Annotated in this window: 51 protein-coding genes and 1 riboswitch (2 of these 52 running past the window's edge); of the genes, 17 read left to right on the forward strand and 34 right to left on the reverse strand. The window is 67.1% G+C overall.

Annotated elements, in window-relative coordinates:
• Positions 1-127 carry the beginning of a GNAT family N-acetyltransferase gene (locus tag E7811_RS14175; protein ID WP_136395327.1) on the reverse strand. Its footprint begins 365 nt before the window's first position, so only the first 127 of its 492 coding nucleotides appear in the window; it begins with the start codon at positions 125-127; its stop codon lies beyond the left edge, outside the window.
• Between the two features lie 158 nt (positions 128-285).
• Between E7811_RS14175 and E7811_RS14180 the strand changes: the two genes are divergently transcribed.
• Positions 286-513, forward strand: coding sequence for a DUF6324 family protein (locus tag E7811_RS14180; RefSeq protein ID WP_136395328.1), 228 nt, complete (start codon positions 286-288; stop codon positions 511-513).
• On the opposite strand, the gene E7811_RS14185 is transcribed toward E7811_RS14180, so the two are convergent.
• Positions 491-964, reverse strand: a complete 474-nt coding sequence (locus tag E7811_RS14185) for an MmcB family DNA repair protein (protein WP_136395329.1) — start codon at positions 962-964, stop codon at positions 491-493. The two genes, E7811_RS14180 and E7811_RS14185, sit on opposite strands and share 23 nt — an antisense overlap.
• 79 nt (positions 965-1,043) lie before the next feature.
• Entirely contained in the window at positions 1,044-3,191 is a 2,148-nt protein-coding gene (locus tag E7811_RS14190; protein ID WP_136395330.1) for a malate synthase G, read from the reverse strand.
• Between the two features lie 197 nt (positions 3,192-3,388).
• On the opposite strand from E7811_RS14190, the gene E7811_RS14195 reads away from it, so the two are divergent.
• Both E7811_RS14195 and E7811_RS14200 read left to right on the forward strand, forming a co-directional pair.
• Entirely contained in the window at positions 3,389-3,730 is a 342-nt protein-coding gene (locus E7811_RS14195; RefSeq protein ID WP_136395331.1) for an ArsR/SmtB family transcription factor, read from the forward strand.
• Positions 3,727-4,215, forward strand: a complete 489-nt coding sequence (locus tag E7811_RS14200; protein WP_394345625.1) for an SRPBCC family protein — start codon at positions 3,727-3,729, stop codon at positions 4,213-4,215. The genes E7811_RS14195 and E7811_RS14200 overlap by 4 nt, the downstream gene beginning before the upstream one ends.
• Positions 4,216-4,237: 22 nt before the next feature.
• Here the strand turns inward: E7811_RS14200 and E7811_RS14205 are convergent, their stop codons facing one another.
• Positions 4,238-4,447 (reverse strand): DUF2256 domain-containing protein, encoded by a 210-nt coding sequence (locus E7811_RS14205; protein ID WP_136395332.1) that lies wholly within the window; start codon positions 4,445-4,447, stop codon positions 4,238-4,240.
• A 5-nt stretch (positions 4,448-4,452) separates the two neighbouring features.
• Positions 4,453-5,964, reverse strand: coding sequence for an FAD-binding domain-containing protein (locus tag E7811_RS14210; protein WP_136395333.1), 1,512 nt, complete (start codon positions 5,962-5,964; stop codon positions 4,453-4,455).
• 113 nt (positions 5,965-6,077) lie between these two features.
• Between E7811_RS14210 and pepN the strand changes: the two genes are divergently transcribed.
• Entirely contained in the window at positions 6,078-8,648 is a 2,571-nt protein-coding gene (gene pepN / locus E7811_RS14215; protein WP_136395334.1) for an aminopeptidase N, read from the forward strand.
• A 109-nt stretch (positions 8,649-8,757) separates the two neighbouring features.
• The gene (locus E7811_RS14220; RefSeq protein WP_136395335.1) at positions 8,758-9,285 is read left to right on the forward strand and encodes a hypothetical protein; all 528 of its coding nucleotides are present in this window, start codon (positions 8,758-8,760) and stop codon (positions 9,283-9,285) included.
• Positions 9,286-9,288: 3 nt separating this feature from the next.
• Here E7811_RS14220 and E7811_RS14225 read toward each other — a convergent pair whose 3' ends face one another.
• The gene (locus E7811_RS14225) at positions 9,289-9,990 is read right to left on the reverse strand and encodes a lytic transglycosylase domain-containing protein (RefSeq protein WP_136395336.1); all 702 of its coding nucleotides are present in this window, start codon (positions 9,988-9,990) and stop codon (positions 9,289-9,291) included.
• A 179-nt stretch (positions 9,991-10,169) separates the two neighbouring features.
• On the opposite strand from E7811_RS14225, the gene gatB reads away from it, so the two are divergent.
• Both gatB and E7811_RS14235 read left to right on the forward strand, forming a co-directional pair.
• Positions 10,170-11,681 (forward strand): Asp-tRNA(Asn)/Glu-tRNA(Gln) amidotransferase subunit GatB, encoded by a 1,512-nt coding sequence (gatB, locus tag E7811_RS14230; RefSeq protein WP_136395337.1) that lies wholly within the window; start codon positions 10,170-10,172, stop codon positions 11,679-11,681.
• Positions 11,682-11,877: 196 nt separating this feature from the next.
• Positions 11,878-12,327, forward strand: coding sequence for a DUF4177 domain-containing protein (locus E7811_RS14235; protein WP_136395338.1), 450 nt, complete (start codon positions 11,878-11,880; stop codon positions 12,325-12,327).
• Positions 12,328-12,667: 340 nt separating this feature from the next.
• Here E7811_RS14235 and E7811_RS14240 read toward each other — a convergent pair whose 3' ends face one another.
• The 16 genes from E7811_RS14240 to E7811_RS14315 form a co-directional block, all read right to left on the reverse strand.
• Positions 12,668-13,498 carry a DUF481 domain-containing protein gene (locus E7811_RS14240; RefSeq protein ID WP_136395339.1) on the reverse strand — a complete coding sequence of 277 codons (831 nt, stop codon included), beginning with the start codon at positions 13,496-13,498 and terminating at the stop codon, positions 12,668-12,670.
• Positions 13,499-13,623: 125 nt separating this feature from the next.
• Positions 13,624-14,559: a LysR family transcriptional regulator gene (locus tag E7811_RS14245; RefSeq protein WP_136395340.1), complete on the reverse strand. Its 936-nt coding sequence runs from the start codon at positions 14,557-14,559 to the stop codon at positions 13,624-13,626.
• A 57-nt stretch (positions 14,560-14,616) separates the two neighbouring features.
• Positions 14,617-14,943 (reverse strand): hypothetical protein, encoded by a 327-nt coding sequence (locus E7811_RS14250; RefSeq protein WP_136395341.1) that lies wholly within the window; start codon positions 14,941-14,943, stop codon positions 14,617-14,619.
• Positions 14,944-15,038: 95 nt separating this feature from the next.
• Complete coding sequence (locus E7811_RS14255) at positions 15,039-15,452, reverse strand: META domain-containing protein (protein WP_168733040.1); 414 nt, start codon at positions 15,450-15,452, stop codon at positions 15,039-15,041.
• Between the two features lie 94 nt (positions 15,453-15,546).
• Positions 15,547-16,008, reverse strand: coding sequence for a transcription antitermination factor NusB (gene nusB / locus E7811_RS14260; RefSeq protein ID WP_136395343.1), 462 nt, complete (start codon positions 16,006-16,008; stop codon positions 15,547-15,549).
• Complete coding sequence (locus E7811_RS14265; RefSeq protein WP_136395344.1) at positions 16,005-16,526, reverse strand: 6,7-dimethyl-8-ribityllumazine synthase; 522 nt, start codon at positions 16,524-16,526, stop codon at positions 16,005-16,007. The genes nusB and E7811_RS14265 overlap by 4 nt, the downstream gene beginning before the upstream one ends.
• A gap of 5 nt (positions 16,527-16,531) precedes the next feature.
• Positions 16,532-17,629 carry a 3,4-dihydroxy-2-butanone-4-phosphate synthase gene (gene ribB, locus E7811_RS14270; RefSeq protein WP_136395345.1) on the reverse strand — a complete coding sequence of 366 codons (1,098 nt, stop codon included), beginning with the start codon at positions 17,627-17,629 and terminating at the stop codon, positions 16,532-16,534.
• Positions 17,630-17,889: 260 nt separating this feature from the next.
• Positions 17,890-18,423 (reverse strand): adenine phosphoribosyltransferase, encoded by a 534-nt coding sequence (locus E7811_RS14275; RefSeq protein ID WP_136395346.1) that lies wholly within the window; start codon positions 18,421-18,423, stop codon positions 17,890-17,892.
• Between the two features lie 411 nt (positions 18,424-18,834).
• Positions 18,835-19,701, reverse strand: a complete 867-nt coding sequence (locus E7811_RS14280; protein ID WP_136395347.1) for an S-methyl-5'-thioadenosine phosphorylase — start codon at positions 19,699-19,701, stop codon at positions 18,835-18,837.
• A 169-nt stretch (positions 19,702-19,870) separates the two neighbouring features.
• Positions 19,871-22,471, reverse strand: a complete 2,601-nt coding sequence (locus E7811_RS14285) for a cation-transporting P-type ATPase (protein WP_168733041.1) — start codon at positions 22,469-22,471, stop codon at positions 19,871-19,873.
• Positions 22,468-23,334 carry a DUF6544 family protein gene (locus E7811_RS14290; RefSeq protein ID WP_246020462.1) on the reverse strand — a complete coding sequence of 289 codons (867 nt, stop codon included), beginning with the start codon at positions 23,332-23,334 and terminating at the stop codon, positions 22,468-22,470. The genes E7811_RS14285 and E7811_RS14290 overlap by 4 nt, the downstream gene beginning before the upstream one ends.
• A 6-nt stretch (positions 23,335-23,340) precedes the next feature.
• Complete coding sequence (locus E7811_RS14295; protein ID WP_136395349.1) at positions 23,341-24,111, reverse strand: SDR family NAD(P)-dependent oxidoreductase; 771 nt, start codon at positions 24,109-24,111, stop codon at positions 23,341-23,343.
• A gap of 29 nt (positions 24,112-24,140) precedes the next feature.
• On the reverse strand, positions 24,141-25,859 hold the full coding sequence (locus E7811_RS14300) for a cation:proton antiporter (protein WP_246020463.1): 1,719 nt from the start codon (positions 25,857-25,859) through the stop codon (positions 24,141-24,143).
• Positions 25,859-26,137 carry a helix-turn-helix domain-containing protein gene (locus E7811_RS14305; RefSeq protein ID WP_246020465.1) on the reverse strand — a complete coding sequence of 93 codons (279 nt, stop codon included), beginning with the start codon at positions 26,135-26,137 and terminating at the stop codon, positions 25,859-25,861. The genes E7811_RS14300 and E7811_RS14305 overlap by 1 nt, the downstream gene beginning before the upstream one ends.
• 120 nt (positions 26,138-26,257) lie before the next feature.
• On the reverse strand, positions 26,258-28,753 hold the full coding sequence (locus tag E7811_RS14310; RefSeq protein ID WP_136395351.1) for a cation:proton antiporter: 2,496 nt from the start codon (positions 28,751-28,753) through the stop codon (positions 26,258-26,260).
• Between the two features lie 128 nt (positions 28,754-28,881).
• Positions 28,882-29,466 carry a flavin reductase family protein gene (locus E7811_RS14315; RefSeq protein ID WP_136395352.1) on the reverse strand — a complete coding sequence of 195 codons (585 nt, stop codon included), beginning with the start codon at positions 29,464-29,466 and terminating at the stop codon, positions 28,882-28,884.
• Between the two features lie 76 nt (positions 29,467-29,542).
• On the opposite strand from E7811_RS14315, the gene E7811_RS14320 reads away from it, so the two are divergent.
• Together E7811_RS14320 and E7811_RS14325 are read left to right on the forward strand one after the other, a co-directional pair.
• Positions 29,543-30,031 (forward strand): GNAT family N-acetyltransferase, encoded by a 489-nt coding sequence (locus tag E7811_RS14320; RefSeq protein WP_136395353.1) that lies wholly within the window; start codon positions 29,543-29,545, stop codon positions 30,029-30,031.
• Between the two features lie 31 nt (positions 30,032-30,062).
• Positions 30,063-30,914, forward strand: a complete 852-nt coding sequence (locus E7811_RS14325) for an EcsC family protein (RefSeq protein WP_246020467.1) — start codon at positions 30,063-30,065, stop codon at positions 30,912-30,914.
• 39 nt (positions 30,915-30,953) lie between these two features.
• Here E7811_RS14325 and ptsP read toward each other — a convergent pair whose 3' ends face one another.
• From ptsP to purD, 7 genes are all read right to left on the reverse strand, one after another.
• Entirely contained in the window at positions 30,954-33,197 is a 2,244-nt protein-coding gene (ptsP, locus tag E7811_RS14330; protein WP_136395354.1) for a phosphoenolpyruvate--protein phosphotransferase, read from the reverse strand.
• Between the two features lie 234 nt (positions 33,198-33,431).
• Positions 33,432-34,691 carry an aspartate kinase gene (locus E7811_RS14335; RefSeq protein ID WP_136395355.1) on the reverse strand — a complete coding sequence of 420 codons (1,260 nt, stop codon included), beginning with the start codon at positions 34,689-34,691 and terminating at the stop codon, positions 33,432-33,434.
• Positions 34,692-34,808: 117 nt separating this feature from the next.
• On the reverse strand, positions 34,809-36,959 hold the full coding sequence (locus E7811_RS14340; protein WP_136395356.1) for a M10 family metallopeptidase C-terminal domain-containing protein: 2,151 nt from the start codon (positions 36,957-36,959) through the stop codon (positions 34,809-34,811).
• A gap of 112 nt (positions 36,960-37,071) precedes the next feature.
• Positions 37,072-39,219 carry a calcium-binding protein gene (locus E7811_RS18365; protein ID WP_136395357.1) on the reverse strand — a complete coding sequence of 716 codons (2,148 nt, stop codon included), beginning with the start codon at positions 39,217-39,219 and terminating at the stop codon, positions 37,072-37,074.
• A 199-nt stretch (positions 39,220-39,418) separates the two neighbouring features.
• Complete coding sequence (locus E7811_RS14350; protein WP_136395358.1) at positions 39,419-41,659, reverse strand: calcium-binding protein; 2,241 nt, start codon at positions 41,657-41,659, stop codon at positions 39,419-39,421.
• Between the two features lie 170 nt (positions 41,660-41,829).
• The gene (locus tag E7811_RS18370) at positions 41,830-44,061 is read right to left on the reverse strand and encodes a calcium-binding protein (RefSeq protein ID WP_136395359.1); all 2,232 of its coding nucleotides are present in this window, start codon (positions 44,059-44,061) and stop codon (positions 41,830-41,832) included.
• Between the two features lie 167 nt (positions 44,062-44,228).
• On the reverse strand, positions 44,229-45,491 hold the full coding sequence (purD, locus tag E7811_RS14360; RefSeq protein WP_136395360.1) for a phosphoribosylamine--glycine ligase: 1,263 nt from the start codon (positions 45,489-45,491) through the stop codon (positions 44,229-44,231).
• 193 nt (positions 45,492-45,684) lie between these two features.
• Here purD and xseA point away from each other — a divergent pair, with 193 nt between their 5' ends.
• A complete protein-coding gene (gene xseA, locus E7811_RS14365) occupies positions 45,685-47,271 on the forward strand; it encodes an exodeoxyribonuclease VII large subunit (protein WP_136395361.1) in 1,587 nt (528 codons plus the stop codon).
• Positions 47,272-47,329: 58 nt separating this feature from the next.
• Here the strand turns inward: xseA and E7811_RS14370 are convergent, their stop codons facing one another.
• The 3 genes from E7811_RS14370 to E7811_RS14380 form a co-directional block, all read right to left on the reverse strand.
• The gene (locus tag E7811_RS14370) at positions 47,330-47,746 is read right to left on the reverse strand and encodes a hypothetical protein (protein WP_136395362.1); all 417 of its coding nucleotides are present in this window, start codon (positions 47,744-47,746) and stop codon (positions 47,330-47,332) included.
• The gene (locus E7811_RS14375; RefSeq protein ID WP_136395579.1) at positions 47,743-48,144 is read right to left on the reverse strand and encodes a hypothetical protein; all 402 of its coding nucleotides are present in this window, start codon (positions 48,142-48,144) and stop codon (positions 47,743-47,745) included. The genes E7811_RS14370 and E7811_RS14375 overlap by 4 nt, the downstream gene beginning before the upstream one ends.
• A 92-nt stretch (positions 48,145-48,236) precedes the next feature.
• Complete coding sequence (locus E7811_RS14380; RefSeq protein WP_136395363.1) at positions 48,237-49,259, reverse strand: alkane 1-monooxygenase; 1,023 nt, start codon at positions 49,257-49,259, stop codon at positions 48,237-48,239.
• 117 nt (positions 49,260-49,376) lie between these two features.
• On the opposite strand from E7811_RS14380, the gene E7811_RS14385 reads away from it, so the two are divergent.
• The 4 genes from E7811_RS14385 to E7811_RS14400 all read left to right on the forward strand — a co-directional run bounded on the left by E7811_RS14385 (position 49,377) and on the right by E7811_RS14400 (position 52,998).
• Positions 49,377-50,024 carry a lysoplasmalogenase gene (locus tag E7811_RS14385; RefSeq protein WP_136395364.1) on the forward strand — a complete coding sequence of 216 codons (648 nt, stop codon included), beginning with the start codon at positions 49,377-49,379 and terminating at the stop codon, positions 50,022-50,024.
• A gap of 104 nt (positions 50,025-50,128) precedes the next feature.
• Complete coding sequence (ftsY, locus tag E7811_RS14390; protein WP_136395365.1) at positions 50,129-51,406, forward strand: signal recognition particle-docking protein FtsY; 1,278 nt, start codon at positions 50,129-50,131, stop codon at positions 51,404-51,406.
• Positions 51,407-51,485: 79 nt separating this feature from the next.
• Complete coding sequence (locus E7811_RS14395; RefSeq protein WP_136395366.1) at positions 51,486-52,385, forward strand: EamA family transporter; 900 nt, start codon at positions 51,486-51,488, stop codon at positions 52,383-52,385.
• A 4-nt stretch (positions 52,386-52,389) separates the two neighbouring features.
• A complete protein-coding gene (locus E7811_RS14400; protein WP_136395367.1) occupies positions 52,390-52,998 on the forward strand; it encodes an inner membrane-spanning protein YciB in 609 nt (202 codons plus the stop codon).
• Between the two features lie 63 nt (positions 52,999-53,061).
• On the opposite strand, the gene E7811_RS14405 is transcribed toward E7811_RS14400, so the two are convergent.
• A complete protein-coding gene (locus E7811_RS14405) occupies positions 53,062-53,763 on the reverse strand; it encodes a glutathione S-transferase N-terminal domain-containing protein (RefSeq protein WP_136395368.1) in 702 nt (233 codons plus the stop codon).
• Between the two features lie 95 nt (positions 53,764-53,858).
• On the opposite strand from E7811_RS14405, the gene E7811_RS14410 reads away from it, so the two are divergent.
• Positions 53,859-54,242, forward strand: a complete 384-nt coding sequence (locus tag E7811_RS14410; protein WP_136395369.1) for a nuclear transport factor 2 family protein — start codon at positions 53,859-53,861, stop codon at positions 54,240-54,242.
• A gap of 46 nt (positions 54,243-54,288) precedes the next feature.
• Here E7811_RS14410 and E7811_RS14415 read toward each other — a convergent pair whose 3' ends face one another.
• The gene (locus tag E7811_RS14415) at positions 54,289-54,909 is read right to left on the reverse strand and encodes a YdeI/OmpD-associated family protein (RefSeq protein WP_136395370.1); all 621 of its coding nucleotides are present in this window, start codon (positions 54,907-54,909) and stop codon (positions 54,289-54,291) included.
• A 170-nt stretch (positions 54,910-55,079) separates the two neighbouring features.
• Positions 55,080-55,157, forward strand: a riboswitch (SAM riboswitch).
• A 54-nt stretch (positions 55,158-55,211) separates the two neighbouring features.
• Between E7811_RS14415 and metZ the strand changes: the two genes are divergently transcribed.
• Positions 55,212-56,399 (forward strand): O-succinylhomoserine sulfhydrylase, encoded by a 1,188-nt coding sequence (gene metZ, locus E7811_RS14420; protein WP_136395371.1) that lies wholly within the window; start codon positions 55,212-55,214, stop codon positions 56,397-56,399.
• Between the two features lie 186 nt (positions 56,400-56,585).
• Positions 56,586-56,795: the 5' portion of a GTP cyclohydrolase FolE2 gene (gene folE2 / locus E7811_RS14425; protein ID WP_136395372.1), read on the forward strand. 879 nt of this gene lie beyond the right edge of the window; the window shows 210 of its 1,089 coding nt (coding positions 1-210); the start codon lies at positions 56,586-56,588; the stop codon falls past the right edge of the window.

Below are 56,795 nucleotides of genomic sequence, written 5' to 3' on the forward strand. Positions count from 1 at the left end.
CCACCAACCCTTCGAAGGTGATGTCATAGCCTTCCTCGGCGGCATAGATTTCGGCATGGCGGGCGATGATCCAGCCCGCGTCGCCGATCTTCAGATCGTCAATGACGATGGGTTCGGTCGGTTCCATCGCCGCATCTGACGCGGGCGGGGGCGGAGAATCAACCCCCTGCCGCCCCGCCGGGGAATCAGCCCCCTTGCGTCAGGGCCGGTTTCGCCTTAGGCCCCGCGACATGACGGACGGGCCGGACTTTGCCGGCGGCCCGGAAAACGTGGGGGGCCAGCACGATGGGCATCAACAAGGAAAGCGACATTTCCGCCAATCTTCAGATCGGGCCGACCTCGGCGGGCATGGTCCGCATCTATGTCGAGGCCGAGGGCGGGATCGAACTGCCGCTGGATTTCGACCCCGAGGAAGCGGAAGAAATCGCCGAGGAACTGCGCGCCGCCGCCGAGGCCGCGCGCGGCATGGCCGACGGGACCAAGGGCGGCGCTAGACCGAAGAAAGGGCGCTGACGCCCGGATCGCGCAGGCTTTGCAACCGGCTGGCGGCATGGCGCGCGAATTTCTGCACCATCACCTTGCGCCGCGCGGGCGCAAGCGGGCTTTGCGGCCCCATCGACAGGATCTCGCCCCCCCAGGCATCGGCGATGATCAGTCCGGTATCGGCCGGCAGGAGATCGGCGGGAAAGGCGGTGTCGACCGCCCAGAAGAACCGGTCGCACCAGTCCAGATAGCCCTGCCACTTGTGGTCCGACCGGTAGTCGGCGACACCCGACTTGCATTCCACGATCCAGATCTCGCCCTTCGGGCCCAGGGCCATCACATCGACCCTCAGGCCGGGTGCGGGCACCAGTTCCTCGACGCAGACGAAATCGAAATCGCGCAACATCCGGCAGACGCCGCGTTGCAGGCGCTGGCCAGGCAGGGGGGGAAGCGTTTCGACAGGCAGGTCGGCGTGGTTCATGTCGCAAACATGAACCAAAAGTGAACATCGGGCAAGGGTGCGCGAAGGCGCCCCCCGCCCGGTGATCCCCGTTAGGCGCTTACGCCCCCGCCTTCTTTTCCAGCCGGTACTTGTGCAGCAGGGGTTCTGTATAGCCGGCCGGCTGTTCCCGCCCCTTGAAGATCAGGTCGGTCGCCGCACGGAAGGCGATGCCGTCGAACCCCGGCGCCATCGGCGTATAGAAAGGATCCTCGGCGTTCTGGCGATCCACGACCTCGGCCATCTTGCGCAGGGATGCCATCACCGTCTGCGCATCGACCACCCCGTGATGCAGCCAGTTCGCCACATGCTGGGCCGAGATGCGGCAGGTCGCGCGGTCTTCCATCAGGCCCACATCGTTGATGTCGGGCACCTTGGAACAGCCCACGCCCTGATCGATCCAGCGCACGACATAGCCAAGGATCCCCTGGCAGTTGTTTTCCACCTCGCGCGCGATCTGTTCGGGCGACCACCGCTTGAACGCGGCCAGCGGGATATCAAGCAGCGTGTCGACATGCGCGCGCCGCCCGCCCTTGGCCAGTTTCGCCTGCACCGCCATCACGTCGACCTTGTGGTAATGCAGCGCATGCAGGGTGGCCGCCGTGGGCGAGGGCACCCAGGCGCAATTCGCGCCCGCGCGCGGATGGGCGATCTTTTCGTCCAGCATCGCGGCCATCATGTCGGGCATGGCCCACATCCCCTTGCCGATCTGCGCCCGCCCCGACAGGCCACATTCAAGCCCGATGTCGACGTTCTGGTTTTCGTATCCGGTGATCCAGGCCTTGCGCTTGATGAAATCCTTCCGGCTGAAGGGCCCGGCTTCCATGCTGGTGTGGATCTCGTCGCCGGTCCGGTCCAGGAAGCCCGTGTTGATGAAGGCCACCCGGTGACGCGCGGCGCGGATACATTCCTTGAGGTTGACCGAGGTGCGCCGTTCCTCGTCCATCACACCCAGTTTCACCGTGTATTGCGGCAGGCCGAGGAAAGCCTCGACGCGGGTGAAGATCTCGTCGGCGAAGGCCACTTCCTCTGGCCCGTGCATCTTGGGCTTGACCACATAGACGGACCCGTGATGCGAGTTCCGCGTGCCGCCATCCTTCTTCAGGTCATGGATCGCGATCAGCGTGGTGATGGCCGCGTCCATCAGCCCTTCGGGCACTTCCGAGCCGTCGGGCAGAAGGATTGCCGGGTTCGTCATCAGGTGGCCGACATTGCGGATCCACATCAGTGCGCGCCCCTTCAGGACCAAGGGGCCGCCATCGGGGGCGGTGAATTCGCGGTCGGGGTTCAAGCGGCGCGTCACCGTCTGGCCGCCCTTCTGGAACCGGTCCTCAAGGTCGCCCTTCATCAGGCCCAGCCAGTTGGAATAGGCCTGCACCTTGTCCTCGGCGTCCACGCAGGCGACCGAATCCTCGCAATCCATGATCGCCGACAGCGCGCTTTCCAGCCGCACATCGGCCAGAAGCGCCTGGTCGCGCGCGCCGATGAAATGGGCGCGGTCGAAAACCAGTTCCACATGCAGCCCGTGATTGCGCAGCAGGATCGCATCCGGGGCCTTCGGATTGCCGCGGTAGCCGGCGAATTTCGACGGATCGACCAGGGGCAGATCGTCAACCAGAAGCTGGCCGTCCTTTACGTAATAGCGCCGGACATCGGCATGCGATGCCCCGGCGATCGGAAAGGCCTCGTCCAGGAAGACCCGCGCGCGCGCCACGACCCGCGCGCCGCGGCCACGGTCATATCCGCCCTTGGGCGGGGCCGATCCCATCGCGTCGGTGCCGTAAAGCGTATCGTAAAGGCTGCCCCAGCGGGCATTGGCCGCGTTCAGCGCATAGCGGGCGTTGGTGATCGGCACCACCAGCTGCGGGCCGGGCACGGTGGCGATCTCGGGGTCGACATTGGCCGTGTCGATCCTGAAATCGGGCCCTTCGGGCAGAAGATACCCGATTTCCTCAAGAAACGCCTTGTAGGCCAGATGGTCGTGCGGCTGGCGGCGGTGGGCCACATGCCAACCGTCGATCTTGGCCTGAAGCGCGTCGCGCTTGGCCAGAAGCGCCCGGTTCTTCGGCGCCAGATCTGCCAGCATCGCGGCAAACCCCTGCCAGAAGGCCGGGGCCGTCACGCCCGTTCCGGGCAGCGCGGCCTCTTCGACAAACGCCGCCAACTGTCGATCAACCTGCAACCCGTTCCTGTCGATCCGCTCGGCCATGGCGCGTCCTTTCGTCTTATGTATGCAATGGCACACAGATAAGCCGCTTTCCCGCCCCCGGCAACAAATCCGCATGAACCTTTTTCGGAAATACCGGAAAGCACCTGTCGGCATATCCGAACAATGGCCTGACAGGGCGCAGGTGGGCGGGCGATCTTTCCGTTGCCTTCGGCGCGGTTTCGTAAATACTTTGCCAAATGGCTAAGCATGATCCCGACCTGTCCCGCGTCTTCCACGCGCTGTCCGACCCGACGCGTCGCGCGATCGTGGCGGCGCTTGCACAGCGGCCGCTGCCGGTCACGGCGCTGGCCCGGCCCACGGGGCTGAGCCTTCCTACGGTGTTGAAGCACCTCGCCTGTCTGGAAGAGGCCGCGCTGGTGGTCACCGAAAAGCAGGGCCGGACCCGCATCTGCCGCCTGCATCCGGCGCCGCTGGCCGTGGCCGAAGGCTGGCTCGGGGCGCAGCGCACCGAATGGGAGGCGCGGACCGACCGGCTTGAATCCTATGCCCTCGCGCTGATGAAGGAGGCCCGCACATGACCCCGCCCGGATGGCTGATCGACCATGACCCGGATCTTGATCTGATCCTCACCCGCGACATGGCGGTTCCCAGAGGCATCCTGTGGATGTGCTGGACCACGCCCGAACACCTGAAACCCTGGTTCGTGCCGAAACCCCACCGGGTCACCGATTGCCGGATCGACCTGCGGGTGGGGGGCGCCTGCGAAACCACCTTCGACGTCGACGGCAACATCATGGAAAACCGCGGTGTCTATCTTGAGGTGGTGCCCGAGGAACGGCTGGTGTTCACGGACACCTACACCGAAGGCTGGAAACCCGCGCCCGATCCGTTCATGACCGCGATCCTGACGTTCGAGGACCTGGGGCAGGGGCGCACCCGCTATACCGCCGTGGTCCGGCACCGGTCGGCCGAGGCCGCCCGGCAACATGCCGACATGGGTTTCCACGACGGCTGGGGCATGGTCGCGGCGCAGCTTGAGGACTATGCGCGCGGGCTTGGCTGACCCGATCGCCCCTCTTTCCGTGTCACCTGTCCCGGCGGGTCTTGCGGGGTGGTTCCCCGGACCTGCCGCCTTTCGCCTCGCCGCCGGATGTGCCGCGCAGGGATCGGCAGCGGTCGGAACAGTATCGCACCTCGTCCCAGACCCGCGCCCATTTCCGGCGCCAGGTGAAGGGGCGGCCGCAGGCCACACAGACCTTTTCGGGCAGGTCGGTCTTTTTGACGCCACGCGGCATGGCCCTCAAAGCTCCAGCGAAAGCTGGCCGGGCGGGGCCGGACGGGGGCGGGCCGGGGCGCGGTCATTGACGAAGCGGGCGGGGCGATCCTTCGGGCTTGCGTGGCGCGACAGGATCGCGCCTGCCGCTTCGGCAAATCCGGGCGCGCGCCGAAGATCGGCCAGGGCCTGCCGCGCCGCGCGGGCCGCGGCCGCCGGGTCGACGACGGGCTCGGGATAGCGCCGTCCGAGGATTCGCCCCGCGCCGGACCATTTCCAGGGGCTGTGCAGGAAGGCATCGGGCACCTCGGCCAGTTCCGGCAGCCAGCGGCGGGTGAAGGCGCCGGCAGGGTCCTGATCCAGCCCCTGCTTCACGGGGTTATAGATCCTCAGCCGGTTGATCCCCGTGACGCCCGCCTGCATCTGCACCTGCGGCCAGTGGATGCCGGGGTCGTAATCGGTGAAGCGGTGCGCCAGATGCCCGCCCACGTCGCGCCAGTCCAGCCAGAACTGGTAGCAGCCGACCGAGGTCAGCATCGCGCGCATGCGGAAGTTGATCCAGCCGGTCGCGGCCAGATAGCGCAGGCAGGCATCGACGAAGGGCAGGCCCGTCTCGCCCGTCCGGAACGCCTCCAGCCGTGTTGCGTCGGACACCCTGAGCCGGTCAGCCGCCCGGTGCAGCGCCCGGCGTTCCATGTCGGGGGCGTCTTCCAGCTTTTGCGTGAAGTGGTCGCGCCAGGCCAGTCGCGAGGCAAAGCTGTTCAGGTTGGCGGCCCAGCCGGGGCCAGGCTTCTGTGCCATCCGGTCGCGCAGCGCCGTCTCGACCTCGCGGGCCGAGATCGCGCCAATGGCCAGATGGGGTGACAGGCGGGAACAGCCGCGTTCGGCGGTCAGGGGCGAAGACATGCCGCTGCGGTAGCCGGTGGCGCGCTGGTTCAGGAACCCTTCCAGCGTTGTCAGCGCCAGGGCGCGCCCGCCGCCCTGCCGGTGCGGGCAGGGATCATGCGCAAGGCGCAGCGCGCGCGTGTCCGGGATCGGCCCCGGCTCCACCCCCTCGACCGGCGAAAGGTTCGGCACGGGCAGGGGCGGTTCGGCCATGAAGGCATCGCGCCGGGCGGCCCATCCCGTCCGGTCCTTCAGGCGGCGGACGACCCCGGTCTGCGGCAGTTCCGTCCATTCGATCCCGGCCTGCCGCGCCCAGGCGGCCATGCGCCGGTCGCGGGCAAAGGTCCACAGGGTGCCGGTTTCCTCGTGGCTGACGATCTGGCCGATGCTGTGGGTGCGCGCCAGCCGGGCGATCACCTCGACGGCATCGCCGACCCGGACGACCAGAGGCACGCCAAGCGCGGCGAAGTCCGCCCGCAAGGCCGCCAGCGTTTCCGCGGTGAAGGCCCATTGCCGGGCCGAGGCATCGGCGCCCGTCCAATACTCCGGCTCGACCACATAGAGGGGAAGAACCGGCCCCAGTCCCGACGCGAGGGTCAGGGCGGGGTGGTCCGTCAGGCGCAGGTCGCGTTTGAGCCAGAGAAGAACATTCATGGAACATTTATCTAGCGCCTGCCACGGATTCGTAAAGCCCGTCCTTGCGGGGCACGGCTTGCCTTGCGCCTGCCTTCGGGCGCGATACCCTGCGCGGAAAGAAGGAGTTCGCCATGCCCGACACCGCCCAGCCGATCCATCTGGCCGACTATCAGCCCTTCACCCATCTGGTGGACCGGGTCGATCTGACTTTCCGGCTGGACCCGAAGGCCACACGGGTGATTGCCCGGCTGAATATGGCGCCGAATCCCGTACGCCCCGGCCGCCACGACCTGCGGCTGGATGGCGAGGGGCTGCGGCTGATCCGGCTCGCGGTCGATGGCCGCCCGCTGGCCTGCCAGCCCGATGCAACAGGCCTCACCATCCCGGCGGGCGATCTGCCAGGCGGCACCTTCACCCTGGAAACCGAGGTCGAGATCGCGCCCGAGGGTAACACCGCGCTGGAAGGGCTTTACATGTCGCGGGGCATGTACTGCACCCAGTGCGAGGCCGAAGGCTTCCGCAAGATCACCTTCTACCCCGACCGGCCCGATGTCATGGCGCCCTTCCGCGTCCGGATCGAAGGCGATATGCCAGTGCTTCTGTCGAACGGCAACCCTGTGGCGCAGGGTCCGGGATGGGCGGAATGGGATGATCCCTGGCCGAAGCCCTCGTATCTGTTCGCGCTGGTCGCGGGGGACCTGCGCGCCCATTCCGACCGTTTCGCCACAAGGTCCGGTCGCGACGTGGCGCTGAACATCTGGGTCCGTCCGGGCGACGAGGACCGCTGCGCCTTCGCCATGGGCGCGCTGAAGCGGTCGATGGCCTGGGACGAGGAAACCTATGGCCGCGAATACGATCTGGACGTGTTCAACATCGTCGCGGTCGATGATTTCAACATGGGCGCGATGGAGAACAAGGGGCTGAACATCTTCAACTCCAAGTTCGTCCTGGCCAGTCCCGAAACCGCCACCGATGACGATTTCGACCGGATCGAGGCAATCATCGCGCATGAGTATTTTCACAACTGGACAGGCAACCGGATCACCTGCCGCGACTGGTTCCAGCTTTGCCTGAAGGAGGGGCTGACCGTGTTCCGCGATCAGCAGTTTTCCGGCGACATGCGCGGCCATGCGGTCAAGCGGATCGAGGACGTGATCCTGCTGCGCGCCCGCCAGTTCCGCGAGGATGGCGGCCCGCTGGCCCATCCGGTGCGGCCCGACAGCTATGTCGAGATCAACAACTTCTATACCGCCACCGTCTACGAGAAGGGCGCCGAGGTCATCGGCATGCTCAAGCGCCTTGTGGGCGATGACGGCTACGGGCGCGCGCTCGACCTCTATTTCGACCGCCACGACGGGCAGGCGGCGACGATCGAGGACTGGCTGAAGGTGTTCGAGGATGCGACGGGCCGCGACCTTGCACAGTTCAAGCGCTGGTATACCGAGGCGGGAACGCCGACGGTGAAGGTTTTCGAGGCCTGGAACGGGGGCGAGGCGGGCGGCACCTATACGCTCACGCTGGCGCAGGTGAACCCGCCCACGCCCGGCCAGCCCGAGAAGGGGGCCAAGGTGATCCCGGTCGCGGTGGGGCTGCTGAACCCGAACGGCGACGAGGTCGTGCCGACGCAGGTGCTGGAACTGACCGGGCCTGTGCAGAGCTTCCGCTTCGAGGGGCTTGGCGCGCGGCCGGTCCCGTCGATCCTGCGCGGCTTTTCCGCGCCGGTGATCCTCGACCACGACCGGACCGCCGAGGATCGCGCGTTCCTGCTGCAGCATGACACCGATCCGTTCAACAAATGGGAAGCGGGCCGCGCACTGGCCAAGGACATCCTCGTGCGGATGGCCGCGACCGATGCCGGGCCCGGCACGCGCTGGACGCAGGCGATGGCCGCCGTGGCCCGCGACGGCAGCCTTGACCCGGCGTTCCGGGCGCTTTGCCTGCGCCTGCCCTCCGAGGATGACATCGCCCAGACCCTGCATGCGGCAGGCCATGTGCCCGACCCGGCCCGGATCCATGCCGCCCGCCGCAGGCTGGCGCTGGCCCTGGCCGAAACGCTTGGGGCCGACCTGCCGGGGATGATCGCGGCGCTTGTGCCGCCCGGCCCCTATTCCCCCGATCCCGAGGCGGCAGGGCGGCGGGCGCTTGGCAACCAGCTGCTTGCGCTTCAGACCCGACTTGACGGGGGCGAGGCGGCGGCGCGCCGCTTTGCCGAAGCGGGCAACATGACCGACGGGATCGCGGCGCTGGCCAGCCTGCTGGAGGCAGGGCGCGGGCAGGCAGAGCTTGCCGCCTTCGAGGCGCGATGGGGCGGCGACCGTCTGGTGATGGACAAGTGGTTCGCGCTTCAGGTCGCCCATGCCGCGCCGGGGGATGCCGCCGCCGTTGCCGAACGGCTGGTTGCGCATCCGGCCTTCGACTGGAAGAACCCCAACCGGTTCCGCGCCGTCATCGGGGCGCTTTCGGCCAATCATGCCGGGTTCCATCACGAAAGCGGCGCCGCCTACCGCTTTGTCGCCGACTGGCTGATCCGGCTCGATCCGGCCAATCCGCAGACCGCCGCGCGCATGTCCACCGCCTTCGAGACCTGGCCGCGCTATGACGCGGACCGGCAGGGCATGATTCGGGACCAGCTGGCGCGCATCCTCGCCTCGCCGGGGCTGAGCCGCGACCTCGGCGAAATGGCCGCGCGGCTGATGGGGTAGGGCGGCTGCTGCGGGTGACGCCCGCGCCACCGCGCGGGGCGTTCAGATTGACGCCGCGCCGGCCCTGGGCATAGCATCCCCCCGTGACGGTCCGCTGGTGAGGGGTGACATGCCGTATCTGATCGGTCTTCTGGTGGTTCTGGCCGGGGCGTGGTTCTGGATCAACCGCGCGCGGCAGGCCGCGCAGGGGGCGCAGGAGCTGGCCGACATGGCGGGCGACGTGCTTTCGGCCGCACGCCGTTTCGGGTTCCGCCGCCGCGCGAACATCCATCCGGTCGAAAGCATCGAGGATACCGGCCTCGCCATTGCCGGTGCGGGCATGGCCTTCATGGAACTGGGAGGGCTGCCCTCGGCGGAACAACAGGATGCCCTGGCCATCTCGCTGCAATCGCGGCTCGACATGGCAAAGGACAAGGCAGACGAGGCGCTGATCATTGGGCGCTGGCTTGTCACCGAATGCGGCGGCGCGGAGCCCGCGATCACGCGCCTGTCCCGCAGGCTCTATCGCATGGACACCGGTGCGATCACGCCCCTGATGAGCGTGCTGAAGGACGTGGCGGGGGCCAACCGTGGGGGAATGTCGGACAAGCAGCGCGACGCGGTCGAGGAAATCGCCCGCGCGTTCCGCGTCCGGTAGGCGTCAGAGGCCGTTCTTGGCCGAAACGACGACCGGGGCCTTGCGGCCCGGCTTTTCATCGGGCTGGCAATAGGGCTGCTGGCTGATCCAGACGCGCATGTCCTCGCGCTTCGAGGCGCTGCGGAAGGGGGCCCAGTCCCGGCCAAGCCCACGCTTGCCGTTGCCCACCACCATGTTGTCCTTCGGCACCTGGACCGAGGCGATCTGGATCGCGCAGCGCAGGTTCGCCTCGCCATCCTTCAGCCCCTCGACGCTGTGCGTGTCGCAGCCGTAGTTCCGGGCGCTGCGCGGGTCGATCTGGGTCAGCCCGATCCACTTGCCGCCACCGCCCGAGGCGCGCGGGTTCCACGTGCTTTCATGCTTCGCCAGCGCCGAGAACATGCCCACCCAGAAGGCGCGGCGGTCCTCGATGTCGGCCTTGGCATAGCCGGGGCACCAGGCCTGCACATCGGCCGGAACGGTCTGGGCAAAGACGGGGTCCTTCGCGGCGACGGCGATCAGGGCCTCTTCCGTCCATTCCTCGGCCTCGGGATGGTGGTCCCATCGCATCGGGGGAACCGGCGACGTGTCGGGGGCAAGCTTCTTGCCCGACAGGAACGACATTGCACCCGAACCGCCACCGGTCGATGCCGATGGCCCGGATGCGACGCAGCCGGAAACAAGTGCGATGGTTGCGGCAACAGCCGCGGCACGGACTACAGACATTCCGAAGCCTCCCCCGAGGTTACGGGCGGCAGTTTTGCCCTCTGATTCGCCCTGTGGCAAGCTTTTGATCAGATTCGACCGCCCGATCGGCGGGAGTTGGCCGGTCGGCCTGCCGTCCTCCCCCTTGCCCAGACGCGCCCCGGACCCTAAGAAGGGCGCGATTGCGATAGGGGAAATCCATGCTCGACCTGACCTATGAAGCACCCAAGGCCAAGGTGATCGCCGGCGCCAAGCACGACTGGGAACTGGTGATCGGGATGGAGATTCACGCGCAGGTGTCCTCGAACGCCAAGCTGTTTTCCGGCGCCTCGACCGCCGTCGGGGCCGAGCCGAATTCGAACGTCTCTTTCGTGGATGCGGCCATGCCTGGCATGCTGCCCGTCATCAACGAATTCTGCGTCGAACAGGCGGTGCGGACGGGCATTGGCCTGAAGGCGCGGATCAACCTGTTTTCCGCCTTCGACCGCAAGAATTATTTCTACCCCGACCTGCCGCAGGGCTATCAGATCAGCCAGCTTTACCACCCCATCGTGGGCGAGGGCGAGGTGATCGTGGAAATGGGCCCCGGCGTCGCCCGGCGTGTCCGGATCGAACGCATCCATCTGGAGCAGGACGCGGGCAAGTCGATCCACGACATGGACCCGAACAATTCGTTCGTCGATTTCAACCGCACGGGCGTGGCGCTGATGGAAATCGTCAGCCGCCCTGACATCCGCGGCCCCGAGGAAGCGGCGGCCTATGTCGCCAAGCTGCGCCAGATCCTGCGTTACCTCGGCACCTGCGACGGCGACATGCAGCATGGCAACCTGCGCGCTGACGTGAACGTGTCGGTCTGCCGTCCGGGTGATTACGAACGCTATCAGGCGACGCAGGATTTCGGCCATCTGGGCACGCGCTGCGAGATCAAGAACATGAACTCCATGCGGTTCATCCAGGCCGCCATCGACTATGAGGCGCGCCGTCAGATCGCCATTCTGGAAGACGGCGGCACGGTGGTGCAGGAAACCCGCCTCTATGACCCCGACAAGGGCGAGACGCGGTCGATGCGGTCGAAGGAAGAGGCGCATGACTACCGCTATTTCCCGTGCCCCGACCTGCTGCCGCTGGAAATCGAACAGGCCTGGGTCGATGACATCGCCGCGCGGATGCCCGAACTGCCGGATGCCAAGAAGGCCCGCTTCATGGCCGATTACGGGCTGACGGATTATGACGCGAACGTGCTGACCGCCGAACTGGATGCCGCGCATTTCTTCGACGAGGTGGCCAAGGGGCGCGACGGCAAGATCGCTGCCAACTGGGTCATCAACGAACTGTTCGGGCGGCTGAACAAGGAGGGCCATTCCATCGCCGAAAGCCCGGTTTCGGCGGCGCAACTGGGCGGGCTTCTGGACCTGCTCGGCGATGGCACGATTTCGGGCAAGATCGCCAAGGACCTGTTCGAGATCCTTTATACCGAAGGCGGTGACCCGCGCGAGATCGTCGAGGCGCGCGGCATGAAGCAGGTCACCGACACCGGCGCGATCGAGGCGGCGGTGGACCAGATCATCGCGGACAACCCCGCGCAGGTGGAAAAGGCGAAACAGAACCCCAAGCTGGCGGGCTGGTTCGTGGGGCAGGTGATGAAGGCGACCGGCGGCAAGGCCAACCCGGCGGCGGTCAACGACCTTGTGACGCGGAAACTGGGGCTCTGATCCCGGCGGACGCTGCACCCTGGGCACATCGAAGGGCCACCCGTAGCGGGTGGCCCTTTTTCATCCCACCAGATGCTGTGGCGGGCAGGCAGGCTGTGGCAGGTTTTCACCGACCCGCCCGGATTTTCCTGCCAAAACTTGGCCTTGGCCGGGCTTCCGGCTATAGTGTGGCAGGTTTTCCGGGTTGGGGGCAGCGATGCAGCGGTTTGAATACAGGGTCGTTCCGGCGCCGAGGAAGGGCGAAAAGGCCAGGGGCGCCAAGACGACGGGCGACCGCTTTGCGCTGGCCCTGACCCATCTGATGAACGAGATGGGGGCCGATGGCTGGGAATACCTGCGGGCCGACACGCTGCCCTGCGAGGAACGCGTGGGCCTGACCGGCAAGACGACGAGCTTCCAGAACATGCTGGTGTTCCGCCGCGCCCAGGCCGCGGCAGTGCAGACCGCGCCGGTCGAGGGGCATGCCGCCGCGCCGGTGGTGCCCACCGTGTCGCCCGGCGATGCGCCCGCGCCTGCGGTAGCCCCTGCGGTGGCCCCCGTCGAACGCCCGGTCGAAGGCGCGGCCCGTCCGGTCGGTCCCGCCGCGGGCGAGGGTGGCAAGGCCCCGGCCCTTGGCCCGGCCCGGCCCGAGATGGCGGCGGAATAACCCCGGACCATTCGCGATCCGCAAGGCAGGCCGCGCCCTTGGAAGGGGCGGGCGGTCTGTGTCTTGTCCTGCCCCGTCGGGCCACCTATGTTGTTTTCTGGCGGGTTCTGCTCTTCGCGTGCGGGTCTCTTTTCCAGTGGCCGATAAGCAAGCGAACGGGGGCTGGCTCTGGCAGGATCCTGGTCCTGCTACCTGGCGCCCACCTGAGACCTCTGGCTCTCGGGAAAACCATGACACCCACGGTCGCTGCGGGCCCGCCACACCCCCCCTTGCGGCAGGAAAAAAGGGCGCGGTTGCCCGCGCCCCAGTTGGTGAAAAAGATCGCGGGGTCAGCCGTCGGTCAGAACCCGTAGACCAGCGACACGCCCAGCTTGTTGTCGGTGCGGATGGCACGGCTGTCGTTGTATTCGGTCAGATAGCTGACCCGGGTCGAGAAGGCGTCGGTCATCTTGAAATTCACGCCCAGATCGTTGTTCACCCGCAGCGCGGTATCCGACTTCAGGATATCCGTGTCATTGGTGGCAAAGATGTTGTCGTTGAACTTCCAGAAGAAGCGAGACGAGGCGATATAGCCGGTTTCGCTGGTCGAGGCGCCAAGCCCGTCTTCCAGATAGCTGATGCCCACGCCGGACTGCACCCGCCAGGCCATGTCGGGCGTGTTGAGCACCCGGTAGCCCGGACCAAAGCCCAGGAATGCGTCCTTCTGGACATCGCCCGCCGTGGCGGCCAGCCCGTCGGTCTTTACCCGACCCAGCACAAAGCCATAGACCTGGTCGTTGAAGTAGTAGTTGGCGTCATAGACACCAAAGACGTCTTCCTTGGTCTTGCGGCCGGCGGATTCGGTGAAATCCAGCGCAACGCCGATGTTCTGGACAAAGTTGCCTTGTGCGTGGCGGATGCGTGCGCCCAGTGAGAATTCCTGGCTGTCGGTGTTTCCGGTCTTGCCGGTATAGCCGACCGAGGCGCTGCCCGAGAGGCCCGGACGGAATTCGGGAAAGGCAAAACGGCTGGCGTCGTTGGCGCGATCCAGATCATCGGTCACCGCTTCGGTGATGTCGTCGATGCGGTCATCGACGGCCTCGGTGCCGGTCAGGTCGGTCTGGGCGAAGGCCGTGGTGCCAAGGGCGATCAGGGCAGCGGAAAGGCCGACAATGTGACGTGCATTCTTCATAATACGGGTTCCTTTGCAGCGTTCGTTCACCGGGCCTCATGCCCGCTGGGTCAACGCGAGGAACGTATGAACATTGTTCCTATTTGAAAAATTCAAAATAATTGCAGATCATATGAGAATTACTCTTATCCTTCGGCGGGAACTTGCCGATCCTCCTCCCCACCTTCGCCCCCACCTTCCTCCTCGCCCTCGACCAGGTCGTGAACGTCCTCGTCGATCGCCGCGACGACCTGCGACAGCACCAATTGCGCGGCATCGGCAATGTCCGATGGCAAGTCCTCGCGCCAGACGGAATAGGCGGGATAGGGAAAGTCGGGCGCATCCTCGACCAGATGCAGCAGGCCTGCCTCGACATAGCGCAGGGCGCTGCGCGCGGGAATGTAGGCGGCAAACTCGCGACGCGAGATGAACTCGGCCGACAGCGCCCCCAGTGCCAGCGTCAGCCCCGGATTGGTCAGCGCGGGCAAACGCGCGGTGTGCCAGGTCACGAATTCAGGGCCCCAGTCGACAAAGGCATAGCGCCCGGCAATCTGCGACAGGTCCGGTTCAGGCCATGAGGCGACCATGACCAGGTCTTCCTCCAACAGCGGTTCGACGCGCAGGCCGGGCCGCAGGGTGGGGGTATACATCAGGGCCAGCTGAACGCTGCCTTCGGCGAGAAGGCCAGTCAGGCGGTCGGGCATGCCCAGTTCGGCCCGGATCGACAGGTGCGGCATGTCGCGTTGCAGCCCGTCGATCAGACGGAACCCCAGCCGCGGCCATAGCGAATATTGCGCCCCCAACGTCAGCGCGCCGGTAAAGCCTTCGGGAATGGCGACCTGCTGGCGTGCGCGTTCCCATGTCTGGATCAGGCGCAGGGCATGGGGTTCAAAGGCGCGTCCGGCCGCCGTCAGCTCGGCGCCGGTCTTGGACCGGGTGAACAGGCTGCGGCCCAGCTGATCCTCAAGGCGCTGGATGCGCAGGCTGACAGCGGATTGGGTGACGAACAGCCGATCCGCCGCACCCCCGAAAGACCCGGTCGCGGCGACCTGCAGAAAAGTGCGGATCAGGGCAATGTCCATGACCCGGTGTAAGGCGCCACGCGCCGTCGGGGCAATGACAAAACGCTGGCGCCAGGATCAGCGGCGCCGAGCCGCGGAACGGGCAACGGGCGCGGCGGCCCGGACGTGAACCGGTTCCATCCGCACGACAGGCGCGCGGGTGCCACCCTTCGGCCCGTCCTCGGGTTCGGCCATCCGCATCACCGCGATGCCGAACTGCACGCCGGCAAAGATGATCCCGTTCGAGAAGAACAGAAGGAAGCCAGCCAGCCAGCCCTTTTCGGTTTCAAGGATCAGGTGCCGCAGGCCCGCGACGTCGGCCCAGACCAGCATCACGACAAAGGCCGCCGCGACGGCAAAGCCGATCAGCACGTTGACGATGTACATCCGGACGAGTTTCGGCATGGCGGAATCCCCCTTCGCTTTGCTTCAAGGTAGCGGGTCCCGGAAATTCGTCCAGTTCCAATTGGTCGCAGCCGGGGGTTTCCGCCGAACGCCGATCAGTTCAGCGGGCGCACGAATTCCATTGTCCCGCCCTTTTCGCCGGTCAACGTCATGTTGACCGGCCCGGTGATCTCGGCCCGCGTCATCTGCTCGAGTGCTTCGAAAAAGGCCTGCTCCGCCCCCAGGTCGGGGCAGGCCATCCGTGTCGCGCCGATGCCGGTGATCTTCAGGTCGGGAAGGGTGCCCGGCTGACCGGCGAACCAGCGGTTGCAGGGGGCCTCACCGGTAACCCGGCCGGGTTCGGAAAAATCGATCGTGGCGCGCGCCCCGAAGGCCTGGCCGTCGATCGCGACCAGCATCCATTCCGGCGCAAGATATTCCGGCGGAACGGTCGGGTCCGATGCGGCCTGGGTGCAGGACATCCCGACGAGCGACAGCGAAAGGGCGACGGTCAGAAGCGGTTTCGACATGGCAATCTCCTTGCGCAATTTCCTTGCGGTTTCAGGTGTGACGCAGGCCGCACCCGTTTCCTTGGAAGAAAGGCTATCACGACGCCGTGAGCCGTCAAAACGCTTCGGGTTTGGCCTCATGCGCCATGTGGTCCAGCACCGCATTGACGAATTTCGGCTCTTTCCCGTCGGGGAAGAAGGCCTTGGCCACGTCCACGAATTCGGTGATCACCACCTTCGGGGGCGTTTCCGTCTTGGTCATTTCGGCGCCGGCCGCGCGGAAAAGTGCCCGCAACACCGGGTCGATCCGGTCGATCGGCCATTTCGCGACCAGCGCGCGGTCGGTCATTTGGTCGATCAGGGCCTGCCAGTTGACCGCCTCTGCCACCAGCTTGCGGAAATGATCCACATCGCCTTCGACGAATTCCCCTTCGTCATAGGTGGCCCCGAACCGATGGGTTTCGAATTCGCGGCAGACCGCCTCGATCGTCTGGCCGCTCGATTCCATCTGGAAAAGCGCCTGAACCGCGTAAAGGCGGGAGGCGGATTTCATCTGCTTCTTCGGCGTCTGGGTCATGCGCGGAAGGCCCCTTCGGGCGCGCGGAAACCAATGCCCTTGCGTTCGCCCGACCAGCGGCGCGCAAGCGCGATCAGGTGCAGCGCGGCAGCGGCGGCCCCGCCGCCCTTGTTCTGGCCCTGAGGATCGGCGCGCACCTCGGCCTGGGCGCGGTTTTCCACCGTCAGGATGCCGTTGCCGATGCAGGCCCCCTGCAGCCCCAGAAGGGTAATCCCGCGGCTGCTGTCGTTGCAGACGGTGTCGTAATGCGTGGTCTCGCCCCGGATCACGCAGCCAAGGGCGACATAGCCGTCATAGTTCGACATGCGTTCGGCCAGCGCGATGGCCGACGGGATTTCCAGCGCGCCGGGCACCTCGACGATCTCGACCGAGGCGCCGCAGGTCGTGGCCGTGGCCATCGCGCCTTCGACCAGGTTGTCGGCGATGTCCTTGTAATAGGGGGCGACCACGACCAAAAGCTTCACCGGCTTGTCGAACCGGGGCAACGGCAAGGTGTGGTGGGTTTCGTGTCCGGCCATGTCTGTCACCCTTCGGAAATCGGGCGCGTACCCGCGATGGTCAGGCCGTAGGCATCCAGCCCGACGATGCGAGGCGCCTTCGAATTCGTGACCAGCGTGATGTTCGACAGCCCGAGCGCAGACAGGATCTGCGCGCCAAGGCCATAGTTGCGCAGCGTCTGGGGCGAATGTTCGCCGGGCTCGACCATCTTCATGGTCGTGTCCCTGAGCAGGACCACCACGCCGCGCCCTTCGGCGGCGATCAGGCGCATGGCGGACGGCAGCTCGCCCGCGCCGCCAATACCCAGCACGTCTTCCATCGGGTTGAGCGAGTGGACCCGCACCAGAACCGGTTCGGCCCCGGTCAGGTCGCCCTTGGTCAGGACGACATGTTCGGCACCCTGGGTTTCATCCGCGAAAATGCGCATCAGCCAGTCGCCGCCATGGGCCGAGCTGACGTGCTTGACCGCCTTTTCCTTCACCAGGTTGTCATGGCGGCGGCGATAGGCGATCAGGTCGGAAATCGTGCCGATCTTCAGCCCGTGCTTCTGGGCAAAGCCGATCAGGTCGGGCAGGCGGGCCATCGTGCCGTCTTCGTTCATGACCTCGCAGATCACGCCCGACGGGTTCAGCCCGGCAAGGCGGCTGATGTCGACTGCGGCCTCGGTATGGCCGGCGCGAACCAGAACGCCGCCGTCGCGGGCGCGCAGCGGAAAGACGTGGCCCGGCGTCGCGATGTCCTGCGGGCCCTTGGTCGGGTCGATCGCGACCGAAACGCTGCGCGCGCGATCATGGGCGGAAATGCCCGTGGTAACCCCCTCGCGCGCCTCGATCGACAGGGTGAAGGCGGTTTCGTGGCGGCTGGAATTCTTCGGGCTCATCAGGCCGAGGCCCAGCTGGTCGATCCGCTGCGCGGTCATCGCAAGGCAGATCAGCCCGCGGCCATGCGTCGCCATGAAGTTGATCGCGGCCGGGGTGCACATCTGCGCCGGGATGATCAGGTCGCCCTCATTCTCGCGGTCCTCGTGATCGACAAGGATGAACATCCGCCCGTTGCGGGCATCGTCGATGATCTCTTCGATCGAAGAGACGGCATCGCTGTAATCGGTCCGCTGATCGGTCATGCGTCTTGCTCCGGTTTGCTTTCGCCAGCCCATAGCGCGCCGCGCGCCCGAAGGCCAGAGCCGGAACCGACGCAACCGGCGCGCGGGGCGTCGCCGGAAAGGGAAAACCCCGCCGGCCGGGCCGGCGGGGTGGGGTTGAGGGTGGTCACGTGTGGTGCAAGCAGCCGTGATTGCCGGACCGGGGTGAGGCCCGACATCGCCATGATTAGGCCGATTCCCTTTCGGAAGGGTAAATGACAAAGGGGGTCACGGCGCGCGGCTCAAAGCCCCTCGAAGGCGCAGAGCGCATGCACCTCCATCCCCATCGCCTCCAGCCGCCGGCGTCCGCCCAGATCGGGCAGGTCGACGACAAAGGCGCAGCCCACCACTTCGGCCCCCAGCCGCTCGATCAGCTTGATCCCGGCCTCGGCGGTGCCGCCGGTGGCCAGCAGGTCATCGACCACCAGCACCTTTTCGCCCGGCGCCATCGCATCGTCATGCACCTCGACCACCGCCTCGCCATATTCCAGCGTATAGGCCTGCGAAATCGTCTGGCCCGGCAGCTTGCCCTTCTTGCGGATCGGGACGAACCCGGTGGACAGCTGATGCGCCACCGCGCCGCCCAGGATGAACCCCCGCGCCTCAAGCCCCACAACCTTGTCGATCCGCATCCCGGCATAAGGCGCGAGCAGTTGATCCACACACATCCGGAACCCGCGCGGATCGGCAAACAGCGTGGTCACATCGCGAAACAGGATCCCCTCGTGCGGGAAATCGACGATGGTGCGGATGTAATCCTTGACGGTCTTGGCCATGGGGTGCCCCGGTTTGTGTGTGCGGTATGGTTAGCATCTGCGGGTGGGGAGGCAAGGGGGAGAGTCAGCCCTTGGTGCATAGTGCAGCGAAGGGCGGCTATCGGCCCAAACCGGCCCCTAGCGGCGTCACGCAATACGGAAAAAAATCGTCGACCTTTGCCCGGAACAGCCGCGCAAGCGGCCCGGGCCGCGCCCGACCGCCCCCCAGGGCGGGCGCGATTGCGACGGTGCTGCGGGTTCAGCCGTTCGATGTGTCTGGCACAATAAAGCGCCAGGCCACAGACGGTGAAGCGCCCACCCTCGGTCGGTCGCGGCCCTTCTGGGGCGATTGTCCGCACCGTCCGCAGTGCGAACCTCTGTGCAAAAGGCAGCCTACGTCCGCTTCCCCCCCAAACCTTCGCCCATCCCCCCTCACAACACCCGCCCCGCCACCGCGTCGAGCCTCGCCAGAACCTCTGCATCCCGTTTGTCCGGCGCGGTCATCAGGGCGTATTCCAAGGCGCGGTCGCAGCCGTGGGGGCAGGGGGTGCGGACGCCGCCCAGAAGCCCCGGCAGGCCCGCCACCAGCGCCCGCGCGGCGCCTGCGTTCGCGGTCAGCGTGGCGATGACGGCGGCCACGTCCACCGCCTCGTGTCCCGGATGCCAGCAGTCGAAATCCGTCACCATCGCGACCGAAGCATAGCAAAGCTCGGCCTCGCGGGCGAGTTTGGCCTCGGGCATGCCAGTCATGCCGATCACATCGGCCCCCCATTGCCGGTAAAGGCGGCTTTCGGCGAGGGTGGAAAACTGTGGCCCCTCCATCGCAAGATAGGTGCCGCCCTCGTGCACACGCACGCCCGCCGCCCGTGCGGCCCCGGCCGCCGCCGCGGAAAGCCGCGGGCAGGTCGGATGGGCCAGGCTCACATGCCCCACGCAGCCCGGGCCAAAGAAGGATTTCTCGCGCGCGAAGGTGCGGTCGATGTACTGATCCACGATCACGAAATCGCCCGGCGCGTAATCGGCGCGCAGGCTTCCCACGGCCGAGACCGCCACCACATCGGTGCAGCCCAGCCGTTTCAGCGCGTCGATGTTGGCGCGGAACGGGATGGACGAGGGCGAATGGACATGCCCCCGCCCGTGACGCGGCAGAAAGGCCATCGGCACGCCCGACAGCCGACCCACGAGGATCTCGTCCGAGGGCTTGCCCCAGGGCGTCTTGACCCGGACCCAGGACGCGCCTTCAAGCCCGTCGATCTGATAGACACCGGAGCCGCCGATGACGCCGATCATGGTCTGCATGGGTCTTTCTCCGGGTTTTGACGGGGGCTGGAGTTCGGGGGGCTGGGGTTCTGGGGGCGAGGATAGACCGGAATGGCGCACCGGGGAAGGGGGGCGCCGCCCGGCGAAAGGGACGCATCGCCGCGCCTTTCCAAGGGGTTGCGCGGCGGATCGGGTTTTCGGGGTGTGGCTATCGCCGCAGCCCCAGCCGGATCTGTTTTTCGATCTCGATCAGCGCGAAGAATGCCGCGCCCACGGCCACGATCAGCAGGCCGTCGCGGAAGGGCACGGGATATGTGCCCAGAACCCCCTGCATCGTCGGCAGGTAGGTGACGGCGAACTGCGCGGCGGTGATGACGATCACCACGGTCCAGACCACCCGCGTTCCCCGCGCCGCCGCCCAGGTGAGCGAGGTGCCGTGGATGTTGCGGATGAAGAAGAGGTGAAAGATCTCAAGCACCACAAGCGTGTTCATCGCGATCGTCTGCGCCAGAGCCAGCGGATAGCCGCGATCCAGCGCATAGCTGAACATGCCGAAGACGGCCGCCAGGAACAGCAGCGCCACCAGCACCACATGCCAGACCAGTTCGCCCGACAGGATCGGCGCATGGCGCGGGCGCGGCGGGTGGGCCATGGTGCCCGGCTCGGTCGGCTCGAAGGCCAGCGCGACGCCCAGTGTGATCCCGGTGATGAGATTGACCCACAGGATCTGCACCGCCGTCATCGGCAGCGCCATTCCGGCCAGAAGCGCCACGATCAGCACCATCGACTCGCCTGCGTTGGTGGGAAGGGTCCAGCTGATGACCTTCTTGAGGTTGTCATAGACCGTCCGCCCCTCGCGCACCGCCGCGGCGATGGTGGCGAAGTTGTCGTCGGCCAGAACAAGGTCGGCGGCCTCCTTTGCGGCTTCCGATCCTTTCAGGCCCATGGCGATGCCCGCGTCGGCGCGTTTGAGGGCGGGGGCGTCGTTGACGCCGTCCCCCGTCATCGCGACCGAACGCCCGCCCGCCTGCAGGGCAGTGACAAGGCGCAGCTTGTCCTCGGGGCTGGTGCGGGCGAAGATGTCGACATCCGTTACCTCAAGCGCCAGCTGGGCGTCGTCGAGCTTGTCGATGTCGGCGCCGGTCAGGACCCGCGCGGTGTTCTGCAAACCGATCCGGGCTGCGATGGCGGCGGCGGTCCCGGCATGATCGCCGGTGATCATCTTGACGCGGATGCCCGCGGCGCGACATTCGGCCACCGCCTCGATCGCTTCGGGGCGGGGCGGGTCGATCAGACCGACAAGACCAAGAAAGGTCAGCCCGCCTTCCAGCGCGGCTTCGTCGATCCGGTCGCCTGTTTCGTCCCGCCCGGCCAGCGCCAGCACGCGCAGCCCCTGCCGTGCCATCGCCTCGGCCCGGTCGTGCCAGCGGTCAAGGTCGATGTCGGCGCACATCCGCAGCACCCGTTCGGGGGCGCCTTTCACATGGGTCACGCGACCCGATGCCCCTTCGGTGAGCACGGCCATGAACCGGTGGCGGCTGTCGAAGGGGATCGCGTCCAGCCGCCGGGCCTCCAGATCGCCCGCGGCCTTTCCGGCAAAGGCCAGAAGCGCCCCCTCCATCGGGTCGCCCTCGACCGTCCAGTGCCCCGAACGGTCATGCAGCGCGGCATCGTTGCACAGTGCCGCCGCGCGGGCGATGGCGCCCAGATCGGCCTCGGGCATGATTTCGCCGACCGGGGCATAGCCCTCGCCCGTCACCGTGAAACGGCCTGCGGGCGTTTCGACGGCGGTGACGACCATTTCGTTCCGCGTCAGGGTCCCGGTCTTGTCGGTGCAGATCACCGAAACCGAACCGATCGCCTCGATCGCGGGCAGGCGGCGCACGATGGCGTTGCGGCGCGCCATCGCCTGCACGCCGATCGCAAGCGTGATCGTCATCACCGCAGGCAGGCCTTCGGGAATGGCCGACACCGCGATCGCGACGACGGTCATGAACATTTCGGAAAAGTCGTGATGGCCGACGAAATAGCCCCAGGCCAGCAAGAGCGCGCCCGCAAGCAGGATGAGGAACGACAGCCAGCGCGCGAAATGGTCCATCTGCGCGACAAGGGGGGTCGTCAACTGTTCGACGCCCGCCAGAAGCCCGCCGATACGTCCGATCTCGGTCGCCTGCCCGGTGGCGGTGACAAGGCCGCGCGCGGCTCCCTGCGTGACCAGCGTTCCCGACCACAGCATCGACCGGCGGTCGCCCAGGGGCGCGTCGACGGGGGCAGGGGCCACGCCCTTCTCCACCGGCACCGACTCACCTGTCAGGATGGCCTCTTGCGCGGCCAGCCCGCGGGCGTCCAGCAGGCGCAGGTCGGCGGGCACCTTGTCGCCCGCTTCGATCAGCACGATGTCGCCCGGAACAAGCGACACGCTGTCCACCGTGATGCGTCGCCCGTCCCGCAACACGCTCGCACGCGGCGCCAGCATGTCCCGAATGGCGGACATCGCCGCCTCGGCCTTGCCTTCCTGGATGAAGCCGATCATCGCGTTCGCCAGCACGACTGCAAGGATCACGCAGGTATCGACCCAGTGCTGAAGCGCCGCCGTCACGATGGCGGCGACCAGCAGCACATAGATCAGCACGTTGTGGAACTGCGCGAAAAAGCGCAGGACCGGCCCGCGCGCCCGCACCTCGGCCAGACGGTTCGGGCCATGTTCGGCCAGCCGGCGCGCGGCTTCTTCCGCGCTCAGCCCGTCCGGTCCGGCTTCGAGGGCCTCAAGGCAGTCGACGGCAGGTCTGGCATGCGGATCATGGATCATGGCCATGGTCCGTCGGGGCCGAAAACGGCGTCGGTGATCCGGGCCAGGAAAAAGGGCGCTGCGTCCGGCGTGCCCCACAGATTGGCAAGCTCCACCCGCGTCGGGATGCGGAATCCCGCGACGACCCCCGTCTCGATCATCCGGCCGCCGAAAGGTTGCCAACGATAGGTCTTTTCGGGGTTCGCATCGGTCCAGCGCGGCGCCCATATCTCGGCCAGGTCGCCCGCGGCGTCGAAGGTCAGGTGCATCGGCGGCAGGTCGGGTGCGTCTGCAAACCGCACCTCGGCGCTGTCCGGCCCGGTTTCGCGCCATTCGGCCCCGTATTGCGGCAAAAGCGCCGCCGGAACCCAGACGGATTCCAGCATCGCCCGCGTCGCCGCCGCGCGGGCATGGTCGGACGTGCCGCCGATCCGGGCAAGCGGGATCAGGCCATGCAGCCAGAACTTCGTCCAGCTTTCCTCGGCCCCGTCACGGCGGCGGTAGCCGTCCGATCCGGCAAAGCGCATCAGACCCGCGCCGATCCGTGCCTGCCAGACGAAGCCGGTCGCCGGGGGCGCAAGGATCTGGCGGGCCGCCATGGGCATTCCGTTGCCGTTCATGATGAAGCGGCCCTCCATCGTCAGCCGCACGATCCGGTGCAGCGGCGTGCCGGGCGCTATGGCGCGGGCAAAGTATCGCTGTGCCACGGCGGGCAGACCCGCCACCATTGCCGGATCGTAGGCGGGCGGATCGTCATCGCGAAGCGCCTCGATTCCGGTCCAGACCGCGCGCATCCTCGCCTGGTCGCGATGGTGGACATAGGCCGCGGTCGCGGCAACCGCGCCAAGACACACCCCTGCCGTGATTCCGATCCCAGCCAGCATCTGACGTCACCGGGCCGTATAGCCGCCGTCGATCGCGATCTCGGCGCCGGTCACGAACTTCGCCTCGTCCGAGGCCAGCCAGACCACCGCCCAGGCGATGTCGTCGGGTTCGCCCATGTGGCCCAAGGGGTGGACCGAACCGGCGGCGGCCTTGGCGGCTTCGAGGTCATCCGAGGTGGCGCGCAGGTGGTTTTCCACCATCGGCGTCCAGATATAGCCGGGATGGATCGAATTCACCCGGATCCGTTCCGGCGCATAGGTGATGGCGTCGTTCTTCGTCATCAGCCGCACCGCGCCCTTCGAGGCGTGATAGGGCGAAACCCCGCCCACGCCGATCAACCCGGCGATGGACGAAAGGTTCACGATGGACCCGCCGCCCGCCGCGCGCAGATGTGGAATCGCGTGTTTCGTGCCAAAGAAGACTCCCTTGACGTTCACGGCCTGCACGCGGTCCCATTCGGCCTCGGTCACCTGGTCGGTGGGTTTGGGCGCGCCCGAGATCCCGGCATTGTTCACCAGCACATTCAGCCCGCCGAACCGTGCGGCGGTCTCGTCGATGGCGGTTTTCACCGCCGCCTCGTCGGTCACGTCAACCGGCCAGAATGCGGCCTCATGCCCCGCTTCGGTCAGCGCATCGGCCAGTGCCCGGCCCTCGTCGGCCAGCACATCGAAGATCGCCACTTTCGCGCCTTCGCCCGCCATCCGTTCGGCACAGGCGCGACCGATGCCCACGGCCCCCCCGGTGATGATGGCGGTCTTGCCCGCAAGTCTGTCCATGCCATTCTCCTTTCGGTCATGACCCCGGATCAGGCCGTCATCCGGCCTTCCGTGGCGATTTCGGGAATTTCCGTGCGTTCTTCCTCTTCGGCGCCGCACAACAGTTCGACCGCGCGGTCGGCTGCGTCCTGGAAGGGTTCAAGCACCATGTCTGCGCCCGATCCGAACATCATTTCGGTATCGTGGGGGCTGTGCGAAGCGGCCGCTATCCGGCCCGTGAAACCCGCGGTGCGCGCAAGCTGGATCAGGGTCCGCCGGGCGTCTTCGTGGCTGAGGCCGGTCGGATGGATGGGCACGGTGGAAACCAGCCATACCACCCCGCGCAACGGCAGTTCGGCCACGAATTCGGCATCGGTCGCATCGCCGAATTCCGCCTCCAGCCCCAGTTCGCGCCAGCGCCGCACGGCCAGCGGGTTGAAATCTACCCCCAGCACGCGCACCCCCCGTTTCCTGAGCCGGATGCCGATCGCCGTGCCGAACCGGCCGAGACCAAAGATGATGACCTGAAAGCTGCTGATGGTGTGGCTGCCCGCCTCGGAGGGTTCGCGCGGCGTGCCCTTGCGTTCGAAGATGCCAAGCCAGGGCTCGAACAGCGCATAAAGGTGATGCGAGAAGGTGATCATGTAGGTCGATGCCGCGATCGTCACGAGGCCGACCATCGTCACCAGGCCGAGCGCGTCATCGGTGACATGGCCCAGCGACACCCCCATTGCCACGAAGATCAACGAGAACTCGCTGATCTGGGCCACCGTCAGGCCGGCCAGGAACCCGGTCCGCTTGCGATAGCCCATCGCCCCCATGATCGCCAGGACGATGAGCGGGTTGCCGATCAGCACGAACAGCGAAAAGATCACCGCACCCGTCACATGCGAGCCCAGAAGCGACAGGTCCAGCGTCGCGCCAAGCGCGATGAAGAAGAACAGCAGCAGGAAATCCCGCAAGGGGGCAAGCCGGGCGGCGATCGTCTCGCGATAGGCGGTCGAGGCAAGGGCCACGCCCGCCAGAAGCCCGCCCACCTCTTTGCCAAGCCCCACGAGATCGCCGATGGCCGCGAACATAGCGGCCAGCGCGATGGCGAAGATCACCAGCAGTTCGGGCGCCCGGGCCAGCCGTTCGGTCAGCGGGTTTGCCACATAGCGGACAAAGAGGATCACCGCCGCCACCATCGCCACGCCGGACGCCAGCACCGACAGCACCGATCCGCCGCCATGCGTCGCCTCGTCACTGGTGCCGATGCCGATTGCCGACAGGACGATCATCGCCATGACCACGAACAGGTCCTGAACGATAAGGAACCCCAGGGCGATCTGCCCGTGCAGCGCGTCGATCTCGCGCTTGTCCGACAACAGCTTCACGATGATGATGGTCGACGAGAAGGTCAGCGCCACGGCCACATAAAGGCCGGTCACATGGCCAAGCCCCACCGCAAGGCCGATCAGGTAGCCGAAGAATGCGGTGAACAGGACCTGGCCCATCCCCGTCATCACCGACACCGCGCCCAGCGAGCGTATCAGCTTCACGTCAAGCTTGATCCCGACAAGGAACAGCAGGACAGCAATGCCCAGTTCCGACAGAAGGTCGATCTGCGCATCGGAATGAACCACATCGAGCGCCGAAGGCCCGGCGATCAGGCCGACGGCGATGAAGCTTACGATCAGCGGCTGGCGCAAAAGCGTGCCGAACAGGCCGATCCCCGCGGCCATGGCCAGCAGCAGCGCCACCTCGCCGAACGACGTCATCACTGTCATCATCTTTCCTTTCGCGGGCTGCCCTTGGCGTCTTCCCGTGGTGTTGTTTCGTGCCGGGTCAGGAAACGGCCCAGATCGGCATCGGCGATGCGCCAGCCCTTGCCGATGTCGATGGCCCGCAATTCGCCCGACTTGATCCAATGCCGTACGGTCGCCTCGGCGACCTTCAGCCGATCGGCGACCTCTTTTACCGTCTGATACTGGTCAACTGGCATCCGTGCTGATCCTGATGCGATTTCACCGTAGTATAGTGACGTATTGTGCAGTTTGGTTGACATGCATCAAACCGGCTGGCCGGAACCGGCCTCGGTCATGCTGTCATGGTCGGCACGTTGATGCGCGGCGGCGCCAAGGGTGATGCGCACCCTTTCGATGACCCGCCGCCCCGGTCCCGTCTGTCAGAACTGTAGCGCCTTCGGGTCAAGGCCGCGCTTTTCAGCGCTTCGCAGCACGGCGTTGCGGACCTCCTCGTTGCGCTTCAGCAGGCGGCGGAAACGCGCCTCGTCCAGCGTCAGAAGGGTCGAATGAGTGATCGCCGTGGCATGGGTCCGGCGGGTCTGACGGATCAGCAGCGAAAGCTGGCCGAACATCTCGCCCCGGCCCAGACGGTATTTCTGCCCCGCCGTTTCGAACTCGATCGCGCCCGAGGCGATGAAGCAGACCTCGCGCGGGACGTCGCCCTTGCGCATCAGCACCTCGCCGGGCTGGACATAGCGGGTGCGCAGCGCACGGGCGAGCTTCTTGCGGCTGTCCTCGTCCATGTCGGCAAACAGCGGGAACTGGCGCACCAGTTCGGTCTTCTGGACGGCAAGGTCCAGACGCGGGCGCACCTCGGCCAGCTTGCGGCTTTCGGCCAGTTCCTGCTTGAGCGTGGTGTGAAGCTCCTTGCCGATCAGCCCATCGGCGTAAAGCACGTCATATTCGCGTTCCTCCAGCCGCAGCGAGGTCCGGCGCAGGAAGCGGCGTTCGATTTCTTCGGCATAGCCGGGGTATTGCAGGCGCAGCCCTTCCAGCGCCGACTGGGTTTCATCCTCGCGCCGTTTCAAAAGCTCGTGCAGCAGGTCGGCGACGCGCCGGCCGTGGATGCGGCGGATCTTGCCGTCGATATAGCCGTGCAGATCGCGCAGGATCAGCCGCTGGTTCAGCAGGATCTCGAACCGGTCCGCGGTCAGGCGGGCCAGCATCCCTGACAGGCGCAACCTGTGGTGCAACCGGTTGGCAAGCCGGTAGCCGCGCCCCTGCGCAAGGCTCAGACGGCCCGAGGCGCGGTATTCCTCGCGCCCGCCGGCGCGCGTGCGTTCGATCAGCCGGTCGGCGTCCGACAGCATCTGTTCGGCCAACCGCGCCGAGATCAGCTGTTCGCGGAAGGCTTCGATGATCATGTCGCGTTCGCGCCCCGCCAGTGCGACAAGACCCAACGTGATGCGGTCGCGGTCGGGGATGTCGTCGGCGGCTTCGGCCTTCTCCACGGCGCTGTCCAGCCGTTCGGCAAAGCGCTTCGCCTCGGACCGGACGATCTCGCGCGTCAGTTCGTGGTTGCGGGCGGTTTCGGCCACCTCCTCGCGCACGTTCTGAAGCGCGACGGCGATCACCTGGCTGGACAGCGCACGGTCGATCGGGGCGAGCCTGTCCAGACCGAGGAACGAAATGACCCGACGCAGGGTGGTTCCCTGCACCAGCAGCGTGAACAGCGTGAAGCCGGTGGCAAGGATGCCCACCTCGCGCTTCACGTCCGGTGGCACGCGGAAGTTCTCAGACACCGCCAGTGCCAGCGCCAGGGTCACTGCCCCGCGCAAGCCCCCCCATAGGATCGCGATCCGGTAGGGCCTGTCCACCCGGGGCGACAGTCGCAGCGCCGTCAGCAGGGGCAGCACCGCGTAAAGCATGAACAGCCGCGAGACCAGCGCCGCGACCACCACGATCGCGATCAGGAACAGGTCGTGCCAGCGCACATCGGCCAGCAGGCCCGGCACCAGAAGGGCAGCCAGAAGGAAGATCAGCGCCCCCGCCCAGTGCGCCAGAACGTCCCAGACCTCGCGCAGGTTGGTCCAGTTCGTGGGCGACAGGCGGCCGGGGCCCAGGAAATTCAGCGTCATTCCCGCCATGACCACCGCGATCACGCCCGATACGCCAAGGATCTGATCGGCAACCAGATAGGTGACATAGGGCAGAGCCACGCTGAGCGAGATCTGCGCCAGCGGAAACCGGTCGAGCCAGGCAAGCCCGACAAGGCAGATGCGGGCCAGAACCCAGCCGGTCGCAAGACCGCCAAGGATCAGCGTGGGAAATCCCACAAGAGCATCCTTCAACGTCGGGTTGGGCACACCCAGCATCACGAAGGTCAGGAAGAAGCCGAAAAGCGCGATGGCCGCCGCGTCGTTCAAGAGGCTTTCGCCCTCGACGATGCGGGTCAGGCGCTGTGGCGCCGCGATGTTGCGGAAGATCGAGACGACCGCCGAAGGATCGGTCGTGGCCACGATGGAGCCAAGCAGAAGGCAGGCCACCAGCGACAGCGAGGTGAAGGGTTGCAGCGCGAACCCGATGGCGAAGGTCGCCACCACCACCGCGACAACGGCCATCACCAGGATGGGCACCCAATCCTCGGCCATGCGCCGCAGGTTCAGCCCCAACGAGACCTGGAACAGAAGCGTGGGCAGCAGCACGTAAAGGAACACATTGGCGCGGATGCTGAATTCGAACCCGTCAACGGCCGGGCCAAGCTCGGCCACCGTGCGGCCCTGTCCGGCAAGATAGGCCGCAATGCTGCCGATGAGCGTCCCCAGGATCGCAAGCACCACCGTATAGGGCAGCCGCAGCCAGTCTGCGACCGGCTCTGTCAGGCTGATCACGATGAAAAGCGCGGCAATGATGCCGACAAGTGCGATGACGTCCATGACTTCGCAGATAACCGCATGACCGGCCTGCGTAAATCCGATTGTTTCCCGATCGGGCGCGATGTGGAAACATCTGCGTCACTCGGTGGGCAGGGGTGGCCTTTGCGCGGCGCGGGTGCGGGTTGCCGTCAGCCTTCGCCGGGGCGCTGCAATTCCCAGACCTCGCTGACGGTGCAGTAATCGCGATAGCCCAGACGGCCCACGGGTTGCCAGATCCGGACGTCGAACCGCCCGTTCCTGATGCATTCGTCGCGCAGATGGATGCCGACAACCTCGCCCAGCACAAGGAAGTTGCCCTTACCCTGAAGCTCCACGATCTGGGTCATCCGGCATTCAAGCGTGGCGGGCGCGTTCGCGACGCGGGGGCAGGGGATCGTTTCGCATTCGGCCCGTTCGGCCTTCGACAGGGCGAATTCGTCCACCTCGGGGGCGACGGCGGCGGAACTGGCGTTCATCTCGGCGATCTGTGCCGCGCCCACGACATTCACGGCGAAGACGCCCGTTGCGCGGATGTTCGTCAGGCTGTCCTTCACCCCGGTCGAGGCGAACATGACCTGCGGTGGCACATAGGCTACGGCGTTGAAGAAGGAATAGGGGGCAAGGTTGTCGCCCGTCGGCCCGCGAGTGGAGATCCAGCCGATCGGCCGGGGCGCGACGATCGCGTTGAATGGGTTGTGGGGCAGGCCGTGGCCATCGGCAGGGCGGTAGAACATGACGGCTCCAACAGGGGTTTGCCCCTGACTTATGGTCATGTTACCCGCGTTTCCAGCAGATTCGGGAGGCAGGTGCTTGTATCAGCTGGAGGAAGAGACCGAGGCCGACTGGTGGGAGGTCGAGGCGCTTTACGACCTGTGCTTTGCCCCCGGACGCACGGCCCTGTCGTCCTACAGGCTGCGTGATGGCGTGGCGACGGTTGCGCCTCTGTGCCTTGTCCTGCGCGACGAAACAGGCGCGCTGGTGGCGGCGATCCGCTACTGGCCCGCCGAGGTGGGTGGCCATCATGTGCTGCTTCTCGGTCCCGTGGCCGTGCACCCGACCCGCCAGGGCGAGGGGCTGGGCGGGCTTTTGATCAACGAAAGCCTGGCCGAGGCGCGAAAACTGGGATGGAAGCGTGTGCTTCTGGTGGGGGATGCGCCTTATTACCGGCGCTTCGGGTTCACGAAGCTTTCGGGCGTGCAGATGCCACCGCCCACCAACCCAGACCGCGTTCTCGGGCTGGAACTGGTGAGGGGCGCCTGGGAAGGGGTCACCGGCCCGGTCACGAAGGCGCGCGGCTGACCGCAGAGCCCCGCGCCTGCCGCAGGGGGCTTTGCGGACGCGTCCGGCGGGCAAGGCGCTTGCCATAGCCATCGGCGGCGCAGTTCTTGCGCTGCGGCCCGCGGCATCCCATGTCGAGGGCATGGAAAACACGCTTGTTCCCTTTGAACTGGTCGAGGTCGAAATCGCGGCGCTGGCAAAGCGCTACCGCCGCGCGAACGGCCCGGTGATGGCCATCCTCAACCGCTTCGGCGGGCAGATCGAGGGCCAGATGCGCAAGCTGCCCGAGCCGCTGCGCGAGGCCTCGGAAGGGCTGGTCGTCAGGGCGCTGGAACAGGGCTTCGATCTGGCCGGCGCGGCGGGCGGGCGACTTCCCGATGCCGGGCGCCAGGCGCCGCTGGCAGTGGTGATGGCGGCAGGTGCGGCGGGGGGCGCCGGGGGGCTGGCGACATCGCTGGCCGAATTGCCCGTGACCGTGACCGTGATCCTGCACGCCCTGCGGCGCGAGGCCGTCGCCGCCGGGTTCGATCCCGACGCGCCCGACATCCGCGCCGAGATCCTGAACGTCTTTGCCTCGGGCAGCCCGCTGGCCGAGGATGACGGGGTCAACACCGCCTTTCTGGGGGCCCGGCTTTCCGTCACCGGACCGGCCCTGAACAAGCTGATCCAGACGCTTGCCCCCCGCATCGCCGCCATCCTTGGCCAGAAACTTGCCGCGCAGGCGGTGCCGGTCCTTGGCGCTGCCGCCGGGGCGACGCTGAACGCCGCCTTTCTCGCCTATTACCGGGAAATGGCGGGAATCCGCTTCGGCCTTCTCCGCCTCGCCGCCGCGCATGGCGACGGGCCGGTGCTGGCTGCGTTCCGCAAGGCCGCGGCATCACGCCCGCTGACCCGCGCCCGCTGACCCGCGCCTGCCCTGAAGGCCATCGGGGGGCAGGGCGCGCTATTCGGGCTGGGTCGCCAGCCAGTCCATCACGCGCGGCCGCAGGCTTTCCTCACCCGCCGCCAGGCCGCTGCGGATCTCTGCGCCCAAGGCGTCCAGATCCACCCGGCGCAGAAGCGTCTTGACCGGCCCGATGGAGGCGGGTCGCATCGAAAGCGTGCGGATGCCGAGGGCCGCGAAAGTGATCGCCTCGATCGGGCGGCCCGCATCCTCGCCGCAGAAGGACAGGGGCTTGCCCGATGCATCGCAACGCGCCACGACCTGCGACAGGAACGACAGGAACGCACCGCTCAGGCTGTCATAGCGCCGCCGGACGCGTTCGTTCTCGCGGTCGGCGGCGAAGAAGAACTGCTTCAGGTCGTTGCCCCCCAGAGACACGAAATCCACCGCGTCAAAGAAGGACTGCGGCGCAAAGGCAAGGCTGGGGGTTTCCAGCATCGCCCCGATCTCCAGCTGTTCGGGCGTGGGGTAGCCCAGGCTTTTCTCGCGATGGATCTCGCGCAGAAGGTAACTGCGCGCCTCGGCGAATTCATGGGCCTCGGCGATGAAGGGGAACATCACCGTCAAGGGCCGCCCCTTGGCCGCGCGGATCAGCGCCTGCAACTGCATGCGCAGCACGCCCGGCTTGTCGAGCCCCACGCGGATCGCCCGCCAGCCCATTGCCGGGTTCGGTTCATCCTGTGGCTTGAGATAGGGCAGCACCTTGTCCGAGCCGATGTCGAGAGTGCGGAAGGCCACGCGCCGGCCCGAGGCCGCATCCATCACGCGGGCATAGATCTGCGCCAGTTCCTCGCGCTTGGGCATGCGGTTGCGGATCAGGAACTGCAATTCGGTCCGGAACAGGCCGACGCCCTCGGCGCCGGACCCTTCGAGCGAGGGCAGGTCGGCCATCAGGCCCGCATTCATGTGCAGCGAGGTGATCCGCCCGCAGCGCGATTGCGCGGGCAGGCCGCGAAGGCTCGCATAGCGCTTTTGCGCCTCGGTCTGCATCGCGATCTTGTCACGGAAGGCGCGGGCGACGGTTTCCTCGGGCCGCAGGTGGGCGATCCCCTGGTCGCCGTCCACCAGGATGTGGTCGCCGTTCAGCGCCTCGGTTGTGATCCGGTCGGCCCGGATCACCAGCGGAATGGCCAGCGCGCGGGCCACGATCGCGGCATGGCTGCCGACCGATCCTTCCTCAAGCACCACGCCGCGCAGCTTGCGACCATAATCCAGAAGTTCGGCCGGCCCGATGTTGCGCGCGACCAGCACCGGGTCGTCAGGCATCTGCGCGCCGGTGTCGGCGCCCTGACCGGTCAGGATGCGCAAAAGCCGGTTCGACAGGTCGTCCAGATCGTGGAGGCGGTCGCGCAGGTATGCGTCAGGCACCTGTTCCAGCCGCGCCCGCGCGGCGGATTGTTCCTTTTCCACCGCCGCCTCGGCGGAAAGGCCGCGCTGGATGTCCTCTTCCATCCGGCGCAGCCAGCCGCGCGAATGGGCGAACATCCGGTAGGCTTCCAGCACCTGCTTCTGTTCGGGGCCAAGGCTGCTGACCGCCAGAAGATCGTCGACCGACACGCGCAATTGCCCCACCGCGTCGCGGATGCGCTCGATCTCGGTCAGCGGGTCGTCGGCCACGGGGTTGGTGATGACCACACGGGGCTCGTGCAGCCAGACATGGCCTTCCGCCGCACCTTCCTGGCCGGTGTTGCCGCGGAACATCACGGGCTGCTTGTGCAGAAGGCCGGGGCCGTCGCCTTCGCCCACGAAGGCGCCAAGCTCTGTCATCTCGGCCAGCACCATCGCCACGACTTCCAGTGCATAGACCTCGTCGTCGGAATATTGGCGGGCGATCTTCGATTGCACCACCAGCACGCCCAGCCGTTCGCCCACGCGCTGGATCGGCACGCCGAGGAAGCTGGAATAGATCTCCTCGCCGGTTTCCGGCATGAAGCGGAAACCCTTCTCGTTCGGTGCGTCGGCGGTGTTGACGGGCGAGGCCGTGCGCGCCACGCGGCCAACCAGACCCTCGCCCAGCTTCAGCCGCGTCTTGTGGACCGAGGCCTTCTTCAGCCCCTCGGTCGCGCAAAGTTCCAGCGTGTCCTCGTCACGAAAAAGATAGATCGAACAGACCTCGGTCCCGATCGAATCAGCGATCAGATGGGTGATCCGGTCAAGCCGTTCCTGTCCCCTGCCGGATTCGGCAAGAACGTCGCGCAAGCGGCGCAGAAGCTTGCGGCTTTCGCTTTCGGTGCGTTCGGGCATTCTGGCCTCGTGCTGTGCTGCCCCCTGCATAGCGCAAGCCCGCGAGGATAGGGAAGGCATAGAAGCGGTTCATCCGGCAGTTGCGCAAATATCGGGCACCTCCGGCACCCCCTTGCCCGAACCCCCGGCTGATCGCCCACGCTCGCCCCTTTCCCGCCGGATCAACCCGGTGACGACGGCCAAACGAAAACCCCCGCCGGTCGGGCGGGGGTTCTGGCGGGGCGGGGCGGTCGGTCAGGCCTTGTCGAGGTCGAAGGCGTCGTGCAGGGCCTGGACGGCGAGTTCCATGTACTTGCGGTCGATCAGAACCGAGATCTTGATTTCCGACGTCGAGATCACCTTGATGTTGATCCCCTCGGCCGACAGCGCCTTGAACATCCGGGCGGCGACGCCCGCGTGGCTGCGCATGCCGATGCCGACGACCGAAACCTTGGCGACATCGGTGTCGATGATCAGCTCGTCATATTTGATCAGGCCCGCCGCCATGGCGTCTTCCATCGCCTTCTTGGCGCGGTCCACCTGGTTGATCGGGCAGGAGAAGGTCATGTCGGTGACGGCGCCGGGGTGGGCCTCGTCATAGTCCTTTTCGCTGATGTTCTGGACGATCATGTCCACGTTCACGCCCGCATCGGCCAGCGGGCCGAAGATCGCCGAGGCCACGCCCGGACGGTCCTCGATGGTGAAGAGGGTGATCTTGGCCTCGTCGCGCGAGAAGGCGACACCAGAGACGACTTTCGATTCCATGATTTCTTCCTCGTCGCAGACCAGGGTTCCGGAGGTTTCGTCGGTTTCCTCGAACGAGGACAGGACGCGCAGGCGCACCTTGTAGCGCATCGCCAGTTCGACCGAACGGGTTTGCAGGACCTTCGCGCCAAGGGATGCCAGTTCCAGCATCTCTTCAAAGGCGATCTTGTCCATCTTGCGCGCCTTCGAGCTGACGCGCGGGTCGGTGGTGTAGACGCCATCGACATCGGTGTAGATGTCGCAGCGTTCCGCGCCGAAGGCGGCGGCGAAAGCCACGGCGGTGGTATCCGAACCGCCCCGGCCGAGCGTGGTGATCCGGCCCTCGGCCGAGACACCCTGAAAGCCCGCGACGACCGCCACCTTGAAGCCTTCGGCGAATTTCGCGTCGATGTTCTCGCGCGGGATCGAAACGAAGCGGGCCGAGCCATGCGCCGAAGTGGTGTTGATCGGCACCTGCCAGCCCTGCCAGCTGCGCGCGGGCACGCCCATTTCCTGCAGCCGCAGCGCCATCAGGCCCGCCGTCACATTCTCGCCCGAGGCCACGACCGCATCGTATTCGCGGGCGTCATACAGCTTCGATGTGCCTTCGACCCAGCCGACAAGCTCGTTCGTCTTTCCCGACATGGCGCTGACGATGACGATCACGTCATAGCCGCGTTCCACCTCGCGCTTGACCTTGGCCGCCGCATTCTCGATGCGGGCCAGATCGGCCACAGAGGTGCCCCCGAATTTCATCACCAGAAGCGGCATGGCGCTGTCCCCGTTCCCAGGCTGGAAAAACCGCGTGCTGATTAGCAGAAGCGGGGGGGGATGCAAGCGGCGATGCGGCCCTGCGGCGTTTTCGGTCGGCGCCCGGTCGGGCCGGGTTCACAAAACGAAATCCTCGACGGTCAGCAAGGGCTTGTTGGCAAGCGTCAGGGACCAGTCGGCGCGCCCGTCGCCGTCCGCATCGCCCGAAAGCCGTCCCGCTCCCCGGTCATAGCGCAATTCGGCGGCATCGCCGGAAAAACGGTTGGCGCCGATGAAGCTGGCGCCGCGCATGAAGGCGGACAGGTCGATATCGTCGACCAGGTGGCGGAAGTCGGTGATGCGGTCGCCCCGCGCCGCGGTGGCATTCCCGAAGACGAAGTCGTCGGCCCCCCGTCCGCCGGAAAGGGTATCGGCCCCGCGCCCGCCTGCCAGCGTGTCGCCACCGGCCGCGCCGTTCAGGCGGTCGCGTCCGGCCAGCCCTTCGATCAGGTTTGCGCCGCCATTCCCCGAAAGCGCGTTGTCGCCGGCCGTGCCCTTCAGGCGCAGCGCGGCAGTGCCTGCAAGCCCCGCGTTCTCGACATGCCGGAAGCTGCCGAGGTTGATCGAGAAGGCGCCGGTGACGACGCGGTCTGATCCGCCGCCCGCCGCTTCGATCACCCGGTCGGTGGGACGATCGAGGACATAGATGTCGTTCCCCGCGCCGCCGGTCATCGTGTCGGCGCCGCCGCGGCCGTCGATCCGGTTGGCACCCGCGTTTCCGGCCAGGGCGTTCGCCCCAGCGTTTCCGAAGACATTCAGCGCCGCGTTGCCCAGAAGGCCCGCGTCCTCGACATGGGGATAGCGGTTCAGGTCGAGGCTGATCGCGGCCGAGGCGATGGCATCCCGGCCGCCGCCGGCGGTTTCCACGATCCGGTCGGCAAGGGAATTCACGATGAACCGGTCGTTTCCGGCGCCGCCGACCAGGGTGTCGGTGCCGACCCCGCCCAGAAGGGTATCATTGCCTGCCATGCCTTCGATCCGCCCCCCGGCCGGATCGGCAACCAGGTAATCATGGCCGTCCCGGGTGATGGTGACGAAGCGCAGCACCGGGTCCCAGGTCGGGCTCACGTCGTAATCCCAGGCCAGGGCCACCCGGCCATCGGCCAGGCGCACCACCTGCGTCTGCATCCTGAGCGCCCCGGTATCCAGCGTCATCTCGACCGGGGCGCCGTTCCGGCTGAGGTCGGCATTGACCAGCACGCCGTCCAGATAGGCGGTATCCTGGTACAGAAGCAGGAATTGCCCGTTGTCCAGCTCCAGCGTCCGGACCGAACCCGCATATCCGCCCGGCGTGTCCGAGGTGTAGACCGTCCGCCGCGCCATCAGCCCGCCGGTCTGGCCGTGGAATTGCAGCACCTCGACATGTTCCTCGCGGATGACGAACCCACCGCCTTCGGGAAAATCGACCAGCAGTTTCACACGCGTCATCACGAAATGGCCGTCGGGCGTTTCATGCGAAAACTGCAGGGGCTCGTATCTGTAAGGGTCTTCGGGATCGATCAGGTCATGCCGGGCAAGCAGGGTCGGTGCCGACTGGCCGGGGCGCGCGACCAGGATGTCATGCAGGCCGAAGCCGTTCGTGACCTCATGCATCAGAACCGCCTGATCGCCGCGCAGGTCCAGAAGCTGCCATTCATAGGGCGAGTTCGTGATGTCGAACCCCAGCGGGATCAGCCCGCCCTGTGTGGTTCCGTTCAGGCCCGCGATCTGAAGGTAAAGGTCATGGCCGATGCTGCCTTCGTTGCCGTTCCAGGTGCCGATCGCCTCTTGTGAGCCCATCAGCACCACGCGCCGATCGTCCGAGATGAACTGCGTCGTCTGGGCAAGCCCCGCGCCCGCCGGGCTGAACCCGATCGTCGCCGTCTGCCCCGTTGGTTGGCCGGTCGGGCCGTAATGCGTGACGGTCAGCGGCCCGGTGAAGGCCGTCAGCGTCATGAACCCGCCATCCGCCCGGGCCAGTGTCGTGATGCCTGCAATCGGGTGCGGAAAAAAAGCCGTGTCGTGCAGCTCGAATTCGCCGGTGACGGCATTGCCGTTCTCGTCAAGAATGCGTGCGCGGCGCGTATAGCCGGAACCCGACAGGATATTGCCGTCCAGGTCGCGCCCCGATCCGTCCGCCCAGGACACCAGCAAATTGCCATTGGCCAGCGGGATCAGTTGCGGGCTGTACTGGCCCAGAAAGCGCGAAACGGGAATGATGATCTCGGCAGGTGAAAGGACAATGGTCACTCGCTACTCCTCGGGGTCCGGGCCTGCACAAGGCCCCCGCAACGGCGCCACCCTAGGCCCGAACCGTTTTCCCATCAAGGTCTTGGCCGTTGCCCACCGGCCCTGAAGATCGTCAGAAGAGGATGTCGTCCGCCGAGATCGCGGGGCGGCCCGTCAGCCTGATCTGGAAATCGTCGCCCCCGTCGCCGTCGATATCGCCCTGAAGGATCCCGTCGCTGTAGCGCACCTCGCCTGCCGTGTCGGTGAAGGCGCGGGCGGCGATGAATTCCCCGTCCCGCAGAAGGCGCGACAGGTCGATCCTGTCCTCGCCCGGTCGGAAGTCGGTGATGACGTCCCGCGCCGCGCCGCGCCCGGTTTCGGCGAGGGTGCGGAACTGGAAGGTATCGGCCCCCGCGCCGCCCGTCATCCTGTCGGCGCCCCGGTCCCCGATCATCAGGTCGCGTCCGGCGTCGCCTTGCAGCCGGTCGCGCCCTTTGCCTCCGATCAGGACATCGTCCCGCGCGCCGCCCCGAAGCGTGTCGTTGCCGTCGCCGCCCGTCAGACGGTCCGCACCGCCCGCGCCTGCAAGCCGGTCGTGGCCCCGGTCGCCCGACAGGGTGTCACGCCCGAGACCGCCAAGGATCACGTCCCGTCCCGCCCCGCCGCGCAGCACGTCGTTTCCCGCGGCACCGTTCAGGCGGTTGTCGCCCGTCCCGCCCGTCATGCGGTTGGCCAGTGCGTTGCCCGTGCCGTTCAACGCGCCATCGCCGGCCAGCACCAGGTTTTCCACATGGGCGGCAAGCCTGTGGCTGACCGAGGCCCGCACCAAGTCGCGCCCTTCACCGGCGCTTTCGATCACCCGGTCCTGGGTGTTTTCCACACGGTAGGTGTCGTTTCCCGCGCCGCCGATCATCCGGTCCGCGCCCGACCCGCCATCGATCAGGTCATTGCCCGCCGCCCCGCGCAGCGTGTCATTGCCGCCCGCGCCCCGCAGGCGGTCGGCAAAGCCGGTTCCGAACCAGTCATCCCCCCGCGCGGTTCCCGCAAGGTCGATGCCGGATTCCCGGGGATCGACGATGCGGGCGCGGACGGCCCAGCCCGAAGGATCGTCAGGCGACTGGCTGAAATCTTCCCAGGTGATGACCACACGTCCGTCGGCCAGCGTGCGCGCGATCGGGTTCAGCTGCGCCCCGGCAGTGCCCGTGTTGATGACCGTTTCCGCGCCGATCCGTGTTCCGTCGGCGGCAAAGGCCTGCGCCACGATCACATCGCCCGAACCCTGTCGCCCGTTCACATCGACCCAGGCCACAAGGAACCCGCCGTCGGCCAGAGCCGTGACCGAGGCGCGTGTCTGGCTGCCTGCGGTCGTCGTGTTCACAAGGATCTCGGTTCCTTCTGCTGTGCCCCCTGCCGACAGGATGCGCGCCTTGATGCCGCTGCCCTGGGCATCGCCGCCCGTGCCGCTGATGTCGTCCCAGACAACGACGATCCGGCCGTCGCGCAATGCCGTCACTGCCGGAGACATCTGCGAATTGGCGGTCGTGGCGTTGATCAGGATTTCCGGCGCCAGGGCGGTGCCGTTGGCGGAAAAGCGGCGGCCGTGAATGGCCTGCCCGCTCAGATCGCCGGTCAGGCCGCTGTCGTCCTGCCAGACCACGAACCAGCCGCCATCCGGAAGCGCGGTGACACGCGGCCGGTCCTGGTTGCCGAAGTAGATCCCGTTGACCGGCAGGTCCGCCGTGGCGGCTGTGCCGTCTGCGTTCACGACCCGCATGCGCAGTCCGTTGGAATAGTCGTCATCCGGATCGTCCGGCCCGGCATGTTCCCAGACCATCACGATCCGTCCGTCCGCAAGCGTGGCCATGTCGACGGCGGCCTGTGAGCCTGCGGTGTAGAAGGGGATCGTCAGTTCGGCGCCGATCCGCCCGCCGGCGGGGGTGAACACCTGGCTGCGCAGGTCGCGGTCGGTCGGGTCGGTCAGGGTGGCGCTGTCATCGACCCACGAGACGACGAACCCGCCATCCCGCAGGGCTGTCACGGAAGGGCTGCGCTGGCCCTGCGCGGTGGTGGTGTTGATCAGGAATTCCGCCCCCGCCCGCGACCCGTCGGCATGAAAGATCTGGCCACGGATCGCCTGAAGAGAGCCATCGATCGAGGCGTCCGAGGTTTCCCAGACCACGATGAAGCGCCCGTCGGCCAGCGCCGCGACCGAGGGCAGGTTCTGGTCGCCTGCAATCGCACCATTCACCAGGATCTCGGGCGACGAGAAGGTGATCGTCATCTGGTCCACTCATGACAGCGGGCGGGCGGGGGCGATCCGTCACCCCGACCCTTGCCCCGAAAGCGCATGGTGCATCATGTGGCGCAATCGGGAAAATTGAAAGAAAAACCCGACCATAGCGGACCCTTCGCCGGTTCTGGCGGCGGAAGGCCCGCTTTCTTGCACGGCGGAAAGGCCGATCAGGGTGGCGTGCGACGCCTCAGAAGATGAAATCGTTCGAAGTGATCGACGGCGCGCCCGACAGGCGGATCTGGAAATCATCATTCCCGTCTCCGTCGATGTCGCCGTAGAGGGTGGCGTCGGACGCACCATAGCGCAGTTCACCGGCGCTTCCGGAAAAGGCCGCGTTGCCGATGAAGGTGCCGTCCGGCATCACGCGCGACAGGTCGATCCTGTCGATGCCCGACCGGAAATCGGTGATCACGTCGCGCCCGGCGATCCTGCCGACCTCGGCGGCGCTGCGGAACAGGAACACATCCGCCCCGGCACCGCCCGACATCGTGTCGGCGCCCCGGCCGCCGATCAGCACATCATTGTCGCCGTCACCTTCCAGCCGGTCGCGCCCGTCGAGACCCAGCAACCGGTCGCGTCCGGTGCCGCCGAACATGCGATCGTTGCCGCTGCCGCCAAGAAGCGTGTCGTTCTGCGCACCCCCCGACAGCAGGTCATTTCCGCCGCCGCCAGCGATCCGGTCGCGCCCGGCCTCGCCGTTCAGGACATCGCGCCCGCCGTTGCCCGAAACCCGGTCGTCGCCGCGGCCCGCGCGGACAAGGTCCTTGCCTGTGCCGCCAATCAGGCGGTCATCGCCGGCGCGGCCCAGCAGGGTGTCATTGCCCGTTCCACCGGCCAGCCGGTTTTCACCCGCGTTGCCGCCCAGGCGGTTGCCAAGCGCGTTGCCTGTGCCGTTCAGATCCGCGCTGCCCGTCAGGACGAGGTTTTCCACATGCGCGCCCAAGGTGTGGCTGGCGGAACTGCGCACCGTATCTGTGCCCGCGCCCACGGCTTCGATCACCTGGTCGCCGGTGCTGTCCACCACGAAAGTGTCGTCGCCCGCGCCGCCCAGCAGGCTGTCGGCGCCGCTGCCGCCATCCAGCAGGTCGTTGCCGCCCTCGCCGCGCAGCGTGTCGTTGCCCGCGCCGCCCGCCATCGTGTCGTTGAACAGCGTGCCGTACCAGTCGTCCGCGAGGTCGGTTCCGGTCAGGTCCACCGCCGAGGTCCGCGGGTCGATGATGCGTGCCCGCATGGAATAGCCGTCCGGATCGTCCGGCGTCGGGGCGCTTGTGTCCCAGGTGACGACGATCCGGCCATCTGCCAGCAGGGCAAGTTCGATTCCACTCTGGAAACCATCGGTGAGGGTGTTCAACCGGGTCTCCGGGCCGACCTTCGCGCCATTCGCGTCAAACCGCTGGCCGGTGATCAGGCCGGGCGTCAGGTCGGTGCCGGCATTGCTGAAGTCGACCCAGGCGACGAAGAACCCGCCGTCCAGAAGGGGGATGACACGCGGGAAGACCTGGCTCCCTTCCGTGGTCGTGTTGATCAGGATCTCGTTTCCGGTGGGGGTTCCGTCGGCGCCAAGGAACCTTCCCTTGATCGCCGCGGGGGATGTGTCGCCGCCGGTGCCGCTGCCATCCTGAAAGACCACGATCATGCGGCCATCGGCCAGTTCGCCGACATCCGGATGCGATTGAGCGCCCACGATGACCTGGTTGATGACCTGCTCGGGGCCGACCCTGGTGCCGTCCGCGTCGAACCGCTGGCCACGCACCGCCTGTCCGTTCGTGTCCGGGGCGGTGGCGCTGAAGTCCCGCCAGACGATGAAGAACCCGCCATCGGCCAGTGCCGTGATCCTTGGGTCATACTGGTTATCGAACGTAGCCGTATTCACCCCCAGATCGGCGCTGGCGAAGGTGCCGTCGGGCCGGATGATGCGCACCCGGATGCCGGCCTCGGGATCCTCCGGCATTTCACCGATCCCGTCGTGTTCCCAGACAACCGCGATGTTGCCATTGGCCAGCCGTGTCGCCTGGCTGAAGCTCTGGTAGCCATCGGTGAACTGCGGGATCAGCCGTTCCGGGCCGATCATCGTGCCGTTCGCATCAAAGAACTGGCCGCGCAACGCGTCTTCCGATGTATCGTCGGGCGATGCGCTGTAATCGCCCCAAGCCACGAAGAAACCGCCGTTGGCAAGCGCAGTGACCGTCGGCAGCGACTGGTCGTTCGTCGTGGTCGTGTTCACCTGGAACTCGACCCCGGATCGCGATCCGTCGGCAAGGAAGATCTGTCCGCGGATCGAGGTGCCAGACCCGTCCACCGTTCCGTCATAGGTCATCCAGACCACGATGAAACGGCCATCCGACAGGGCCGCGACCGATTGGTTGTACTGATTGCCGGTGGTAAGGGTGTTGATGCCGAAATCGGGCGTAAAGAACGTTAACGTCACGGAAACCACTCCATACAATGTGACTGCGGGGGCAAATGCACCCCCCCGCGAGGCTGAAAAATCCAGCCGATATTGGTCTGATTCGACCCATCCGTGAAGAGGGATCGTGATACAGTCCCGCCCGCCCGCCGTCGGCCCGGATCGGAAAAGCCGTCAGGCCGCGGGCGGGATCAGAAGATGAAGTCGGCTTCCGAGATTGCGGGGGCGTTGGCCAGGCGGATCTGGAAATCCGCACGACCGTCGCCGTTGATGTCGCCGTAAAGCGTGGCATCGCCCGGGCGATAGCGCAGCTGTCCGGCCTCGCCGGAAAATGCGGCGTTGCCGATGAACTCGCCGCCGTTCAGGACGCCCGACAGGTCGATCCTGTCGATGCCCGACCGGAAGTCGGTGATGACATCGCGCGCGGCGCCGCTGCCGGTTTCGGCGCGGGACTGGAACAGGAACGTGTCCCGTCCCGCGCCCCCGGTCATGGTGTCGCCAAGGGCACCGCCGATCAGCACGTCATTACCGCCGCCACCGTCCAGCCTGTCGCGGCCACCGCCGCCGTCCAGCCGGTCACGGCCCGCGCCGCCGTTCAGGTCATCGCGCCCCGCATTGCCCTTCAGCCGATCGTTGCCGCCGCCGCCATCCAGCCTGTCGCGGCCTCCGCCACCCTCCAGCCGGTCGGCACCAACTCTGCCGGACAGCCGGTCGTTTCCGGCCTGCCCGCGCAGAAGGTCGGCCCCGCCGCCACCACGCAGGTCGTCGTTGCCGGCACCCCCGACCAGCGTGTCAGCACCGCCACCCCCGGTCAGCGTATCCTGCCCGCCGCCGCCCGAAAGGCGGTTCTGCCCGGCGTTGCCGGAAATCCGGTTGTCCAGCCCGTTGCCCGTGCCGTTCAGGTTGCCGCTGCCGGTCAGCGTCAGGGTCTCCAGATCGGCACCCAGCGTCCAGGAGAGCGCCGCCAGCACCCGGTCAACGCCGGAATTCGCCGTCTCGATCACCCGGTCGCCCGCATTGTCCACGATGAAGGTGTCGTCGCCCGCGCCGCCCAGCAGGCTGTCGGCCCCGCTGCCGCCATCCAGCAGGTCGTTGCCGCCATCGCCGCGCAGCGTGTCATTGCCCGCGCCGCCCGCCATCGTGTCGTTGAACCTTGTGCCGAACCAGTCATCGTCCAGCGCGGTGCCGGTCAGGTCAACAGCCGCGGTGCGGGTGTCGATGATCTTGCCCCGGATCGCAGTGACAGAGGTATCGGGCGCGGTATTGGACTGATCCATCCAGACGACCATCACCCGACCGTCGGACAATGTGGCAACGCTGGGGTTGTTCTGCGTGCCGGTGGTGATCGAGTTCAGGATGACCTCGCCCCCCACCTTTTGCCCGGTCGCGGAAAAGATCTGCCCACGCACCGCGCCGTCGCTGCCGTCGCCCACGCCGTCATCCCCCCAGACGGCCATGAAGTGACCATCTTGCAGGGCGGTCACCTTGACGCCAAGCTGGGAGCCGAAGGTGGTGGTATTGATCGCGAATTCGTCTGTGACCGGCGTGCCGTTCGTTGTGATGATCCGGCCGACGAGGTCGAAAGTGGTCGTATCAAGCCAGGTGACGACGATATTGCCGTTCTCCAGTTGGGCGGCCTGTGCCCTTACCTGCTGACCCGCCGTCGTGGTGTTGACCCGAAACTGGCTGGCCACCGGCGTGCCGTCGTTTTGAAAGAACCGAACGGAAATCTCGCTGTCGCCGGGGCCTGAGTTGATGGAGCGATCCGCGAAGGCCACCATGAAGCCGCCATCGCGCAGGGCCACAACCTGGGGGCCATTCTGACTGTCGTCGGTAAAATTGTTGACCTGGAAATCGGCCTTGATGACACTTCCTGTCAGGGTGACGATCCGGGCGCGGATGCCGATGGAATCATCATCGGTCCCGGCCCCGTTATGTTGCCATACATAGACAAGGTTGCCATTGCTCAGCACCTCGACAGAGGGCAGCGTCTGAATGTCTGTGCGCACATCCGGGATGATGAATTCCGCCCCCACGGCCGCGCCATCGGCATCAAAGCGCTGCCCGCGTATCCCGCCCAAGGGGTCAATGCCCGGCAGGTTGTTCTGATCGCGCCATGTCAGGATGAACCCGCCATCGGACAACGCGGTTGCGGCCGGAAAATCTTGCCCGCCCGCCAACGTCGTGTTGGCCACGAAATCAGGGCCAGCGGCGGTGCCATCCGCGTTGAAGATGCGCACCCTGATATTTAGGAAATTGGGGTCGCTGAGGTCACCAATGTCAATGAAGGTGACCAGAAACCGACCGTCGGCCAGCGCGGTAACGGTCGATTTCTGCGATCCGGAAAAGAACTCCTGGCCGAATTCGGTGGTGGAGTTGATCAGCAGATCGACAGAGGGAAGGGTAGCGGGAAATGCAGACATGGAACTCGTCTCCGCACGATACGAACAATAACCAACCGGCGGGCGGATAGACTGGCCTCGCCGTCACGGTGACGATCAGGCCAAACCAGAAACCTGTCAAGCATCACAGGCTTTTCCGAAAGCGGGACGGCGCCTGTTGGGGGTTCTTGCGATGAAACCGCGCCTGCCTACAGCGCGCGCCAGCCGATGTCGCGGCGGCAGAAGCCTTCGGGCCAGTCGATCGCGTCGACCATCGCATAGGCGCGGGCCTGTGCCTCGGCCAGGGTCGCGCCGCGCGCCGTGACGTTCAGGACGCGCCCGCCAGTGGCGAGGATGCGCCCGCCCTCGGACCGGGTTCCGGCGTGAAAGACCATGTTGGAACTGTCCTCGGGCAGGGTGTCGAGGCCCCGGATCTCGGTCCCCTTCAAAGGGGTGCCGGGATAGCCCTTGGCGGCCAGGACCACGGTCAGCGCGTGATCGTCGGCCCAGTTGACCTGCATCTGACCCAGACGGCCTTCGGCGCAGGCAAGCATCAGGTCCAGCGCCTGAGCGCCAAGGCGCATCATCAGGACCTGACATTCCGGATCGCCGAAGCGGCAGTTGTATTCGACCAGCCGCGCGCGCGCGTCCTTGATCATCAGCCCGGCATAAAGCACCCCCTGATAGGGCGTGCCGCGCCGTGCCATCGCGCGGATCGTGGGCATCACGATCTCGTCCATGACCTGGCGCTGGATCGCCTCGGTCAGGACCGGGGCAGGGGAATAGGCGCCCATCCCGCCGGTGTTCGGCCCGGTGTCGCCATCGCCCACGCGCTTGTGGTCCTGCGCGGTGCCGACGGGCAGGGCGCTTTCGCCGTCCGACAGGATGAAGAAGCTGGCCTCCTCGCCCTCCATGAATTCCTCGATCACCACCTCGGCGCCGGCCGCACCGAAGGCGCCGCCGAAGATCTCGTCGATCCCGGCCAGGGCTTCGGACTCGGTCATGCCCATGATCACACCCTTGCCTGCGGCCAGCCCGTCGGCCTTGATGACAAGGGGCGCTCCATGGGCCTGCACATGGGCCCGCGCCGCGGCGGCATCGGTAAATCGGGCATATCCCGCCGTGGGCGCGCCGCAGGCATCGCAGATTTCCTTGGTAAAGGCTTTCGAGGCCTCAAGCCGGGCCGCCTCGGCCGAGGGGCCGAAGGTCAGGATGCCGGCGCCGCGTGTCGCGTCCGCCACGCCGGCGGCCAGCGGCGCTTCTGGGCCGACGATGACGAAGTCGATCGCGTTCTCCTCGCAGAAGGTGACGACCTCGCGCCGGTCGAGGATGTCGATATCGGCCACCTCGCAGAGCGCCGCGATCCCGGCGTTGCCCGGTGCGACGATGAGCCGGTCGCATTTGGGGTTCTGGGCAACGGCCCAGGCAAGACTGTGTTCGCGTCCGCCGCTTCCCAGAATGAGGATGTTCATCTGCCGCCCCCTGCGTCCGGTTGGATTGCGTCGCCTGATAGGGTGGGGGGGGCTTCCTGACAAGCACCCGGCACCGATTTCTGCGAAGAAATCGGGCCTGAGCCTTCCAAGGCTCAGAGACGGAGTTTTCAAAACTCCGTCTCTTTCCCTCGTGTCCGCGTCCTCCTATCCTGAACGGGCTGAGGGAGGCCCGATGGACATCTTCGAAGACACAGCGCCCGCGCCGGGCAACCAGCCCGAATACACCGTTTCGGAATTGTCCGGGGCGGTGAAGAGGGTGATCGAGGGCGAATTCGGCCTAGTCCGCGTGCGTGGCGAGGTCGGGCGCGTGTCGCGGCCCTCGTCCGGGCATCTCTATTTCGACCTGAAGGATGACCGCGCGGTGATCGCCGCCGTATCGTGGAAAGGGCAGGTGGCGCGGATGCAGGTCCGCCCCGAAGAGGGGATGGAGGTCGTCGCCACCGGCCGGATGACCACCTTTCCGGGGCAGTCCAAGTATCAGCTGATCGTCGAGGATGTGGCCCCCGCAGGTGCGGGCGCGCTGATGGCGATGCTGGAAAAGCGCCGTGCCGCGCTGCAGGCCGAAGGGCTGTTCGATCCGGCGCGCAAGAAACCCATCCCCTACCTGCCGGGCGTGATCGGGGTTGTCACCTCGCCCTCGGGCGCGGTGATCCGCGACATCCTGCATCGCCTGCGCGACCGTTTCCCGCGCCATGTTCTGATCTGGCCCGTGGCCGTTCAGGGCGAGAAATGCGCCCCCGAAGTGGCGGCCGCCATCCGGGGCTTCAACGCGATTGAACCGGGCGGGCCGATTCCGCGGCCCGACGTGCTGATCGTGGCGCGCGGCGGCGGGTCGATGGAGGATCTGTGGGGCTTCAACGAGGAAATCGTGGTGCGGGCGGCGGCGGCCAGCCCGATCCCGCTGATTTCGGCAGTCGGGCATGAAACCGACACCACGCTGATCGACTTCGCCGCCGACCTGCGCGCGCCCACGCCCACGGCGGCGGCGGAACTTGCGGTTCCGGTCCGGCTGGAACTTCTGGCCACGAACGATGCCCTCGGCGCGCGGTTGAGCCAGGCGCTGGCGCGCGGATTCCAGTTGCGCGGCCAGCGGATGCGCGACCTCGCGCGGGCTCTGCCCCGCCCCGAGTCGCTGACGGGTACGGCGCGGCAAAGGCTCGATGCGGCCGAGGGGCGGCTGGCGGGCGCGCTGGGGCTGATGGCGGCGCGCAAGCGTTCGGGGTTCGAGGCGGTGGCGGGGCGGCTTCGCCCCGAAACGCTGGCAGGCTATCTGGACCGGCGGCGCGAGGCGGTGACCGCGCGCCTTGCGCGGCTGGAGTCCGCAGTCCAGAGGCGGACCGATCACGCCCATGCCCGGTTCGACAAATGGGCCTCGCGGCTGGCCCCGGCGCTGGCCCGGCTGATCGGGGATCAGGCGCGGATCGCCCGCGAAGGCCGGCAAAGGCTTGCCACGCTTGAGGCACGGCTTGACGCGGCACCACGGGCGCGGCTTCAGGTGCTGTCGCAGCGGCTTGCGGCGCTGGACCGGACGCGCCAGACGCTGGGCCATGCCGAAACGCTGAAACGCGGCTTTGCCGTGGTGCGGGCCGATGGCGCGGTCGTGACTTCGGCGGCGGGGGCTGCGCGGGCCGTGGCGCTGGACATCGAATTCGCCGATGGGCGCGTGGCAGCGGTTCCGGTCAAGGGGGCTGCGCCCCCGGCGGGGCGGTCCCGCAAGTCCGACGGCGGCGGAGGCCCGGATCAGGGCAGCCTGTTCTGACACCCTGCGTGGTGCCCCAAACGGCATCTCCGGGGGGCGCGGCGGGTCGGGACGATTGTCAGGACAGCGGGCTTTCCTGCGGGCAGCTGAGGGGCAGGGCGGATGGCCGCAGCAGGATCGGCCGTGCGGCCGGGTCGCCATCGAGCCGTGCGGTCAAGCCCTCCGCGTCGGGGTGATAGGTCCAGCACCAGCTGCCCTCCTGCCCGTCATAGACAAAGCAGATCAGCCCGCCCGCCTCGAACCACCGGCCTGTCATGCAGCCTTCGGCATCCTGCCAGATCACGCGGCGTCCGGGCAGGTATTCCTCGGCGCCATAGCGGCCGCCCGCCTCGAAATGATCCATGATGCGGCCCTCGGTCAGCGCTTCGAAGGCCTCGGCGGACAGGGCGGGGCGGTCCTCGGCCCATGCAGCACCCGGCAGCAGCGCCACAAGCGCCGTAAGCGCGGGCCGGGTCGCATGGCGGACGATCCTCATACGCCAACGTCCGGCCCGGCACAGACCAGCGGCCGGTCGGTCCGGTGCACCTCGGTCAGTTCGGTATCGCCGGGCGTGTCGTTGAACAGCGCGCGCAGGCCATCGCCCTCGCGGAAGAAGGTCCAGCATTGCGGCACGGGGTTCTCGCGGTAGACAAAGCAGATGAACCGGTCCTCGGGGTACCAGATACCCTCCTGGCATTCGCCGCCCGCGAAGGACCAGCGCACCCTGCGCCCCGGCTGGTATTCCTCGGCGCCATAGACCATCCCGCCCGAGGCATAGGTGATCGTCTTCCCGGTCACCTGGGCCTCGAATTCCTCGGCGGTCAGCGGCGTTTCCGCGCCCGTCGCCGTTGCGGGAAGGGGCGCCAGCAAGACCGCCGACAGCGCAAGCGACATCAGGACCGGGATCGGGCGTAGCACGGGCGTCTCCGCTTCTTGTCTCGGGCAAGGGTGCCGCAATCCTGCGCCGAACGGAAGCCCGTCCCGCCTCACGCTTTCGTTTCCCACCGCTTCAGGCGCGGGTGCATCATCCGCCGCCACAAGGGCGGGATCAGCGCCACGCCGGCGCAGAACGGCAAGGGATAGGGCAGCCAGGGCGCGCGGTCGGGTGGCGGCAGGCGCAGCGCGGGATAGGGACGCGCTGGATGCGCGTGATGGTCGGAATGGCGCGGCGCGTTCAGCATCATCCCCGAGGTGAACCAGTGCGGCGCGTTCCAGGAATGGCGGTCGTCGACGGGTTCGGGCTTGCCATTGGGCAGCATGGCCCGGCGCAGACCGTAATGCTGGACATAATCCGACAGCATCAGTTGCGACGAGGCATAAAGCGCCAGCCCCGCCCAGGCCAGCACACCCGCCCCGCCGGCCAGCACAGCGCCAAGCGCCAGCGCCGCCAGACCGCCGCCGATGTAGATCGCGTAAGGATGCAGGCCCCGCGCGCCCTTCGCCCGCAGCGCGTTCTCTGCCCCGAGGCCCGCCCGGAACGATCCGATCCAGGCGCGCGGCAGGAACCGCCAGAAGCTTTCCCCCCGGCGCGCCGAATTCGGGTCGGCATCGGTCGCGGCATGGCGGTGGTGGACGTGCCGATGGGCGCTCGTGTGGTGGCCGAACAGCATCGAGGTATAGACGGCCATTCCCAGCCGGAACAGCCACCTGTCCCCCCGGTGGATCAGTTCATGCGCCATCGGGTTCGAGATCTGGCCAAAGAACATCCCCCAGCCGAAGAACAGCGCCACGCGTTCCCCGCCAGTCAGGCCGCTGTCGCCCGCTATGCCCCAGACCGCCAGCGGAAAGGCCGCCAGATGCGCAAGGCCAAGCAGGACCAGCAGCGCATCGGCGACCGGAAACTCGGCCCCCTCGGGCGCGTCGGGCGCGACATGGGGGATCGCCTGATCCATCAGCAGCGCGAAGAGGCCGACATAGACAAGCCCGCCCAGAACCCAGGGCCCGCCCCAGAGGACCCCGGCCACAAGCAGGGGCAGCGGGGTCAGCGATGCGACGGCAAACAGCGCCATCGGCGAGCGGAGGACAAGGGGCGGCAAACGGCGGGGCAACTGGTATCGCATGGCAATGCAGATTAGCATGACGCCCGCACGGGGCCAGCCCCCGAAAGAAAAAGGAAGAACCGCACGGTGCCGCACCTCGATCATCCCGCACTCTGGGTGGCCGCCGCGCTGATGCTGGCCTATGGCCTTGTCTGGACCTGGCGGGTCTCGCCTGATGAATCGCACCTGCGATCGGCCATCAAGACCGGGTCGGTCGCGTGTCTCGTGCTTTGGGGCGTGGCGATCGGCAGCCCGGTGCCGGCGCTGGTCGGCGCAGGTTTCGGGGCCCTTGGCGACTGGTTCCTGTCGCGTCCGGGCGAGCGGGCGTTCCTTGCCGGCATGGCGGCCTTCGGCATCGGCCACCTGGCCTATGCTGCGATGTTCCTCGCCGCGTCCGGCGGGTTTGCCGACGGTCCAGGCTGGGCGGCGACGCTCGCGGTCGTGGCGCTTGGCCTTTCGACCGAATTCTGGCTGGCCCGTCACACGGGGGTGCTTCTGTGGCCGGTGCGCGCCTATGTCGCGCTGATCTGCCTGATGCTCTGGGCCGCGCTTGGCCTTTCGCCAGGGCTCGCGGTCGGCGGGGCTGTGCTGTTCGTGGTCTCGGACCTCTTGCTCGCCGTCGCGATCTTTGTCGCGCGCCGCCCGCGATTGCGCGCGGCCCTGTCGGTGGCGCTGTGGCCCGTCTACTGGTCCGGACAGGCCGCGATCCTCGCCGGAAGCCCTGCGCTCGGCTGACCCCGGCCCGTCGGGCCTTCCCTCGCCTGCCCGAATTGGCTAGGGGAGGGGAAAGCCCCGCCCGACCAAAGCCCCATCCAAACGCGGCGCCGACCGGAGAAGCCATGTCTTTCTTCAAGAAACTGCGCGACCGGATGTTCCGGTCTTCGGACAAGATCACCGAGGGACTCGACGCCATCGTGGCCGAAGCCCCGGCAGACGCCCCGGCCGAAGCGGAGCGGTTGCCCGAGACCGCCGCGCCCCCGCCCCCGCCCGCACCCCCGTCCGCGCCCCCGTCCGCGCCCCCGTCCGCGCCCCCGTCCGAGCTCCCGCCAGTGGCCGCCCCGTCCGAACTGGCGCCGCAGCCGGAAACGCCCGCGCCCCCGGCACCTGTTCCCGAAGCCCAGGCTGCGCCGGAAACCGGGGCCGCCCCGGCGGCACGCCCGCCCGCACCTGCGCCCGCACCGGCACCCGAACCCGCCCTCGAACCCGCGCGCCCCGGCCTTCTGGGCCGTCTCTTCGGCAAGGGCGAGGATGCCGCCAAACCGGCACCCCGCGCCGATGAGCCGCGCCGCGTCATGGACGACGCGATGCTCGAAAGCCTCGAGGAACTGCTGATTCAGGCCGACATGGGCGTCGACACCGCGCTCCGGGTCGCGGCGAACCTGGCCGAGGGGCGGATGGGCCGCAAGGTCACCGCGACCGAGATCCGCAAGGCGCTGGCCGACGAGGTGGCGCGGATCATGGAACCGGTCGCCCGCCCGATGCCGATCTATCCCAAGCGCCCGCAGGTCGTGCTGATCGTGGGCGTGAACGGTTCGGGCAAGACGACGACGATCGGCAAGCTCGCAAGCCAGTTCCGCGCCGCCGGGAAATCGGTGGTGATCGCGGCGGGCGACACGTTCCGCGCCGCGGCCGTCGAACAGCTTCAGGTCTGGGGCCAGCGCGCAGGCGTCCCGGTGATGACCGCCCCGGAAGGATCGGACCCCGCCAGCCTTGCCTTCGACGCCCTGACCCGCGCCCAGGCCGACGGCGCCGACCTGCTGATGATCGACACGGCCGGCCGGCTTCAGAACCGCGCCGACCTGATGGAGGAACTGGCCAAGATCGTTCGCGTGATCCGCAAGAAGGACCCGGACGCGCCGCACAACACGCTTCTGGTGCTCGACGCCACCACCGGGCAGAACGCCATCAGCCAGGTCGAGACCTTCCGCAAGCTGGCCGATGTGACCGGCCTGGTGATGACCAAGCTTGACGGCACCGCCAAGGGCGGCGTGCTGGTGGCGCTGGCCGACAAGTTCGGCCTGCCGATCCATGCGATCGGGGTGGGCGAACAGATCGACGATCTCGCCCCCTTCGATCCTCAGGATTTCGCCCGCGCGCTGGTCGGTCTGGACGGGTGATCCCGGCCTTGATTCATTCTGGCGGAAATATCCTCGGGGGGTGCGGGGGGCAGACAGCCCCCTGCCGCGGCCTCGCCGGATGAGCGATTGGCTGATCTCGCTCGAAGGTACCGAGGACGGCCATCAGCTTGCGCTTGGCCTCGCGCTGATGGCGGCCTTCCTGCATGCGCTGTTCGGCGCGCTGCAGAAGGGACGGCACGATCCCTGGATCAGCCGGGCGGCGATCGACGGCAGCTATGCGCTGATCGCCGCGCCCTTCGCGCTGTTCGTCGTGCCCTGGCCCGAACCGCACATGTGGCCGATCTTCGCCGGGGCCTTCGTCATCCACTCCGCCTACAAGGTCCTTCAGGCGATGACCTATTCGCGGGGCGCCTTCACCGTGGTCTATCCCGTGGTGCGCGGCACCGGGCCGCTTTTCGCGGTGGCGGCAGCGGGGCTTGTCTTCGGGGAACATTTCACGGCGGGGCAGTGGATGGGGCTTGCGGTTCTGGTGGCGGGCATCTTCGGGCTGGCGGCCTGGAACCTTGCCCATGTGACGGTGGACCGCCACAGCCTTATCCCCGCGCTCTGGCTGGCGGTGGCGACGGGGGCCTTCGTCGCGGGCTACACGACCTATGACGCCTACGGGATCCGTGCCACCGCCGATCCGTTCACCTTCCTGGCCTGGCTTTTCCTGATCGACGGCATCCTCTTTCCGCTCCTGACGCTGCGCCGCTGGATGGCGCTGCCCGGGGTGGAATGGCCCGCGCTGATAAGAAGGGGTGTCATCGGCGCCTTCGTCGCCTATTTCTCTTTCGGGTCGGTGATGCTGGCCACAAGGCTGGACAAGGTGGGCGAGGCGGCGGTGCTGCGCGAAACCTCGACCGTCTTTGCCGCGCTGATCGGCTGGCTGGTCCTGGGCGAGCGCGTGGGCAGGGTGCAACTGGCGCTGATGGCGCTGATCGCGGCGGGCGCCGTGATCGTGGAAATGGCAGGGTAGGGCGATGACGGAAAAGGCGGAAAAGAAGGTCAACGGCTGGGTCAGGGCGGCGCTGGAATACGGCCCGATCATCGCCTTCTTCGTGGGCTATGTGCGGCTGAAGGACCGGGTCTTCACCATCGGCGGCACCGAATATTCGGGCTTCATCCTGGTCACAGCGGCCTTCGTGCCGCTGATGATCCTGACCACGCTGGCCATGTGGCGGCTGACCGGCCGTCTGTCGAAGATGCAGGTCGCAACAGTCGTCCTGGTCACGGTCTTCGGCGGGCTGTCGGTCTGGCTGAATGACGAGCGGTTCTTCAAGATGAAGCCCACGATGATCTATCTCTTGTTCGCGGGGCTTCTTGGGCTGGGCCTGATGCGCGGGCAATCCTGGCTGAAGGCCGTCCTGGGCGAACACCTGCCGATGGCCGAGGAAGGCTGGATGATCCTGACCAAGCGATTCACCCTGTTCTTCCTGGCGCTGGCCGCAGCGAACGAGGGCGTCTGGCGGCTGATGTCGACCGACGCCTGGGTGAACTTCAAGACCTTCGGCCTGCCCGTCGCGATGTTCGCCTTCCTGATGCTGCAAAGCCGCCTGTTCCAGAAATACGGCACCGGCACGGACGAGTGACCCGATTTTTCTGCGAAAAATCAAGATTCCCGATTGTTCGCAGAACAATCGCGGCGCGGTCTGTCACTTCTGCCGGAACAGGATCGTCTGCGCGTTGCGGTCGGTCTTGGCCTGCCTGCGGTCGGCGGCGACGGCCCTGCCTTCGATGAAGGCCGGGCGCTGGCCAAGCGCGTCCAGCCAGCGGGCGAAATGCGGCTTGTCCTCCAGCGTCTGTTCCTGGCGTTCCCACAGGATCGCCCAGGGCCAGATCGCGATGTCGGCGATCGACAGGAAATCGCCCGCCACGAAGGCCCGGTCGGCAAGGCGCCGGTCCAGCACGCCGTAAAGCCGCCCCACCTCGGCCCGGTAGCGGTTCTGCGCATAGGGCAGGACCTGCGGCGGGTCCAGGTCGGGGGCATAGTGCAGGAAGTGATGCGCCTGTCCCGCCATCGGACCGACGCCCCCCATCTGCCACATCAGCCACTGGTCCACCTCGATCCGGTCGCGTTCCGTCGCGCCGTAAAGCCTGCCGGTCTTGCGCGCGAGGTATTGCAGGATCGCACCGGATTCGAAGATCGACACCGGCGCGCCATCGGGGCCTTCGGGATCGACGATGGCGGGCATGCGGTTGTTCGGGCTGATCTTCAGGAAATCGGGGGCGAACTGCGCGCCCGCGCCGATATCGACAAGATGAAGCCGGTAGGGCAGGCCCAGTTCAGCCAGTGCAATGGTGATCTTCCAGCCGTTCGGCGTGGGCCAGTAGTAAAGGTCGATCGGGGTGGTCATGGCGGTCTCCTTCGCTTTGGTGCAGAATGGCGCAGATGCGGCCGGGTGCAACCGCAAACACGGGGCAAAGGACGGGGGGCAGAAATGGGGGCAGGATGCCGGATGCATTGCTGAAGACGTTGCTGGCGCAGGAGCACCGTGTCTGGGCGGCGCTGACCTCGGGCGATGCGGCGGCCGATCAGGCACTGCTGTCCCCTTCCTTTGTCGGGCTCTATCCGGACGGTTACGCCGGGCGCGCCGAACATGTGGCGCAACTCGCGGGCGGGCCGACGGTGGCCCGGTACCGGCTGGAAGAGGCGCGCGCGCTGCCGCTGGCCGAGGGGTTGGGCCTGCTGTGCTATCGGGCGGAATACACAAGGCCCGGCGGCGCGGCGTGGGAGCGGATGTGGGTCAGTTCGCTGTGGCGGCGCGAGGGGGCCGCCTGGGTCAACCTCTTTTCGCAGGATACGCCCTGCGACGCACCGTTCCGCCCGGTGTGACGGTCGCCGCAACCGGATGAGGCGGGGCGCTCCGGGCCCCGCGCGGTCAGTATTCACCGGCACCCTTGCCCGCCAGGATCTTCGGGCGCAGGCGGGCGATGCGATTGCGGCGTGTCGCGGCGGCCTTGCCGGCCGCGATCTGAAGGACATGGCTTTTCCGGCGTCCGGGGGTGAGCGCCCGGAAGGCCTCGGCAAGGTCCGGGTCGGCGTTCAGCGCCTCGACCAGTTCTTCGGGAAGGTCCGGTTCGGCGCTGTCCTTCGGCACTGTGATCCCGGCTTCGGCATGGCCCTTCGCCTCGGCCAGAAGGCGCAGGATCCCTGGCGCAAGGCGGGCAACCTCGGCCGCTGCGGTAAAGCGGATCGCGTCGGGATGGCGCGTGTTGGGGCCCTGGCGTTGCAGCACGCCCTCAGGGTCGCGCAGCAGCGCGGCATTGAAGAAGGTCAGGCGGAAATCGGCACGGAAGGCGCCGATGATGGCGATGTTGCGGCCAGCGTGGACATAGCAGGGATGTCCCCATTTCACATGCTCGGCCAGCCCCGCCGACAGGCAGATCGCGCGCAGGGCGGCAAGGCCGTCGGCCCAGTGGCGCGCGGAACAGGCGGGCGTGTCGAACCGGTCGCACCGGCCGCAGCCCCTGGCGAAGAAGTCCTCGACATCGGTGATCATGGCGGCAGGGCTCGCAGGGGCAGGGGGGAAGGGATCAAGAGGAAGTCTAGCCCTTGGGCGGCGTGGGCGCACCCGGAAAGGCACACGGTGGCGCAAGGGCGCATGGGTGAGGATCGACAGGCCATCCCCCGCCGCCGTCGCCGGTTGACGCGCCCGCGCCGTGGGCGTATGCCGCGCAACGTGGCGCTTTGTAACCGGATTGCGGGCCACGTTAAACAAGCCGCTAAAGAGGACAGGGATCGACACGACCCCGAGGCCTTGGCGGTTTCGGGGTTTTTTTCATGCGCGAAGGGGCGCGGACGATGACGGACAGGAACTGGAAGACGCGCACGACGCTGGTGCACGAAGGCAGTCGCCGCAGCCAGTATGGCGAGATGGCCGAGGCGATCTTCCTGACCCAGGGCTTCGCCTACCCTTCGGCCGAGGCCGCCGAGGCGCGGTTCGTCAAGGCGGGCGAGGACGAATTCATCTATGCCCGCTACGGCAACCCCACGACGCGCATGTTCGAGGAACGGATCGCCGCGCTGGAAGGCACCGAGGACGCCTTCGCCACCGCCAGCGGCATGGCCGCCGTCAACGGGGCGCTGGTGTCGATGCTCAGGGCCGGCGATCATGTCGTCAGCGCCCGCGCGCTGTTCGGGTCGTGCCTTTACATCCTCGAGGAAATCCTGACTCGCTTCGGCGTCGAGGTGACATTCGTCGATGGCGCCAACCTTGATCAGTGGCGCGCAGCGGTCCGGCCGGGGGTTACGAAGGCGGTGTTCTTCGAGTCCATGTCGAACCCCACGCTGGAACTGGTCGACATCCGCTCCGTGTCGGACATCGCCCATGCGGCGGGCGCGCTGGTGATCGTGGACAATGTCTTTTCCACGCCGGTCTTTTCGCGCGCGGTCGAACTGGGGGCCGATGTCGTGGTCTATTCCACGACCAAGCACATCGACGGTCAGGGCCGCGCGCTTGGTGGCGTGATCTGCGGCACGACGGCGTACATCCGCAAGACGGTGGAACCCTACATGAAGCACACCGGCGGGTCGATGAGCCCGTTCACCGCCTGGATCATGCTGAACGGGATGGTGACGCTGGACCTGCGGTGCCGGGCGATGGCCGACAGCGCCCTTCAGGTGGCCCGTGCGCTGGAAGGCGACGCGCGCCTGTCGCGGGTGATCTTTCCGGGTCTTGCCAGCCATCCGCAGGCGGCGCTGGCCGAGGCGCAGATGGGGTCGGGCGGCACGATGGTGGCCTTCGAGATCCGGGGCGGCAAGGAGGCGGCCTTCCGCTTCATGAACGCGCTGGAGATCATCAAGATCTCGAACAATCTGGGCGATGCGAAATCCATCGCGACCCACCCGGCGACGACCACGCACCAGCGCCTTCCCGACGACCAGAAGGTGGCGCTGGGGATCACGCCGGGGCTGATCCGGCTTTCGGTCGGGCTGGAGGACGCGGGCGACCTGATTGCCGACCTGCGGCGCGGGCTGGATGCGGTTTGAGGCGCGGGGGCGGGCGGTGCCGGATTCGTCGCGCCTCGTCTTTCATTCGTCGCATCGGGCCCCTATCTTTTTGGGGCAAGCAGCGATAATGCTGCGGTGAACTGATCCGGGCGGAAGGGCCGTCCGTATATCCTGTTGACATTGAAGGCCGGGGCACCCCCCTGCCGGAACCGAAAGGACATCCAGATGAACATCCACACCCCCGAGATGGATCGCAAGCCCGCTGCCGAGGATGTCGAGGCGGCTCTGGCCCTGATCCGCCGTTGGGCCGGCAAGGCGACGGATGCCGAGATGCTGGCGCTTGATCCTGCGGCGCGGGCCTTGATCGGGGATGGCTATCCGGACCTCAGCACCGTCTATCCCGCCGATTTCCGGGCCGATGCCGCCTACAAGGAC

The sequence above is a fragment of the Aliigemmobacter aestuarii genome (assembly GCF_004799285.1).
In the GTDB taxonomy this organism is placed as follows: Bacteria; Pseudomonadota; Alphaproteobacteria; order Rhodobacterales; family Rhodobacteraceae; genus Aliigemmobacter; species Aliigemmobacter aestuarii.

Excerpts from the sequence above, each read along its gene's own strand:
- E7811_RS14180 (WP_136395328.1), top strand. The coding sequence starts at position 286 with ATGGGCATCAACAAGGAAAGCGACATTTCCGCCAATCTTCAGATCGGG.
- E7811_RS14185 (WP_136395329.1), bottom strand. The coding sequence starts at position 964 with ATGAACCACGCCGACCTGCCTGTCGAAACGCTTCCCCCCCTGCCTGGC.
- E7811_RS14190 (WP_136395330.1), bottom strand. The coding sequence starts at position 3,191 with ATGGCCGAGCGGATCGACAGGAACGGGTTGCAGGTTGATCGACAGTTG.
- E7811_RS14195 (WP_136395331.1), top strand. The coding sequence starts at position 3,389 with ATGGCTAAGCATGATCCCGACCTGTCCCGCGTCTTCCACGCGCTGTCC.
- E7811_RS14200 (WP_394345625.1), top strand. The coding sequence starts at position 3,727 with ATGACCCCGCCCGGATGGCTGATCGACCATGACCCGGATCTTGATCTG.
- E7811_RS14205 (WP_136395332.1), bottom strand. The coding sequence starts at position 4,447 with ATGCCGCGTGGCGTCAAAAAGACCGACCTGCCCGAAAAGGTCTGTGTG.
- E7811_RS14210 (WP_136395333.1), bottom strand. The coding sequence starts at position 5,964 with ATGAATGTTCTTCTCTGGCTCAAACGCGACCTGCGCCTGACGGACCAC.
- pepN (WP_136395334.1), top strand. The coding sequence starts at position 6,078 with ATGCCCGACACCGCCCAGCCGATCCATCTGGCCGACTATCAGCCCTTC.
- E7811_RS14220 (WP_136395335.1), top strand. The coding sequence starts at position 8,758 with ATGCCGTATCTGATCGGTCTTCTGGTGGTTCTGGCCGGGGCGTGGTTC.
- E7811_RS14225 (WP_136395336.1), bottom strand. The coding sequence starts at position 9,990 with ATGTCTGTAGTCCGTGCCGCGGCTGTTGCCGCAACCATCGCACTTGTT.
- gatB (WP_136395337.1), top strand. The coding sequence starts at position 10,170 with ATGCTCGACCTGACCTATGAAGCACCCAAGGCCAAGGTGATCGCCGGC.
- E7811_RS14235 (WP_136395338.1), top strand. The coding sequence starts at position 11,878 with ATGCAGCGGTTTGAATACAGGGTCGTTCCGGCGCCGAGGAAGGGCGAA.
- E7811_RS14240 (WP_136395339.1), bottom strand. The coding sequence starts at position 13,498 with ATGAAGAATGCACGTCACATTGTCGGCCTTTCCGCTGCCCTGATCGCC.
- E7811_RS14245 (WP_136395340.1), bottom strand. The coding sequence starts at position 14,559 with ATGGACATTGCCCTGATCCGCACTTTTCTGCAGGTCGCCGCGACCGGG.
- E7811_RS14250 (WP_136395341.1), bottom strand. The coding sequence starts at position 14,943 with ATGCCGAAACTCGTCCGGATGTACATCGTCAACGTGCTGATCGGCTTT.
- E7811_RS14255 (WP_168733040.1), bottom strand. The coding sequence starts at position 15,452 with ATGTCGAAACCGCTTCTGACCGTCGCCCTTTCGCTGTCGCTCGTCGGG.
- nusB (WP_136395343.1), bottom strand. The coding sequence starts at position 16,008 with ATGACCCAGACGCCGAAGAAGCAGATGAAATCCGCCTCCCGCCTTTAC.
- E7811_RS14265 (WP_136395344.1), bottom strand. The coding sequence starts at position 16,526 with ATGGCCGGACACGAAACCCACCACACCTTGCCGTTGCCCCGGTTCGAC.
- ribB (WP_136395345.1), bottom strand. The coding sequence starts at position 17,629 with ATGACCGATCAGCGGACCGATTACAGCGATGCCGTCTCTTCGATCGAA.
- E7811_RS14275 (WP_136395346.1), bottom strand. The coding sequence starts at position 18,423 with ATGGCCAAGACCGTCAAGGATTACATCCGCACCATCGTCGATTTCCCG.
- E7811_RS14280 (WP_136395347.1), bottom strand. The coding sequence starts at position 19,701 with ATGCAGACCATGATCGGCGTCATCGGCGGCTCCGGTGTCTATCAGATC.
- E7811_RS14285 (WP_168733041.1), bottom strand. The coding sequence starts at position 22,471 with ATGATCCATGATCCGCATGCCAGACCTGCCGTCGACTGCCTTGAGGCC.
- E7811_RS14290 (WP_246020462.1), bottom strand. The coding sequence starts at position 23,334 with ATGCTGGCTGGGATCGGAATCACGGCAGGGGTGTGTCTTGGCGCGGTT.
- E7811_RS14295 (WP_136395349.1), bottom strand. The coding sequence starts at position 24,111 with ATGGACAGACTTGCGGGCAAGACCGCCATCATCACCGGGGGGGCCGTG.
- E7811_RS14300 (WP_246020463.1), bottom strand. The coding sequence starts at position 25,859 with ATGACAGTGATGACGTCGTTCGGCGAGGTGGCGCTGCTGCTGGCCATG.
- E7811_RS14305 (WP_246020465.1), bottom strand. The coding sequence starts at position 26,137 with ATGTCAACCAAACTGCACAATACGTCACTATACTACGGTGAAATCGCA.
- E7811_RS14310 (WP_136395351.1), bottom strand. The coding sequence starts at position 28,753 with ATGGACGTCATCGCACTTGTCGGCATCATTGCCGCGCTTTTCATCGTG.
- E7811_RS14315 (WP_136395352.1), bottom strand. The coding sequence starts at position 29,466 with ATGTTCTACCGCCCTGCCGATGGCCACGGCCTGCCCCACAACCCATTC.
- ptsP (WP_136395354.1), bottom strand. The coding sequence starts at position 33,197 with ATGCCCGAACGCACCGAAAGCGAAAGCCGCAAGCTTCTGCGCCGCTTG.
- E7811_RS14335 (WP_136395355.1), bottom strand. The coding sequence starts at position 34,691 with ATGCCGCTTCTGGTGATGAAATTCGGGGGCACCTCTGTGGCCGATCTG.
- E7811_RS18365 (WP_136395357.1), bottom strand. The coding sequence starts at position 39,219 with ATGACGATCACCTTCTCGTCGCCCGAGATCCTGGTGAATGGTGCGATT.
- E7811_RS18370 (WP_136395359.1), bottom strand. The coding sequence starts at position 44,061 with ATGTCTGCATTTCCCGCTACCCTTCCCTCTGTCGATCTGCTGATCAAC.
- purD (WP_136395360.1), bottom strand. The coding sequence starts at position 45,491 with ATGAACATCCTCATTCTGGGAAGCGGCGGACGCGAACACAGTCTTGCC.
- xseA (WP_136395361.1), top strand. The coding sequence starts at position 45,685 with ATGGACATCTTCGAAGACACAGCGCCCGCGCCGGGCAACCAGCCCGAA.
- E7811_RS14370 (WP_136395362.1), bottom strand. The coding sequence starts at position 47,746 with ATGAGGATCGTCCGCCATGCGACCCGGCCCGCGCTTACGGCGCTTGTG.
- E7811_RS14375 (WP_136395579.1), bottom strand. The coding sequence starts at position 48,144 with ATGTCGCTTGCGCTGTCGGCGGTCTTGCTGGCGCCCCTTCCCGCAACG.
- E7811_RS14380 (WP_136395363.1), bottom strand. The coding sequence starts at position 49,259 with ATGGCGCTGTTTGCCGTCGCATCGCTGACCCCGCTGCCCCTGCTTGTG.
- ftsY (WP_136395365.1), top strand. The coding sequence starts at position 50,129 with ATGTCTTTCTTCAAGAAACTGCGCGACCGGATGTTCCGGTCTTCGGAC.
- E7811_RS14395 (WP_136395366.1), top strand. The coding sequence starts at position 51,486 with ATGAGCGATTGGCTGATCTCGCTCGAAGGTACCGAGGACGGCCATCAG.
- E7811_RS14400 (WP_136395367.1), top strand. The coding sequence starts at position 52,390 with ATGACGGAAAAGGCGGAAAAGAAGGTCAACGGCTGGGTCAGGGCGGCG.
- E7811_RS14405 (WP_136395368.1), bottom strand. The coding sequence starts at position 53,763 with ATGACCACCCCGATCGACCTTTACTACTGGCCCACGCCGAACGGCTGG.
- E7811_RS14410 (WP_136395369.1), top strand. The coding sequence starts at position 53,859 with ATGCCGGATGCATTGCTGAAGACGTTGCTGGCGCAGGAGCACCGTGTC.
- E7811_RS14415 (WP_136395370.1), bottom strand. The coding sequence starts at position 54,909 with ATGATCACCGATGTCGAGGACTTCTTCGCCAGGGGCTGCGGCCGGTGC.
- metZ (WP_136395371.1), top strand. The coding sequence starts at position 55,212 with ATGACGGACAGGAACTGGAAGACGCGCACGACGCTGGTGCACGAAGGC.